The sequence below is a fragment of the Candidatus Uabimicrobium amorphum genome, from assembly GCF_009002475.1.
GTDB classification, from domain to species: domain Bacteria; phylum Planctomycetota; class Uabimicrobiia; order Uabimicrobiales; family Uabimicrobiaceae; genus Uabimicrobium; species Uabimicrobium amorphum.
This window is the reverse complement of record NZ_AP019860.1, coordinates 1730148-1787818: the sequence shown is the minus strand read 5'-3', so window position 1 is coordinate 1787818 and position 57671 is coordinate 1730148. Positions and strand designations below refer to the sequence as shown.

General features: G+C 38.7%; 38 protein-coding genes (2 of these 38 cut by a window edge). 17 read left to right on the top strand and 21 right to left on the bottom strand.

Annotated elements, in window-relative coordinates; translation table 11 throughout:
* From UABAM_RS06290 to UABAM_RS06265, 6 genes are all read right to left on the bottom strand, one after another.
* A protein-coding gene (locus UABAM_RS06290; protein WP_151967153.1) for a hypothetical protein crosses the window boundary here: on the bottom strand, positions 1–398 show its 5' portion. It extends 232 nt beyond the left edge of the window; 398 of the gene's 630 nt are visible here — the first part of the coding sequence; the start codon lies at positions 396–398; its stop codon lies beyond the left edge, outside the window.
* The gene (locus UABAM_RS06285; protein ID WP_173013164.1) at positions 388–2697 is read right to left on the bottom strand and encodes a VWA domain-containing protein; all 2310 of its coding nucleotides are present in this window, start codon (positions 2695–2697) and stop codon (positions 388–390) included. The genes UABAM_RS06290 and UABAM_RS06285 overlap by 11 nt, the downstream gene beginning before the upstream one ends.
* Before the next feature lie 11 nt (positions 2698–2708).
* Entirely contained in the window at positions 2709–5192 is a 2484-nt protein-coding gene (locus tag UABAM_RS06280; RefSeq protein WP_173013163.1) for a tetratricopeptide repeat protein, read from the bottom strand.
* 5 nt (positions 5193–5197) lie between these two features.
* On the bottom strand, positions 5198–5998 hold the full coding sequence (locus tag UABAM_RS06275; protein ID WP_151967150.1) for a hypothetical protein: 801 nt from the start codon (positions 5996–5998) through the stop codon (positions 5198–5200).
* Positions 5999–6084: 86 nt separating this feature from the next.
* Positions 6085–7272, bottom strand: coding sequence for a serine/threonine-protein kinase (locus UABAM_RS06270; protein WP_151967149.1), 1188 nt, complete (start codon positions 7270–7272; stop codon positions 6085–6087).
* A gap of 204 nt (positions 7273–7476) precedes the next feature.
* A complete protein-coding gene (locus UABAM_RS06265; protein WP_151967148.1) occupies positions 7477–8094 on the bottom strand; it encodes an ATP cone domain-containing protein in 618 nt (205 codons plus the stop codon).
* Between the two features lie 174 nt (positions 8095–8268).
* On the opposite strand from UABAM_RS06265, the gene ggt reads away from it, so the two are divergent.
* The 13 genes from ggt (at position 8269) to UABAM_RS06200 (ending at position 28678) form a co-directional block, all read left to right on the top strand.
* Positions 8269–9993: a gamma-glutamyltransferase gene (gene ggt, locus UABAM_RS06260; RefSeq protein ID WP_151967147.1), complete on the top strand. Its 1725-nt coding sequence runs from the start codon at positions 8269–8271 to the stop codon at positions 9991–9993.
* Positions 9994–10157: 164 nt separating this feature from the next.
* A complete protein-coding gene (locus UABAM_RS06255) occupies positions 10158–11672 on the top strand; it encodes an FHA domain-containing protein (RefSeq protein WP_151967146.1) in 1515 nt (504 codons plus the stop codon).
* A 9-nt stretch (positions 11673–11681) separates the two neighbouring features.
* Positions 11682–11900, top strand: coding sequence for a hypothetical protein (locus UABAM_RS06250; RefSeq protein WP_151967145.1), 219 nt, complete (start codon positions 11682–11684; stop codon positions 11898–11900).
* 57 nt (positions 11901–11957) lie between these two features.
* Complete coding sequence (locus UABAM_RS06245; RefSeq protein ID WP_151967144.1) at positions 11958–12560, top strand: hypothetical protein; 603 nt, start codon at positions 11958–11960, stop codon at positions 12558–12560.
* A 150-nt stretch (positions 12561–12710) separates the two neighbouring features.
* Entirely contained in the window at positions 12711–15764 is a 3054-nt protein-coding gene (locus UABAM_RS06240) for a CHASE2 domain-containing protein (protein WP_151967143.1), read from the top strand.
* Positions 15765–16017: 253 nt separating this feature from the next.
* Complete coding sequence (locus UABAM_RS06235) at positions 16018–18381, top strand: FecR domain-containing protein (RefSeq protein ID WP_151967142.1); 2364 nt, start codon at positions 16018–16020, stop codon at positions 18379–18381.
* Positions 18341–21106 carry an O-antigen ligase family protein gene (locus UABAM_RS06230; RefSeq protein WP_151967141.1) on the top strand — a complete coding sequence of 922 codons (2766 nt, stop codon included), beginning with the start codon at positions 18341–18343 and terminating at the stop codon, positions 21104–21106. Before UABAM_RS06235 ends, UABAM_RS06230 begins: the two co-directional genes overlap by 41 nt.
* Before the next feature lie 74 nt (positions 21107–21180).
* Positions 21181–22389 carry a porin family protein gene (locus UABAM_RS06225; protein ID WP_151967140.1) on the top strand — a complete coding sequence of 403 codons (1209 nt, stop codon included), beginning with the start codon at positions 21181–21183 and terminating at the stop codon, positions 22387–22389.
* Positions 22376–23701, top strand: a complete 1326-nt coding sequence (locus UABAM_RS06220) for an SLBB domain-containing protein (protein WP_151967139.1) — start codon at positions 22376–22378, stop codon at positions 23699–23701. The genes UABAM_RS06225 and UABAM_RS06220 overlap by 14 nt, the downstream gene beginning before the upstream one ends.
* Positions 23702–23713: 12 nt before the next feature.
* Entirely contained in the window at positions 23714–25771 is a 2058-nt protein-coding gene (locus tag UABAM_RS06215) for a GumC family protein (protein WP_151967138.1), read from the top strand.
* A 75-nt stretch (positions 25772–25846) separates the two neighbouring features.
* Positions 25847–26164, top strand: a complete 318-nt coding sequence (locus tag UABAM_RS06210; protein WP_173013162.1) for a rhodanese-like domain-containing protein — start codon at positions 25847–25849, stop codon at positions 26162–26164.
* Positions 26161–27804, top strand: coding sequence for a B12-binding domain-containing radical SAM protein (locus tag UABAM_RS06205; RefSeq protein WP_151967136.1), 1644 nt, complete (start codon positions 26161–26163; stop codon positions 27802–27804). Before UABAM_RS06210 ends, UABAM_RS06205 begins: the two co-directional genes overlap by 4 nt.
* Entirely contained in the window at positions 27794–28678 is an 885-nt protein-coding gene (locus UABAM_RS06200) for a leucine-rich repeat domain-containing protein (RefSeq protein WP_151967135.1), read from the top strand. The genes UABAM_RS06205 and UABAM_RS06200 overlap by 11 nt, the downstream gene beginning before the upstream one ends.
* A 317-nt stretch (positions 28679–28995) precedes the next feature.
* On the opposite strand, the gene UABAM_RS06195 is transcribed toward UABAM_RS06200, so the two are convergent.
* The 9 genes from UABAM_RS06195 to UABAM_RS06155 all read right to left on the bottom strand — a co-directional run bounded on the left by UABAM_RS06195 (position 28996) and on the right by UABAM_RS06155 (position 40039).
* Positions 28996–30564 (bottom strand): serine/threonine-protein kinase, encoded by a 1569-nt coding sequence (locus UABAM_RS06195; RefSeq protein WP_151967134.1) that lies wholly within the window; start codon positions 30562–30564, stop codon positions 28996–28998.
* 122 nt (positions 30565–30686) lie between these two features.
* Entirely contained in the window at positions 30687–31082 is a 396-nt protein-coding gene (locus tag UABAM_RS06190) for a hypothetical protein (RefSeq protein WP_152021968.1), read from the bottom strand.
* Between the two features lie 699 nt (positions 31083–31781).
* Positions 31782–32693, bottom strand: coding sequence for a phosphatase domain-containing putative toxin (locus UABAM_RS06185; RefSeq protein WP_151967133.1), 912 nt, complete (start codon positions 32691–32693; stop codon positions 31782–31784).
* A gap of 3 nt (positions 32694–32696) precedes the next feature.
* Positions 32697–33383: an ATP-binding cassette domain-containing protein gene (locus UABAM_RS06180; RefSeq protein ID WP_151967132.1), complete on the bottom strand. Its 687-nt coding sequence runs from the start codon at positions 33381–33383 to the stop codon at positions 32697–32699.
* An 8-nt stretch (positions 33384–33391) separates the two neighbouring features.
* Entirely contained in the window at positions 33392–34993 is a 1602-nt protein-coding gene (locus UABAM_RS06175; protein WP_151967131.1) for a serine/threonine protein kinase, read from the bottom strand.
* Between the two features lie 154 nt (positions 34994–35147).
* Positions 35148–35543, bottom strand: a complete 396-nt coding sequence (locus UABAM_RS06170) for a hypothetical protein (protein ID WP_151967130.1) — start codon at positions 35541–35543, stop codon at positions 35148–35150.
* A gap of 206 nt (positions 35544–35749) precedes the next feature.
* Positions 35750–37174 carry a sigma 54-interacting transcriptional regulator gene (locus UABAM_RS06165; RefSeq protein WP_151967129.1) on the bottom strand — a complete coding sequence of 475 codons (1425 nt, stop codon included), beginning with the start codon at positions 37172–37174 and terminating at the stop codon, positions 35750–35752.
* Positions 37175–37529: 355 nt separating this feature from the next.
* A complete protein-coding gene (locus UABAM_RS06160; protein ID WP_151967128.1) occupies positions 37530–39524 on the bottom strand; it encodes a prolyl oligopeptidase family serine peptidase in 1995 nt (664 codons plus the stop codon).
* A gap of 65 nt (positions 39525–39589) precedes the next feature.
* Entirely contained in the window at positions 39590–40039 is a 450-nt protein-coding gene (locus tag UABAM_RS06155) for a GatB/YqeY domain-containing protein (protein WP_151967127.1), read from the bottom strand.
* A 261-nt stretch (positions 40040–40300) separates the two neighbouring features.
* On the opposite strand from UABAM_RS06155, the gene UABAM_RS06150 reads away from it, so the two are divergent.
* On the top strand, positions 40301–43015 hold the full coding sequence (locus UABAM_RS06150) for a serine/threonine-protein kinase (RefSeq protein WP_151967126.1): 2715 nt from the start codon (positions 40301–40303) through the stop codon (positions 43013–43015).
* An 88-nt stretch (positions 43016–43103) separates the two neighbouring features.
* Complete coding sequence (locus UABAM_RS06145; RefSeq protein ID WP_151967125.1) at positions 43104–45776, top strand: protein kinase domain-containing protein; 2673 nt, start codon at positions 43104–43106, stop codon at positions 45774–45776.
* 60 nt (positions 45777–45836) lie between these two features.
* Here the strand turns inward: UABAM_RS06145 and UABAM_RS06140 are convergent, their stop codons facing one another.
* From UABAM_RS06140 to UABAM_RS06115, 6 genes are all read right to left on the bottom strand, one after another.
* Entirely contained in the window at positions 45837–48158 is a 2322-nt protein-coding gene (locus UABAM_RS06140; RefSeq protein WP_151967124.1) for an STAS domain-containing protein, read from the bottom strand.
* Positions 48159–48234: 76 nt separating this feature from the next.
* Positions 48235–49428, bottom strand: coding sequence for an FHA domain-containing serine/threonine-protein kinase (locus UABAM_RS06135; protein ID WP_151967123.1), 1194 nt, complete (start codon positions 49426–49428; stop codon positions 48235–48237).
* Positions 49428–50567, bottom strand: a complete 1140-nt coding sequence (locus UABAM_RS06130; RefSeq protein WP_151967122.1) for a serine/threonine-protein kinase — start codon at positions 50565–50567, stop codon at positions 49428–49430. The genes UABAM_RS06135 and UABAM_RS06130 overlap by 1 nt, the downstream gene beginning before the upstream one ends.
* A 3-nt stretch (positions 50568–50570) precedes the next feature.
* Entirely contained in the window at positions 50571–51782 is a 1212-nt protein-coding gene (locus UABAM_RS06125) for an FHA domain-containing serine/threonine-protein kinase (protein ID WP_151967121.1), read from the bottom strand.
* A 117-nt stretch (positions 51783–51899) separates the two neighbouring features.
* Complete coding sequence (locus UABAM_RS06120) at positions 51900–52406, bottom strand: pilus assembly FimT family protein (RefSeq protein ID WP_151967120.1); 507 nt, start codon at positions 52404–52406, stop codon at positions 51900–51902.
* A 10-nt stretch (positions 52407–52416) separates the two neighbouring features.
* Positions 52417–54255 carry a GspE/PulE family protein gene (locus UABAM_RS06115; protein ID WP_151967119.1) on the bottom strand — a complete coding sequence of 613 codons (1839 nt, stop codon included), beginning with the start codon at positions 54253–54255 and terminating at the stop codon, positions 52417–52419.
* 398 nt (positions 54256–54653) lie between these two features.
* Between UABAM_RS06115 and UABAM_RS06110 the strand changes: the two genes are divergently transcribed.
* Together UABAM_RS06110 and UABAM_RS06105 are read left to right on the top strand one after the other, a co-directional pair.
* On the top strand, positions 54654–56861 hold the full coding sequence (locus UABAM_RS06110) for a beta-alanine-activating enzyme beta-propeller domain-containing protein (RefSeq protein ID WP_151967118.1): 2208 nt from the start codon (positions 54654–54656) through the stop codon (positions 56859–56861).
* A gap of 10 nt (positions 56862–56871) precedes the next feature.
* On the top strand, positions 56872–57671 hold the 5' portion of the coding sequence (locus UABAM_RS06105; RefSeq protein ID WP_151967117.1) for a hypothetical protein. The gene runs 25 nt beyond the window's last position; 800 of the gene's 825 nt are visible here — the first part of the coding sequence; its start codon is at positions 56872–56874; its stop codon lies off the right edge, out of view.

The window sequence follows — 57671 nt, the reverse complement described above, 5'->3', positions numbered from 1 at the left end:
TATTGACGATATTTTTTATAGGATAGGTACGCTTTATAAGACCGAGACCAGAACAAATTCATGTCACAAACATATTTTTGTATAGAGATAAGCCACGAGTCTTTAAAGTTCTTTTTCATGAGGTCTTGAAATGTTGGTTTAAGCCCTGGATAGTAAGGGTATCCTTTTGGATGATTGTCTATTCTTTTCGCTTGGGCGATAAATGGGTCAACATAACTATCAACATGGCTTTGTAAAAAATCGCAACCCATTTCTGTCGTGGATAACATCGCGGAAAGACACACAAAAACAATTGTTGCACCAATTGCTTGGTTGCGGGCTTTTTTGCGTCTTATCGCAACATCTTTTTTACGACGAGCCTCCTGTCTTCTTTTGTAATCTTCAACATCAAAATCCATTTTGTATTCCCTTATTAAGAAACCTCTCTAGTAAAAAGCATATGACGGCAAAGCATATTAATATATTATCCATATTTTTTACACTATTTGAATTTTTATTTGAATTTTTTGTGCTTGCGATGTAATTAACATCTGTCAAATTCACATACTCTGGTGAATACACCAAGTGAAATTTTACTGGTAAATGTATGTCATTGTACTGCACGCTAAGGTTGCTGGTAATGGATTTTTTTGGCATTGGTAATTCTAAAGTGTAAATACCATGCTCGCGTTCACGCATGGTAAATCTTTGTTGTAGCCATTGTGGGCGTACAAAAATTTGTTGATTGTGTTTGTCCACGTGGTAGCGTATACGGATTTTATTCTTGTGGTGGTCAATAAAAATTTTGTAGGGTGAATTACCTATGGAAGTAAGCCATTGTAATGCTTGGGCAATGAGCTTTTCTACGGCAAGATCTTTGGTCCAGCTTGTATTTGTCATTAGCGCGACACATCTACCCAATTGATAATTGGCAACACAAAGTAAAGCGTCTCCTGATGGTGTTTGTATAAGTGTTTTTGCTGATGATTTTGCTTTTGTTAAGACGTACTTTCCAATGTATTTTCCTGTATAGTCTTCCCAACTCCAATTTTTTATGGCATGTGATTTACGTACGACCATGGTATTTTTTTCGATGAGTAGGGTTCCTTTTGTTTCTAGAAGGTCGCGCCAAATAATTTCACGAAGGGCCATTGAATTTGCATCGTAAAAGTTTCCCTTTCCCCAGCGCGCAATCTTTTGCAATATACTGTTGTTTTTTCCCGTACTTATTACCGAGAGGGAAGTATTTTTCGGAAGCGTTCCCAGTTGATTCATAATGTTTTTTTGTACTTCGCCATCAGAGATAATGATGATGTGTTTTTGCTGAGGTTTTTTCTGGAGTGTGTAACGCAGTGCCGGAACTATTTTTGTTTCACCGTTGGCACGCAGTGTCGCAATTTTACTGTTTATGTCAGCGGTTTTTTGTGAAAAAATATCGTATATGTTGTTATTAAAAGCTATTAATTCCAACGTTTCACCATTTAACTGATCATTGATTTCAAGTATGGCCTGCTTGGCCGCTTCTATTTTCGTTGTTGTGGAATACTTTTCATTCATACTTCCAGAAATATCGAGCAAAACAACTATATGCTGGGAGTTTTTCTGACGTGGCGTAGTCCATACCGGCAAAGATTTTTCGATATTTGTGTTTGAGTATCCACCGAGGGCGAAAGTTTTTGGACTAGCGATCATCATTAATCCGTGCCCATTTGCGATATGTTGCGCGATCAAATTATCGAAGCGCTGAAGTTTGGTAAAGGCCATATCGCTTATCACAACGACATCATAGTCTTGTAGATCAATTTCATCAAAAGAGGTATGGTCACTGTATGATGTAATTGTTGCAAAGTCGACGTTTAGTTGCCTTAATTGTGTTCCGAACTCGAGTATTTGACTTTTTTTCTCGACATGAACATTTTGATGATAGATGTTGTTTTGTAAACACGGATCGTCAAAAGAGAGAGAATAAACTTGTGCGGTAATATTCATGTCGCGTTTGTCATTTACATTAAAAAAAAAATGAAAGGTATATTCACCTTGTTTAGGGAGATATATGCTTCGCTGCTCAATCGTTGTATCATCGTTACGAAGTTGAATCATTGCCTCTGTCTTGTGGGAAGTCTTGACAACGATTTCTCCATGAAGTGTTTGTCCTTGTTTCGCAAATGAAGGTAGTGTCAATTTACGAATAGCGATGTCGCGTAGTTGCTTAATTTGTTGTGTTTGTAAATATTCAAATCGCAAGGTTATATTGTTGTAGGTGAGTTGCTTTTGAATGCGCGGTGGCAAATCTTTCACCAGACCATCACTATAGACTATGATTGTTTTACGCAAAGCGCTGTGTGTATGAAACATTGTCATCGCTGACTGCAAGGCTAAATCGACTCTTGAAGTTTCTATGTCCCCATTGTATTCCAAAAAAACAGTTTTGTTTTCGGTAAATTTTTTGGCGATGGTTGCCTGTGTTGCAAAGCAAACGATGGCGTATTGGTCTTGTGGTGACAAGGCTTGGGTAATTTTTTGTAACTCTTGTTGGTAGACATCCTGCAAACTCAGATTGTTTTTGTTGTGTAGCCACTTTATGCTACGTGAGAAGTCGAGACAAATAACCACTTGCTGTGCGGGTGGAGTTACGAAGGAAACGGAAGGAAAAATCAGGAGACATAGTATGATAAAGCGCAAAAACAATATAACGTTTTTACGCTTTATTATTTGCAATATTACCTCTTTCACTCTTTTAGTTCTACAATTCTAGCGTTATCTACATGCATGCTCCATGGAATGCCAAAATCTGCTTTGCCAAAAAAGCCCGTTTGTAAATTGCGGTTTAGTTTGGTTTGAAATTTTTTGACCATTTGATCATTTATGTACATTTCGTAACTGTCTTTGCTTTTTTTGACAGGTAGTTTTTTAATTTTTAGCCTCACAACAGGGTCTTTTGGCCAAGTAAAATTTTCTATTTTGTTCCATTCCCATACCGTTTCCGACTTTTGTAAGCCATAACCGATATCGTTGTCAGGGTCTTTTCCGAAAAGTAGACGATTGTTACCGCTAGAAATTATAATACCAACATATGCTTTGGCGATAGTGGTAATATCTGCTGATATCGCTAAAAATCTCTTTTCGGGGACTTGTCGCGAAATTTGAGTTGTGCTGTTATTGCGTTGGGTTCCTGAGAAAAAAACTTGGCTATTGCGCAGTTGGATGACAATACCATTGTTTTCCTCTTCAAACCATCCACGACGAACATCGTTACTACCTTTACGACTAAAGGTATCTTCCCAGTATATGCTCTTTTTGTTTAATTTTATATTGTAGGTATATTGTTTTGCGTATTCATCGTTTGCGTTTATTTGTAAAACTTTATTTAAATAAGAAGCAGCGACATCGTAGTCTCCACTTTGATTGGCAAGAATAGCAAACAGTTTCAAAGTGTCGGTATTTGTCGCCGATACCTGAATAGATTTTTGCAAAACCTCTTTTGCCTTTGCATATTGTTGTTGCTGGATATAAATTTGTGATAGCAAGTTGTAAACGCGAATGACATCGTCTGCGAAAAGAGCATCTTGGCGCTTTAGCAATTCTTCGATGTAAACAAAACTGTCGCGAATGTTATTACTACGATAGGTGATTTCTGCAAGACGTACCAAAACAGGTGTAAATGAAAATCGTAGTTGCAATGCTCTCGAATATAGCTCGTATGCTTTTGACACATTTTGCTGCTGATAATAGATTTCTGCTGCAACATAATTGGCGAGAAAACTCTTGGGGCTTTCTTTTATTGATTTCTCTGCGAGTTCTATCGCGGTGTCTATTTCTTCGGCGACATAGGCGATGTAAGCTTTTGCACAGGTGACATTATGAGACAAGGCGATACTACTTTTTTGTAGGTTATCTAAAATTTTTTGCGCTTCTTCTGCGGCATTACTCGCCAAATATACTAATGCAAGATTGTAGAGCGATACCAAATCGCCTTGTTGCGCATTGGGAAGTAGTACTTCCCTTGCTTTGGGCAAATCACCTTGTAGATAGAATATCGCTCCACGAATGGCCGCAATTTTTTGCAACCATTTGGCCGATTTTGCAATTTTCTCACTTGTCTTGAGTGCACTTGGGAATTTACCCTCGATATACTCTAGATAAGCTTTCCAGTAAAAATAGCCTTCTTTGTCATTTTCATTTTTCACATCAGCAATCAGGGCTAATTGTTGTTGCGCTTCTGTGTAGTTGTGGTTGTGTATGGCGTATGCAATTTTTTCAAACACATCTTGTGGTTTTTGTGATTTTTGGAACGTCTTTAAAAAAGAAATATCAAAATTTAATTTGCTAAGCAGTTGCGCATACTTACGTTCAATTTCGAGGGAATTCTTAAAAGACTGATGAGCTTTTTCAATCCAGTGGGAAGCCTGTTCATAATTTAGGTTTTCGAGCCAATAGTCAACAAAGCCTAAAAAGGCCTGTTCTTCATTGGGAAATTTTTCTAGTGTTTTTTTGAACAAAGTTTGTGCTAAAGAATGTTGTTCGAGTTCTGCACACGCGGAAGCCAATTGAAGACGTTTTTGTAAGGAAAGTGATGCAAGTCTTTTTGCTTCGCGCTTACAAACGTTTTCGATGTCTATTTGTCTGTAAATTTTTTGTATTTGTTTTTTGGGAAGGTTGTAGTTTGTTTTTTTCTGCACAACATGAATGATGACTTCTTTACGGTTTTCACTGATGATTTTTCCCGAGAATTTTTTACCGTTGTTCATAAGAATAACATCTTCTTTTAATACTTTGCGCAGTAATATTTTTGCCAAGCGACTGTACTCTTTTTCGGAAGAGCTTTGCTGCTGTTGTTCGGGAACAACGATTTCTTCCTCTATCGCTGAAAAAGAATCTTTGGCAATTATTTTTATTGTTTTTGCGACAGGCAAAGGCAATAAGTAAAAATTTTTCGATATTTCTACTTGGGGGAAGGCCATTTTACTTGGTGGAAGTTTTTTGTAGTTGTCAACCTTGCGAAAAACATACCTTTCTTTTCCAGACCAATAGCTATAGAAATTTCTTTCGGGAAATGGAGAAGACATGCTAGCACTTTTTCGCGAAAAGTCACTGGAAGTTGTTCGCGTAGTGAATAACTCTATTTGTTTTGATGTATAGGATGTGTAAAATAAAAAAAATCCAACCAATGTACTGGAGAAAAACAGTATTTGTTGCTTGTTGATCGTCTGCATATTTATCAATACCTTTCCCATAATGGGTCTGATGTGTCTTTCTCTTGTTGTTGCTCTTTTGGAACTGTAGTATTCTTCTTTTCTAAATCAATGTTTGCCGCCGAGATCGTAATGTTAGCTTCAACAGAGCTTTGTTTTTGGTTTTGAAAAACAACTTTGTCTATGTGAAAAAATATTTCCTGGCCCGTGACTGGTTGAGATAGCGTATGTAACCACTGCATTACGGTATGTAGTTGCGCACTTACTTTTATTCTAATGGAATACTTGTTAATCAGTTGTTTGGTTTTTGGTGCTAAAGTGAGGTGTTCAATGTGCGATACATCTAAATTTTTGTTTTGCTTCTCGACTATCTCTGTTAATTGCCATAGCGCATGATGTATTATGTGTAAATGTATATAGTGTCTAGGAGAGACTTTCAGAATTTGTTTTGCAAAACCTAACTTTTTATCAAATTTAATTGCCAATCGATTGGTCTTATTTTCTATAGAAGTCGATTTCTTTTCTAATTCACGCCTGAAGTCTGCAGGGCTCGGTGAAGGAGATACTTGTGGTTTTAGCATTATTTTGCTACTTAGGCGTTCTATATTTTTTTTCAGTGTTGTTTGGCGACTACTCACATATGCGACCACATGATCATAAGGCGGGTAATCTTGCGAATGGATTTGATTTGTCAAACCATGAAGATTTTTACATTTCCTTTTGTATTGTGAAATTTGTTGTTGGGTTGGTGAGATCACAAAACTCCAACTAACAAACAATACGACAACTATACCAGCAGTAACGCTCCAAAATTTTTTGTCTTGCATAAGATTTTCCTGTAGACATAGATGGCAAAAGGTATCGTTCTAGAATGGTGAAGGAGTGTCGATTGTATAATGGACACTCCAAGTGATTACTTGATGAAGAGAAAAACAAACATCAAAAACATACTGAGTGTAAAACTACAAAAGCATGAGAACAATACGTATGTATAGTTTTTTCCAAAACGCATTCTTAAGTATTTTGTAGCTCTTTGCACAATAGAGGTATCTTTGCTTGATAGAGTTGGTTTTACTTGCGAATCATTCATCATGGAGTCATTTAGCGGGATAGTCGGGGCATTATTTTGGATAAGCTCTTTTTCTATACGATGAATTTCTTGGACAAATGACTCATCGCGATCTGCTTTGACTACTTGTGTTACTAATTCTTTGTATGATCCGAGGTGGTATCTTTTAGGAGCAATAGTTAGTTTTTTCGCTTTTTCAGAATAAAAATGAACGCAGGCTTCATTGAGTAAGAAGTTGTTAAGAGCTGCAAGAAGTTGAAATGAATTGCTGTAGCGCTGCTCCAATTTTTTGGTCATTGTTCTTTCAAGAAGAAGAGATAAAGGATGGGGTACATCTGCAACACCGTAGGACGGAATAACCGGAGACAATTGACGGTGGATTAGAGCAATTTCTTGTGGCTCTTTTCCTGCAAGGGGAGGATTTCCCGTTACAATGTGGTAGATAATTGCTCCTAGAGAATAAATGTCACTACTTTTTTGTATGTCTTGTCCCAAAAATAGTTCAGGTGCAACGTAATGAACGATTTCATTACTGGGTGTAATCAACCCTTCGTTACAAAAATTTACCTTGATTTGTCCATCTTTACTCAATAGAACTCTATCAGGATGCAAACTAAGGTGTAGTACGTTTAGTTTGTGAGCAGCAACGAGACCTTGGGTAAGTTCGCGTCCTATTTCTGCAGCAGCTCCCCAGTGAAGTCTTGGATTTCTCTTCATGAGGTCATATAGGTTTTCCCCTGGAATGTACTCCATTACACAATAAACAACGCCACGTATTTCACCCACCTCGTATGTCTTCACAATATTAGGGTGGTTGAGTTTGCATATAGTGTTTAGGCGATCTACTACAAGTTGCTGGTTGTCTGCATATGGGTTTGGATAAAATATTTTAATCGCAACCTGGTGGTCAATATCTTTGCGAAAAGCAAGATACACCAAACTATCTTCTATACGTTGAACAATTTTGTAACCACTGACTTGTTCATCAATTATTTCATCTGGAGAAAAGGGGAGTTTTTCCTCAATAGACATATTTATCTCATTTTAAGATTATATTAGAATGTATTTTCTGCTATAGAATAAAGCTTTGATTCGATATTTTGCGATGTGGAAAGCACAGCGAAACAAAATGTTTTAAATCGCTAAAATTATACGAATCTTAACAACGTTTTACCTAAGTTAAAAAGCATAAATATGCGTAATTTTACCATGTAAAAAAACAAATACAACAAAATTTTATTTGCGTTTGCAAGCGCGATTATTGCGATATAGGATGTACGCCCGAGCAATTTTTTCAAGATCGTTCTTCATCAAGACTTTTTCAACCACATCTTGTATGTCCTCTACTTCGGGAATCTCCCAAGGCGGGAATAGCTCATTTAAATGCCAAATTACTTGGTTGGTCAATTTTGTGTTTAGTTGTGTGTCGATAGGAGTGGTCGCATCCGCGGCACTTTTAATTGCGTTGAAAATTTTTTTTTCATCAAAAACAACAATTTGTCCATCGCGTTTCTTTATACTTTTTAATAAATTTTCACGGTAAGTTGTGAAAAAGTTTTGTTGTCTTTCTTTTTCTCTCTCATGTCTATATATAATGTATGCTTTTGCAATATCTCCATAGTGCATTTGCATTAGGACCTCTTCTATAATATCCTGTATTTTTTCGACATGAGGAATTTTATTTGCAAAAGTTTTCTCTATCTCGCATAAAACATATGAGGAAACTTTTTCGGCTATACCCTGGCCATCTTTGCCCAGAGATTCAGTTGCTTTTTCAATAGCATTGATTATTTTTTCGGACGCAAAACTTTCTTTTGAGCCATCTCTTTTTATGATATATTCTATACTAGACAAAAAAGCAATCTCCTAATAGTTTACACACAAAGCCCGACTAAACATATTTTTGTAGGATATGTTATCAATTAAGGATTATTTATCGATAATATACCCTAGCAATAACTATTATATACCACAAATTGTGGTGTTTGCAAATTCAAGTTGTAAAACAGTTAATAAAGTGAGAATCCAATGCATTTTCGAAAATTCATTCAATTATGCCTAATATGTACACTGATCTTTCCTATTTCTACCTTTTCCCAAGACGCCCCTATTTTTAGTGGGAATGATATCTTTCATCCTATTTACGGTAAGCGTGGAATGGTAGCTTCCCAAGAGGCTCTAGCAACGTTGGCAGGGGCAAAGGTTTTGCAGGAAGGTGGTAATGCGATCGATGCCGCTGTTACTGTGGGATTTGTTTTGGCCGTGACCCTTCCACGTGCAGGCAACATTGGCGGAGGGGGATTTATGGTCGTTTTTGATGCAAAAACGAAAAAGGCCATTACGATCGACTATCGAGAAAAAGCACCTGTAAAAGCAACTGCCGACATGTTTTTAGATGAAAACGGAGATGTTGATAACGAAAAAGCGCGTTTTAGTCTTCTTTCGTCTGGAGTTCCAGGTACGGTTGCCGGATTTGCTCTGGCCCTAGAAAAGTACGGAACTTACTCTTTGGCAAAGGCATTAGCTCCTGCGATTCATTACGCCGAAAACGGATTTCCTGTGAGTCCCGGACTGTCCGATTCGTTGAAGGGATTGAAAAAGCGATTCGCAAAATGTCCGGCGAGTATGAAAATTTTCTTCAAAAATGGTGAATGTTATGAACCAGGAGAAATGATATACCAAAAAGACTTGGCTCAATCTTTGAAAAAGATAGCCGAAGAAGGTACAAAGGCATTTTATGAAGGTGAAATCGCACAAAAAATTGCGAATGAGATGCAACAAAATGGCGGACTTATTTCCTTAGAAGATTTGAAAATATACCGACCAAGTATACGTACCCCCATATACGGAAGTTACCGCGGCTATGATGTGTATTCCATGCCACCACCAAGTTCTGGAGGGGTACATTTAGTACAAATGCTAAACATTTTAGAGCACTACCCCCTAAAAAAATGGGGACAAAACAGTGCGCAAACAATTCATGTGATGGCAGAAGCGATGAAGTTGGCCTACGCCGATCGCGCAAAACATTTGGGAGATCCCGATTTTGTGAAAGTTCCGATTTCTGGCATTATATCTAAATCTTACGCAAAACATTTGCTGTCTAAAATAAATTTACAACAAGCGACTTCAAGCAAAAAAATTCTCGCTGATGATCCGTGGAAACACGAAAGTAACGATACCACTCACTTTTCGGTAATGGATCAATATGGTAATGCGGTATCCAATACATACACTCTAAATTTTAGCTATGGCTCTGGTTTTACAGTTCCTGGAACAGGTATTTTGTTGAACAACGAAATGGATGATTTTGTTGCAAAGCCAGGTGTACCAAACGCTTTTGGTCTTTTGGGTGGCAAGGCAAACGCTATCGAACCACAAAAAAGAATGTTGAGTTCCATGACCCCTACCATTGTTGTCAAAGATGATAAACCATTTTTGGTCACGGGAAGTCCAGGTGGGAGTCGTATTATTACAACCACATTGCAAATTATTTTAAATGTGATTGACCACGATCTCAACGTTGCAGAAGCAAGTAACATGCCGCGTATCCATCACCAATGGTATCCTGACGAAATTCGCACGGAAAAAGGTTTGAGTTTTGACACACTTGATTTACTACGCCAAAAGGGGCACAAGGTTGTTCAAAAAAGCGTTATGGGAAGTACACAAAGTATTATGTGGGACAAGGGATTCTTTTTTGGAGCGTCAGATCCGCGACGTGTAGATGCTTTGACTGTTGGTGTAAAATAATTCACTGAAACAGTTGTTGGGTTTACACTTATTAAACTATAGTCCTAACTCTATTCTACTTCCAGAAAGGAAAAAAGTGGGTTCGGGATCGAGTTAGGATAGAGTAAATCTCTTGTGATGTTTTGTGTTATTTATCTTCTAGGTCAGTTATAGCTGAGTACAATATGCAAGATCCTTTTATTATTTTTGTTACAGATCCCGAGCGTGAAGATACTCCTGTTGCGCTTGGTTTAACACGTATAGGGCGTTCTTCTTCTAGTGAGATACAAATTAACGATGCCAATGTTTCTAAGGCGCATTGTATTTTAATTCGTACCGGGGAAGGTGTCGTTATATATGATTTTTCTTCGCGAAATGGCACTTTCGTGGGGAGAGAAAAAGCTTGCGGACAATATCTCAAGGATGGAGATGAAATTGTTCTTGGGGAACATTGGCGCTTGATGTATATGGAGGGGCAGTCATCGACTGCCAAAAAATCGAGCGAAGAAAACGTCAGTGCCTTATTAGAAGAACCATCCCGCGAGAAGCCGAAACTAGGCTATGTACTTCCATGGGTTATTGCAGTACTGTGTGCCATTTTTGCTTTCATTCCTCGCGAGGAAAAATTAAAAGACGAAAATGCCGTTGGTGACCTGCGCAAGAAACTTTCGAAGATCGAAAATGAGGTAGCGACTTATAAAAAACAGATTGCCGAAAATGAGCATACAACCGCCGCCTTACAAACTAAAATTGAAGACCAGCAACAACAAATAGCGCAACAAAAACGCCAAGTAGAAAAAAAACAGAATTTATTGTCGCTGACACAAGGTCAGTTGCGTTTGGTGAGAAAACAGAGAGATCGGTTACTCCAGAAACGTAAAAATACGAATAAGGATGTATCTGAAAACGGAATAGATAACGAAGATAAAGCAGTGCTTGTTGAAGAAACGAAAGATATAGAAAATACAGAACCTGAAGAAGAACTCACCGAAGAAAAGACCGTTGTGGAAGTGCCGGAAAAAAAAGATATACGCGAAAACAAAGAACCGAAAATAGCGGAACGCTCATATGATTTAGATGCACTTGCTAAAAAATTAATAACCATACTGGAAAGCTATGCATTTCCGAGTATTTCATCGCAAAGTTTGCAGCCAATGTTGTCACAGTTGTCTGGTTCTTCCTCACTAAAAGCAGCAAAAAAAATGTTGGAGTTGGTCGAGTACTCTGAGAGTTTGAACCATGACCTAAACAAAAATATTACTTTTTTGGAGAAACGCGTTCAGAAGCTTTTAGATTTAGCGAAACAAAAACAAAATATGTCACGAGACGATTTGGAGAAGCACCAACGTTTACTGGAGTTATCTCAAAAGAAGGCGGAAATACAAAAGAAACAACAGCAAAGACTTTTGACTTTGCAAAATAGTATTGTCGACGATTTCACCAAACTACAAGATCCTGAAATGACAAAATATCTTGTTAAAAAACTCAACAAACGCGATGAGACGAGAAGTCTTGCCATTTTAAACGCTCTTACCGCCGCAAAAGCAGAACACGCCATTCCAAAGTTGATGGCGACCTTAACGACAAAAAATACTGTGATTCGCGACAAAATAATTGCCACTTTATCACAAATTACTTCTCTACCATTTTCTAACGTCAAGGAATGGAAAAGTTGGTGGAGCAAGCAACAGAATAAATAGGAGGCTACTATGAAAAAGTTATTGTTACTGTTACTATTTTTAACACTTGTAAATGCCGATACTTTAAAGCAAGCGGTGTCCGCAAGTCAGGTGAAGAAAAACGTTGCCAAAGTTATGGCGGTCTATGACTGGAGTGACTCTTTAGAAGAACTACAAAAAGAAGCAACGAAAAAAAATAAAATGATTTTTTGGTTGCAAGTCGTCGGCGAATTAGATGGCGGATTGTGAAGCGCTGGCCACTCTTTGAGAGCCGTGACGCTCTCTGATAAACGTGTAATGAGATTTATGCAAAAGCACTTCATTAGTGGACTGCGCAATATTGCGGGAAAAACAAACTATGCAGGTACATCAAACACGCACTTACCTTCTTACGAAGCTGTTACCGTGACCAACTGCTCAGGACATCACAACGTGCAAATGTTTTTTATGACCAAAGACGCACGTGTGGTAAACTGTTTGCCTGGTTTCTGGAATCCCGAAGCCTTTCTTTCCGAAGCTAAGTTGGCGGTATCCCTGAATAAGTTGTACCACAATACCAAACTACCTATCTCACAACGCAACGAACTATTTTTAAATACACATCTTGAAAAAGCCTTTTTCTCCGACGCAAAATTGCAAAAGCAAAGCAAACTACAAGGTTTTGACGTCAAAAATATCGAAAAGCGCAAAGAGTCTGATTTTAAACGCGTACATGCATTCATTGATACAGGGTTAAAGAGTTCAGATCAAGTATTACATGAACGCATGGCGGAACGTCCTTTTATACCATTTGAGCTATTTGACACGGCAAAGTATATTGATATGGGACGTAAGAAATACAAATACAACAAAGGTGTCCCTGGACATGAAAAACCCATGAGAAGGAATAGAAGACGCAACCGCTCATAGTTGCACATTGTAAAACAATTTTATACTGGTAATGAAATATAAAAAATGCGAGAATTATGAACAATTTTCGCATTTTTTTTATTTCAGATGGAAAATAAAGCCGAAAATTAAAGTTGTAAAGGAATATCACTACATTTTACGGAGATTGTTGTGAAAAAAAACATTCTGTATGTTATTTTCATTAGTATTGCGATTTTTGTATTACATGGTTTTTTAACGCGTTTTACCGCTTTTGATCGCGCAGAGTACCTTGTCCGCGATTTCTTTTTCGATAGACGCGAAGTAAAACTAGAGCAGTATATGGGAGGAGAAGAAGTCAATCCCTTTACTCATGAAGATACTTTAATCGTAAAAATCGATGATGTTTCTCTTGGAAACATCGGTAAATGGCCTTGGTATAGAGATGTTTATGCTCAGTATATCAATGCTGTAAACAAATTCGGACCAAAACAAATGCAACTCGATATAACGTTTGTATTACCAGAGCGTGTGCCCAAAACCGTGGCAACAGAGTTGCAAAACGAACCACAGCTTCTAGAAAAAGTGAGTTCTATTTTTAGTAAGTCGGACGATAAGTTTGCACAAGCTTTGAAAAAATACGACAATATATATACCGACTTATTTCTTGTTTCGCAGGCACGTCCTGATATTTCATATATAAAGCAAATTCAGGAAACGGAAAATCTCGTACAGCAATACTCTCAAAAAGCTCCCGAGGATGCCGTTCCCATGTTCCGCTCCCTTGAACCTGTTCTCGATAAGTTTGCAGTGAATTCAATGCTTTCAACTGTGAATGCATTACCTGATCAAGATTTAATTTTGCGACGTTTCCCCATGGTTCACGTGTATCAAAACAGCGAAGGACAGAAATTTTATCTTTACTCGAGTGTTTTGAACATGCTTCTAACGCACTACCGTATAAAGAGAGATGCGGTTGTTATAAAAGAGGAAGAGGTGATCCTCAAAGGAAGTCATGTTCCCATAGACAAAAAACCTCAAAAACGCAGTCTTGATTCACTAAAGGAAAAAATCAAGAATATCAATGAGCCGCAACAATACAGCAAGAATTTGTATAATTATTTGTTGTATGAGGCACTTGTTGAACAAATGGAGGAAGATGGGGCTCCCGCATATCCTATCCACCTTGTCGAAGAGGAGGGCGGTTATCGCCTAATAGATGGTAAAGAAATATACGATGCGGCGTTGGCAGCAAAGTCACAAAAAATACAGTGTATTTTTTATAAAAAGCAAGACATTGTTATTAAAACGCCTATCGTGGAAGATTCTAACCTCAACCCAATTAAACATCAAGTACCTATCAACTACCCTGGACGCTTACGTATAGATAACTTTAACGAACAAACGGCCTCCGTAGAAACGTACAATACTATTCCAGTAAAAAGTTTTCTCGATGGTTACAACATTGGTTTTGTTCCTGACTTTCCTGGCAAAGGCGAAAAAATTGCGCCAGAGACCGTCGCATGGTATAAAAACTTGTGCGAGAAAAAAAGACAATCGGTCATTTCTGATTTCACAAGTGCCTATCCGGAAGGTGGCGAAGAGGAATTTCAGACATACATTCTCGAAGAAAACCAAATAGAAGGCTTTTATTTTTTTTATGCGATGTTTTTTGAGCAAATGGCAGAACAGTTTCCAGGGAAAAAATTTAGTTTTCGTAATTACACTCGCTACTACAAGGATTGGTCGCAACAAATGGGGTTACCTCCTGAACAAGTTCCCCCCATGACAAAGCGGAAGTTGCTAGAGGCCATCTACAACGTATATGCAGAAGGAGTGTACAATTATTACGGTAAATATCTTTTTGTCGGAGCCTATTCGACAGGTATGGCGGATGACGTAAAAACCACACCTTTTGGAGACATGTTCGGAATTGGGGTTATGGCCAATGCATTTAACACCATTGTTGTCGATAACCAAATCCTTAATGTAAATGCCACAACGCAAATGGTCATCTTTTTTGTCTTTGCCTTTATCTTGGCGATGGTTTACAGATGGTCGAACATCCGCTATTGCTTGTTCTTGTTTGCTGCTGGTATTGTCTCGGTGGGTGTAATTGGTTACATGATATTTTACCGAGATAACTTATACCTAAATATGATACCTTTATTTTTGGTGAATACGATTTTATTTTCGGGCATCATTTCCATGAGATTACTGACCGAAGAACGAAATCGCAAATTTTTGCAGAATACTTTTTCTCAATATATTTCGCCGGAATTGATCGATATCATGTATGACTCTAAGGTACAACCGCAGTTGGGTGGTGAAAGTGGAATATTTACCGCGTACTTTACAGACATTCAAGGTTTTTCTACTTTTTCGGAGAAATTAACTGCCACACAGGTTGTTGAACTTCTCAACGAATATCTAACGGCGATGACGGATATTCTTCTGGAAGAACAGGGGACTCTGGATAAATACGAAGGTGATGCGATTATTGCGTTTTTTGGAGCACCTCTAAAAAGCACTGAACACGCTTTTTTCGCTTGTAAAGCGGCGATACGCATGCAAGACAAACTTGAGGACTTGAAGGCAAAATGGCGTCAAGAACGTTCTGTGGAAAATCGCAATGTGAAAAGTCTTCCCGACGAAGAGTGGGCACCTGGTGACAAGTGGCCAAAGATCGTTCACGATATGCGCATGCGTATCGGAATAAATGTCGGAGAAATCGTGGTTGGTAACATGGGGTCCAAGACGCGTATGAATTATACGATGATGGGAGACCCTGTAAACTTAGCGGCACGATTAGAATCGGGGGCGAAACAATATGGCGTATACACTCTAGTGAGTCATTTTACCGCAGAGCACGAATTCGAACACGTTGAGTTACAGCGTAAAGTGCGCATGGATGAAATGGTAGAAATTCGTTTCATCGACAAGATTACCGTTGTTGGTAAGTCGGAACCGGTAAAAGTCTTTGAAGTTATTTCGCTCAAGAACGACTTATCTCCGCGGGAGAAAATTTTACTACCGCTTTTTGATGAGGCAATGAAGCTTTACCAAGAAATGAAGTGGGATGAAGCTCTGGCGAAATTCCATGAAGCTCTAGAATATGAGCGTTTTCCCGATGGCAAGACAACCCCATCTGAAGTTTTCATTGAACGTTGTAAAATCTTTAAAGAAACTCCTCCTGTTGCAGAAGGAGAAGAGTGGGATGGCGTGTTCCGTTTAGCATCGAAATAAAATATGCCTCCGGAAATTACTAGCATCTTTGTAAGGTAAGGTGTTATAATCGTATGGTGATATTCTGCAAAATCACTATGCAATAAAAAGCTTAAATAGGTTGTGGCCATTTGTTCATTTTTATGTAAATGGCTTCAACCATAAATATAGTAAATAATTCCTGCAAGTCAGGCTGCAATAATATTTTAAGTTAAATTTTTTTCATGGAAAAAATATGAGATTACTTACTTGGAAATCTAGGTAGGAGAAAAATATGTTACGAAAATTTACAATACTTTTCTCTATTATTTTCTTAATACCCTTTTGTTTTTGCGAATCTATTGCAAAAGTACAGTCCTTTAGAGGATACGTTATTGTCAAAAGCGGAAAGAAAATCTTTCGCTTGAAGAGCAAAAACCAACCGCTAAGCAATGGAGATTTCATTCAGGCGAAAAAAGGACATGCGAAAATACTATTTAACGATGGCGCTCAAATGACTGTGCGTCCGTTTTCTAGTACTCGTATAGGTAACAAAATAGAAAAAGGCAAAAAAACACGTAGAGTAACGTGTTTTGCAGGAAAAGTATGGTTTAAAAGTGGAAAGAAGTCCAAAGTTAAGAATTATCTACAAACACCAAACATGGTATGTGGACTTCGTGGTACAGAAGTAGAGATTGGTGCTTTTCCGAAGAAAAAAGAAATCGGTTCGATTACCGCAGTTAAAGGACGTGTCATCCTCCAGTCTGGTAAAAAGATACTGCGTGTGAAGAAAAAAGGTGTTCTTGTTTATGCCGATGACCGTATTCAGACAAAACGCGGTAAAGCGATTGTTACTTTAAACGATGGTGCAGTGATCAAGGTAAGACCTTTTTCGCGCATCCGTATACAAGAGAAGAAAAAAGAAGGTAAAACCAAGCGACGCGTTACCTGTTTTTCCGGTAAATTATGGATGAAAAGTGGTTTTAACAAAAAAATTAAAAACTACGTACAAACACCAAATATGGTATGTGGACTTCGTGGTACAGTTGTCGAAATCGCAGCAGTTCCCACAAAACCGCAGGTGGGACGTGTTCTAAGAGTGAAAGGTTTTGCCATAGTTCGTTCGGGACGAAAGATTGAACGTATCAAAAAACCAGGACGAATTCTATATGCGGGAGACCATGTTCAAACAAAACGTGGCAAGGTCCAGGTGAAATTTGCCGATGGCGGTTTGTTAAAAATACGCCCATTTACCAGTACCTTGATTCAACAGCACAAAAAACCAAACTCAAAAAAGAAAGAGCGTCGTATAACCTGCTTTACCGGAAAGATGTGGTTTAAGAGTGGTAAAAAGTCCAAAGTGAAAAGTTATTTACAAACGCCAAACATGGTATGTGGACTTCGTGGTACAGTTGTTGAATATGGTCACGATGCTGCAACGGGGCAATCTGCGCAAACAACCCTTTCTGGAAATGTAGATACCACTGGAAATTACGTTGGGGCGGAGATGATCAGTCCTGGAGAGTCAGCAGCGCAAGCAAGTAACGTGTACACCAGCTATAATACAGCATTTGAACAACCAAGTTTTAATGGCATTCAGGGAGCAATCAACAACACGGTTGACTCTATGGCCCTAAATCCTAGTAGCCAAGCGACTAGTTCTGTGAGTACCGATATGAGTAATGTCGACACACAGAATCACCAATCCTTCATGAACTTTGAGGAAGGATCTTTTGACCAATTGGATGGAACGCCCCAAGAGGGAACAGCTCCTGATACTCTCATTGAGCAATCTAGTGATAATTCTCTTGCTGGTAGCGGCGATGCCACAGCTAGTTTTCAATCTGATGCGGCATTGATGGAAGACAACCCTAACTCCCAAGTGAGTAGTTCTGCGGGACAAGAAGTAACGCAAGAACCACAAAATATTGTGAACTCAGGTAGCGTAGCCGTTACCGAGGGGAACATTGATCCTGAAGGAAGTTATGAGGTTGTGGCAAATGTTCCCGAGTCTAACCCGGATACCCTTGACCAAAGTGGTGTTGGTAGCATGATTAATCTTGCCGATGAAAATCCGCAATTTGCTGATGCCATGGGCGACATGATTGACCAAACCGCAGAGAGTAGTACCAATCAAACTGGTCTTACATCTTCTAGTGGCGGTGACGGCGATGGCGGCGGAGACGGCGATGGCGGCGGAGACGGCGAAGGCGAAGGAGACGGCGAAGGAGACGGCGAAGGAGACGGCGAAGGAGACGGCGAAGGAGACGGCGAAGGTGACGGCGGCGACGGTGAAGGTGACGGAGACGGCGGTGAAGGAGACGGCGGCGACGGCGACGGTGGCGAAGGAGACGGCGGCGACGGTGATGCAGGCGGCGACGGTGATGCAGGCGGCGACGGTGATGCAGGTGGCGACGGTGATGCAGGCGGCGACGGTGGTGACGCAGGTGGCGACGGCGGTGGTGACGCAGGCGGCGACGGTGGTGGTGACACAGGCGGCGGCGACAGTGGAGCTAGCGGTGGCGGTGACGGTCCTGGTGGCGACGGCGGCGGCTCTGCAGGCGGCGGTGGTGCATCTGATGCATTTGACAATATAACAAGTGGTGCAAACGAAAGTGATGTTACGAATGAGAATGGCGACTCCGGCGGTGGTCAGTAAACTACTGTTATTTGTTATTTCATGTGCACTATTCACAGCATCGTGTTTATACGGTGCTGTGGACCCGATTCCTCAAGTTACGTTGCTAATCGTGGTTTTTGCTTGTTGGTTTTGTGTGTTAATTGTCAATACAAAAAACCACATTGTGCAGATTCCAAGTTCTGTATTGTTTTTGGCGGGTTGTGTTTCTGTTTTTATGGTGGTGCAGTGGTTTCTACTTCACGAACAAGTATTAAAAGCTCCTTATACTTTACGCAACATTTCATTGCCTTGGGAAACACTACAAGCGACCACGACAAATCTCTACGAAGCAAAAATTGCGATTTACAAGTGGCTTTTGCCGATACTTGTGCTATTTTTAGTTCCGCAAATTGCCTCCACTTCGAAAAATGCACGTTATTTGTTAGGTGCAATTATCGTTGTTGGCCTTTTTCAGGCATGTTTGGGTTTGGCACAGTTTTTAGTAAAAGACCCCATTGTTACTTACTTACCCATCATACGAGGTGAGGTACATGGCACGTTTGTGTGTCGCAATACTTTTGCGGGTTTCTTAGCTGTAATTGGCATACTTTCTCTGTCCTGGTTTGTAAAGTTTGTTGCACATAGCTTGAAGAAATCGACAAAGAAGAATATGCTCGTTTGTGTATGGCAGAGTCGAAACTTTTCAAAAATCGCAATACTTTTTATATGTACACTAATCATCGTTTTGTGTATTTTCCTGAGTGTTTCGAGAGGAGCTATTTTAAGCTTTTTCTGTGGCAGTGTCTGTTTTTTACTTTTATATGTCTACAGGCATAATGTAACTTTTAAACAGATGATAGTACATAGTAAAAAGATTGTTCCTCTCGTAGCCATTTTTTTGCTATACCTCTATTTATCGACTCTTAATAATATATATGAACGCTTTGCTTTGGCAGTAGAAAAAGGGGATATACGTTCGGAGTTATGGGATATCTCTATGCAGGTGGCCTCTGATTATCCATTGGGGGTTGGTGGCCGTAACTACTTTTATGCAACACCCGCGTACAACAAATCACACTTAGATCATTTTGTCTATCCACACAACGACTATGTGCAATGGGCAATGGAGTATGGGGTTGTGGGAGTTGTGCTCCTGAGCCTTTTGCTACTTGTTTGGTTGCGATATACATGGAAAATACGCGAAGATTGTGTACTGTCGCGAACGTTATGGGCCGGATGTCTGGCAGGCTGCGTGGTGTTATTTTGCCATGGTTTTGTCGACTATGGGTTGCAGATAGATAGTCACCGTTTGCTACTGGCACTTTTAATGGGACTTCTCATCACACGTAAAAAAGTAATCGTAGAGCCTGCCAAGAAGAGTTCTTACATTTGGTTAGTTTTGTTTACTGTTGCAGCAAGTCCTATTGCGTATGAATCTTTTTGTCGCGGTTATAGTAGCCATTTACAACCCAAAAAAATATTTGATACTTTTTACAAAAATCGAAAGCTAGGCGTTGTTGAACAGCGTAATAAGATTTTAAATACGGTGGATGTTTTAAAAGAGTCTCTCGCATGGAACCAAAGAGATCCAGAACTGTTGTACAAAATTGGTTTTTTTTACCGAGAAGCCGCGCGTTTGCATTTTGCGAAAAAGGACGAACTGCTGAAGTCTGCTGCTTTTTTTCTAGAAAAATCACGTGAGATTATGCCCAATAACCATGCTGTCTATGTTCGTTTGGCAGAGGTATATTTTGCTCAGAAAGATTATAAAAAAGCCGACCAGTACATGACGACGGGAGTTACTCTTGGTCCCTACAAAAGTAAGTATGCCGCTATTATTGCAAAATATTGGTTAAAACGTTGGGAACAGACACAGCGTAAAGTTTACCTTGATTTAATTGCCGATCGTCTGTGGGTGATGAGTAAGAGAGATTGTGCACCTTTACCAGACATATTCAAGGCTTGGAGAAGCATTTCTTCTCACTACGAGAAGGAAGAACGTTGGTATGGCGTTGTTTTTCCGAAAGAAAACGACTTTGTACTTGAAGCGGGAAAATACTTTTTGCAAAATAACGAACTGGATATGGCACGGCGTATGGCGCGACATATCAAAGGTGACAATTCAAAAAAGAATTTTCTATTGGGGCACATTCATGTTCATGATGGCAGCATAGATAAAGCCCTTGAAAACTACGCTCGAGTTGATATCGACGCTACACTACTTCGCGAAATAGTGAATACTCTTGTTGCGAAGAAGTATTGGGATGAAGCTGTCGATGTTGCAAAGTCAAATAATTATGATTTACCTCTGTCTTTAGAAATGGTAGAAAAAGCGGTAGAGATAAATATCTCTATGTCTAAGGTGGAAACTTTTCTCATAGAGTGCGAGAAGAACTTTGCCGCAAATGCCACTATCTTTTACTTGAGAGCACTCATCGCAGAAAAAAAATTACAGCTAGAAGATCATATTCTCTACGCGGAAAAGGCAGTGGAACAAGATAGGCAAAATTTTCGCTACTTGATATATTTGCTACAATCTTTGTTAAAGAGAAACATGTGGAATGATGTAGAAATACGCGTGCGCAAATATTCTCCTTTTATGGAAAAACCATTTAAATTGTACAAATGGGTAGCATATGCTTTTTACAATCACAAATTGTACAATAAATCTTTACTTTGGGCTAAAAAAGCTCAACAAAGGAACAACGGTGACTTTGAAATCAATTCATTGGTCACTCATCTCGAAAGTAAAAAGGAAGAGTAAGCTGTTTTTTGAACAACAGAAACCAGTTCCATCTTTCCCTGTTTCGGGACAGCACGTAATAGGAAATAAATACTATGATAAAATATATGTGTCTGATGATTCTCTTTTTAGGCATTGTCATCTCTCAAGATTTTGAAAATACACAACAGCAACAGCAGGAACAGCAACAAGAACAGGCAACGCCAGAAGAGGAACAAGGACCAGCTGGGATTGATTTATTTTATGCAAATCGCGGTTTTGATTTAACCCCTAAAACACAAGCTTTACAATGGACCAATCGAGTTTCTACTGTTTTTTATTATGACAGCAACGTTTTCTTAAACGAAGGCGAAGATCGTGCGGACGACTTTGTGTGGGCAACACAGTTACAGTCGGACTTGCGATATGTGCAAGAAAGCTGGCAAATAGGATTGACCGGTATATTTCGCTATGAAGATTATCTTGAGGAAAATTCTCTAGATCAATTTTTGCCGCGAGGGTCTATTGATTTTAGCTACAAAGGGCGAAATTTTTACGCCTCTTTTAAAAGTGAAGTATCGCGTAACACAGTACCAAACACCGTAGAGTTAAACGATCGCTCACCGTGGAACCAAAGTACCTCAAAATCGGCAATAGGATTTCAATACAAGCAATTGATTTTTGAAGTACAGTCATTTCATTCCTTTCTAGACTTCGAAGACATAGAAGGGGACTATCACAACTATGGGCAAGCGTATGTGTTGAAGTACAGACCGAGACAAAACGTTACTTTCCTTTTTGAGACGGCTTGGGATTATATCAATTATCGCGAAGCGGCTATTGTCGCAGGGGATCAACAAAGTGATACTCTTGGAGTAAAGATATTGCCAGGTGTAGAGATCGCGTTTACGGAGAGTTTGTATGTACTATTGCAAGTAGGTCTAGATCATCGTACCTCATTTGATTATGTAGGTCTTAAGGCCTTTTTGGTCTGGCAGCCTTCACCAAACTTGCGTATGACTCTTTCACTCTTACGTCAAACGTTGCCTACATTTGCTGGCGACTTTCAGTTAATTTCTGTTGTTGGAGCAGGAACGGAGTATTTACTTACCGAAAATACGGTGATCAAAACTAATTTTAGTTTGTTACATGGAAATCCAGAAAATGGTGCCACCAGTTATCTTTACACATCTGGGGTTAATGTTGTATATCGTTTATTTGATGGTGTAGAATTCGAAGCCTTTTGTAGTTTGTCCGTAAAAGATGATAGTATAGCCGATTTTGTATGGCTGAAAACCGGAGGAGGCATCAATGTGGTTTTTTAAGCATTGTAAGAATAAACTGTATGTACTGTGTTTGTTAATTTTACTCGTCTTAGGGTGTGAAACTCCTCCTGACGAGTTTGTTCCCGATCCTTTAGAGGTGGCAAAGAATACGCAAAAAAATGATGTGGTTGATAATTCACAATCCAATACGAACACGGACACAAATACAAACACAAATACTCAAAATAATGCACAACAAAATACAGCGAACACCAATATAAACACTAATAAGCAGGACGAGCAAAACAACAGCACGACGCAAGAAATAAAGGCGTTGCGCATACCAGATCTAAATTTAGATGTGGAAGCGCGATTTATTGCCGGAGATAAAATAAAAATCGAGTTGGCCGGCGAAGATGAAATGACGCGAGAATTTGCGATTTCTAACAGCGGCATTATTTCTTATCCATACGCAAAAAAAATCCAAGTTATTGGAAAAACTGTTGCAGAACTAGAAGAAATTCTCGTCTCAAAACTTGAAAAATATTATGTAGAACCAGTGGTGAGTATTTCTGTAGAGAGTTGGGCGGAAAGACGTGTCTATTTATATGGTGTGGAAAATGGCAAAAACAGTGTTGTTTTAGATCCGACAAAAGGAATGACCGCGAGTCAGTTTCTCATTTCCGCAGGGGTTTCTCCTAAAGAAGCGGACTTTAATCGCATTTCGTTAACAAGACGTGTCAGTAACAAGCAAAAAGTAATTCCCATACCTCTGCAAGATCTTTTAGAAAATTACGATGTCACAAAAGATGTTATATTACAACCAGGAGACTTGATTATTGTCAAAGAAGCTCCCAAGATTCATGTGCAGGGAAATGTAAAATCTCCGGGATCATTTCCTTTGCAAAAAAACGAAAAGATGAATTTGTGGTTTGCTCTATCTCTGGCTGAAGGGCCAACGCAGGAAGCGGATCTTGCCAATATTAAAATACTTAGACAGGCAGAAGAAGGTTACGATGTAACCGTAGTTTCTGCATCAGATATCAAACAAAGCGAACTGATTTTGCTTGAGGCAGATGATATTGTTGTGGTTCCCTCGCAAAACGAAAATGTGGTGACCGTCTATGGACAGGTAAAGCAGCCAGGAACTGTGAGACTTATCGGACGCTCTGTACGTCTTTCCACTGTTATTGCCAATGCCGGTGGTTTGACTCAGTACGCTTCGCGTTCTATTCGCGTGTTTCGTTATTCTACCACTGGAAAAACGCAAAAGTTTTCTATCGATTTTGATGCCATTACCTCTGGAGATAGTAAACAAGATATTGAAATGCGTTCTGGTGACGTTGTTTATTGCGACTATGGTTTATGGTAGAAATTGGTATACATGGAAAATTTAAATTTAAATATTCGCTATTATTTAGAACTTTTGTACAGAAGAAAGTGGTTTATCGCCATTATTTTTACAATATTTGTTGTGGGGGGAGTGTTATATACCTCCAAACAAACAAGGCTCTACAAGACAACAGCTGCGTTGTCGATTACTCCTCCCCAAAAGCGCAATATTGCTGGAATTGAAGTTCAAGAAGAATTTAACGCTCACATGCAATATTTTGTGAACACACAAAAACAAATTTTACAAGGCGAAGGGACGATGCGCCTTCTTGTCGAACGTCTAGACGACGATATTTGTCGCGAATTTTTCGGTAAACCAAAGGAACAAGTTTCCATAAAACAAGTACAAAGGCAAATTGCTATTTCTTACCGACGTAACACTTACATCTTTGAGGTAGGTGTCATTGGTAAGCAGCCACAGCATTGCGCTACAATTGCTAATTTACTTGTGGATATATATATCGAAGAGTACAAACGTAATCAAAAATCTTCACAAAATCAAGTGCTGAAGTTCTTAAATCAAGGATTACCCGAAAGGAAGCAAAGCCTGGCAGAAGCGGAAGAGCGCCTGAAAGAATTCGAAGAGAATCATCGCAACATCTTATTTTTTACAAATAGCGAAAACAATTTTGACACGACTCAAATTGAAAAATTGTTAGACAAAATTCAAAGCATCAATGTGGAACTTTTGACAAAAAAAAATAACTACGATAAATGCGCTATTGCACGTAAAAAAGGTACGTTGGAAGCTATTTTACGCTTAGAGTTTTTCCGTGAAAGTGAACTTCTCAGTAATTTGCGTCAACGTGAATTTGAACTACAGCAAAAATATGCAGAAAACCGTTTGCGATATCAACCAGAACACCGCACCATGGTATGGCTAAAGAAGAGCATTACCAATACAAAGCGTAAAATTGAGCAAGAAGCACGTTTATTTGTACACCGCGAAGAACAAGAATATTTGGGACTTGTATATAAAAAACAGCAGCTAGAGCAGCTTTTACAACAAGAAAAAAAGAAACTTCTCAAGCAACGGCAAATATATATCGACTACCAGCACGCCAAACGCGAATATGACGTACAGCTAAATACCTACAATAACTTTATGGATAAATTGAAAGACATAAAGGCAATTAGCGGTTATGAGGTAAATAATATACGTCGTGAGCACAAGGCCCTTGCACCAGCCAAAAATGACATATACAGGCCACGCGCACTCGTCAACTACGTGATGAGTGGTTTTTTAGGAATATTCATGGGAATACTGGCGGTATTTTTGTTAGAAAGTCTCGATGACACAATACAAAATGAAAAAGACATGCGTGAGTTGGTGGATGTCCCTGTCTTTGGACAAATTCCTTTTATTTCAAAACGCCGTTATGGAAAAGATATCGAAAAAGTGGTGACTAACTACAGTAAATCACCTATTGCCGAAGCTTTTCGTTCTTTATCGTTGAATGTTTTGTTGATGGAAAATGAGCAAAAAATATTCGCGGTAACAAGTCCATGGGCCGGTGACGGAAAGACTGTGATCACCACAAACATCAGTCAAACAATTGCCAAGTCAGGAAAAAAAGTTTTGTTAGTGGATGCGGATTTATATAAACCACGCATCAGTAGTAGCTTTGATATTTCTCAATCATTGGGATTTGCGGACTTGATTCAAGATAAGGTTAAGTTCGAAGATGTGGTGCTTAAGCTCGAAGATAATTTGTGGTGCTTACCAGCAGGTACTCTACCCGAAGATCCTCACCAGACGATTTACAATAGCGAATTACAGAAAATCTTACAAGATTTAGCAGAAAAGTACGATTATATTATCTTCGACACACCGCCTGTGGGATTGATATCTGACGTATTGTTACTGGCCAACAACGGGGCGAAAATATTTCTTGTCGTGACGGTCAATAAATGTAAGAAAAAATTACTGCGAAATGTACTGCGCCGTTTAGATGTACTACAAATGTCGTTGCAGGGTACTATTTTTAACAGTAAATCTAAAGATGTTTCTAACATGGATGGTAGTTACTATTATTATTATGGAAGCTAAAAAATGAAAAGACTTTTATTTCTAATCGTTGTTTTTTTACTATCTTGTTCATCTACTCCAGAAAGGGATAAAAACGTGTTCGAAAATGTTTCAGCAAAGCAAGCACAAACAATTATGGAAGACAGCTCTGTCGTAGTCCTCGATGTTAGAACAGCGAATGAATACAACGACGGACATATTAAAGACGCTCTAAATATTGATATAAAATCAGAAAATTTTATGGACGAAATGCAAAAATTAGACAAAGACACTACTTATGTGATGCATTGTAGAAGTGGTGGACGTAGTGCAATGGCCCTAGAAAAAGTCAAAGATTTCGGATTTAAGAAAATTTACCACATGGATGGTGGAATGTTAGAATGGGCAGAAAACAATTTGCCAATTGAAAAATGAAATTACTGCTAATACAACCACCTATCCAAGATTTTTACGATACCGATATTCGGTTGCAGCCGATCGGCTTATGTTACCTTAAAGCAGCTATCGGTAAATTTCTTCCCCATGTAGATGTTACGATACGTGATTTTCATCAAGGGTGGGGAAGAAAAACCCTACCTATTCCTAAGGAATTAAAATATCTACAAGAATATTATCCTCACCCCGATAAAAGTCCATTTTGCTCGTTCTATCACTACTACCATTTTGGGGCCACTTTTGAACAAATCGCCGTAGAAATAACAGAATTTTCTCCTGATTTTGTTGGTATTTCATCGCTATTCACACCGTATTATCGCGAAGTACTGCAGGTCGCAAAAATTGTAAAAGAAAAGGCAAATTGTCCTGTGGTTGTCGGAGGCTCACATGTTTCTGCGGTGCCACAGAGCATTCTTCAAGATGATCATGTTGATTTTGTGATTTGTGGGGAGGGAGAAAAACCAATTGTGGAACTTCTTCGCGAATGGCAAGGCGGAAAAAACTACGACCAAGTCTCTAATTTGGGTTACAAAAAAAATAAACAGTTGTTTTTCAATCCACAAGGAGAAAATTACCTTATTGACGACTTACCACATCCCGATTTGAGTGATTTAGATCAAAATCGCTATCTATTTGAAAAGCGACCTCTATCCTTTATGATTACTTCGCGTAGTTGTCCACACAAGTGTACTTTTTGTTCTGTACATTTGACTTTTGGAAAGCGTTACCGACGTAGATGTCCACAAGATGTAATCGCCGAAATAAAAGAACGTTATAATGAAGGCTATCGTATTTTTGATTTTGAAGATGACAATTTAACTTTTTATGTAAAAGAAATGAAATTCTTATGCCGCGAGCTTATTGCGGCTTTTCCAGAGAAAGATGTGCAGTTTGTGGCGATGAATGGTATTTCCTATCTGAGTTTAGATGGCGAATTATTACAGCTCATGAAAGAGGCAGGGTTTACGCATCTAAATCTCGCATTAGTTAGTTCTGACAAAACGGTGCGCGAAACCACAAAAAGACCTCATACGGTGGAAAAATACAGAAAGGTTGTCGAGGACGCTGTACATTTGGGGTTTTCGATTGTCTCTTACCAAATACTTGGATTGCCCTCCGAAAGTCTCGCTTCTATGATTCAGACACTGAGTTTTGGTGCAAGACTTCCTATTTTATTGGGAGCATCGATGTTTTATCTGACGCCAAATGCGCCGATTGCCAAAAATTTTCCTCCATTATCTGTAAAAGAAATGTTTACCTCACGTTTGACTGCAATGGCAATAGAAACGGAACATTTTCAACGCGAAGATATATACACATTATTCATCACAACGCGTATCATCAATTTTTTTAAAGGATTGCGGGTAGAAAATTGTTCTGTTGATGAAGCCCTGGCAATAGCCCAGGAAAATGGTGGACGTGATAAAATAGGTAGCGATATTTTGCAGAAGTTATTTTGTGAAAAGAAATTGTATGCGTATACCAAGAAAGGCTACAAAGAGTTGCCGAAGTTTAAAAGCACACTTTTTTTTGATGTGTGGCAAAACTTAGAATACATAGCGACACAAAATAATACACGGATAAATCTTGCCATACCAGGAGTAAAATTTGTCTGCTAAAATGAATAAAGTTGCGCGGAAAAATGTACACAGTATCGAAAGCAATACCTGCTATGACGGTTGTGCTATTTATATTTCGCAAATCGTTCTTTGTAATAATGTCATATTCTGCAACTGTAGTTTTCGCGAAAGAGAAGTGCAAATTTTATACTGTGAAGATTGCTCGTTTACCCAATGCAATTTTCACAGTTTAGAACTAAATTTTTGCAAAAATTTAGTTCTAGAAGGTGGTTGCATGGAAGATTTGGCGATCACCAAAGGCTCTGTATCATGGATTAAGTCGGCGGTACAAGTAAAAAAAATGCGCGTACCTGTCTGTAGCTTGGATTTTAACTATCTACAGAATATCAAAAACCTACAATCGTTGGATATCAGCGCACGAATTGTAAATGATAGAGATTTAGAACATCTACAATTATTTTCCCAACTAGAAGATCTCAATTTGAGTGGTACGAAAATAAGCGAGATTGCCCCACTACAAAATATAAAACATTTGTGCAAGTTAGATTTAAGCTATAACTCGTTTCGTGAAAATGAGTGGAAAAATCTTGGTGAGTTAAAAAATCTGGAAGTCTTAAATTTGGGACGAACGAATATTAAAAATGCGAATTTGGAGGCATTGGTCAATTTAACGAATTTACGCTTTTTGTATTTGGGATATACAACAATAAGTACGGCGGGACTAGAGACGCTGTTGCAAATTCCACAATTGGAAAAACTGGAACTACCCCACACCTACATTTGTGACGAAGCGATCGAATTTTTCAAACAAATGTCTCATCTCAAACACTTAGGTGTCTATTCTTCACGTATGAGCCGAGAAAACATAGAATTTTTGCGAGAAGAAATGCCATGGTGTTGCATTCACGGTTAAGTTATGATCGCCGTAACCGCCGCTGTCACTATTGACTTAAGAATTAAGTGTAATAGTAATCATATATAGTACTTGTTCTCTGGAACTACAAAATAAAATGGTTTTGCAATTTTAACCGTAAGTGGTAACTGTGCAACACTTTACACGACCAAGTTGTACAATTCCAACAGCTCACTGTTGTTTCATTTTAATAAAACAACAGTGAGCTGTTGGGCACGGTCATACCGTACCCAAAAACCGAGGTAAACGAAATATTCTGTAACACTTTTTTTCACCGTAGCCAACGCTTAGGTTCTTGGCCGAAATCATACGTTGTCCTAAACCGGTATTTTCTGTTTCATATTTTTGTATATACTAAAAGCATTTACATGAGACAAAGTCATTTTGCTTAGACTACTAAGAGTATCTAAATACACAAAAGCAATATCTTGCGCGCGTCCCCATATTATGGCTTGATAGTGATTGTCTTTGAAAGTTTCATACATAAAAATATCTTTATCAAATAACGACTCTAGGTTTTTTCCCAATAGTTGCGTTTCGTGTAGTATTCCCTTGAGCTCATCACTGTCTGCTCTTCCCTCTAACACTTTGTATATTGTTTTTTGAGGGATATAAAAGGCGATGAGTAGTGTTGTCGTTGACGCGCGTAAGAGAGTTGACTTAGCTTCTTGATAAAAGTCCATAATATAATTGCTAAAGTCGTCCATATCGATATTTTGATGTACAGTGGATTCGTTGGTGTTACTCTTGTTCATCACCGCATCATGGACACTTTCTATAACCTCGCTTTGCTTTGTTTTTTCAACCATCTCGATATTGTCGTTTTGTTTGACCTTTTCAGGCGTCTCAATATTAGTTGCGGTTTTTTGTGGCGATATATTTTTGTTTTGCATTGTCAAAACAAGGCGTGAGGTAATTCTTCCCTTTATGATGCGCGATGTTGGTTTGGAGTCTGCTGGGTCACTATTTGGTGACATTAACCACTTTTTTAGACGTTGAGTTGTACTTTTCTTTTTTTCTGGGTTTATTGTATATACAGATAGCGCTTTCGCATCTGCATACTGGAGTGGTTTATTATCGATGAGTGCCTCTACATCACAAATCAATTGTTCGTATGTTTGGTAGCGATCATCGGGATCTTTTGCTAGCATTTTCGCCAAAATGCGACTAGTTGCTATTCGTAATTCCGGTATATATTCCTGGGGAGGAATGATTTTTTCTATTTTGTGTTTAAGTAGTATATCGACAAAGTGTTGTCCGGAAAAAACTTTGTGACAGGTTAATAAATGATAGATTGTGGCTCCCAAAGAATATATGTCCGAACGAAAGTCCAAGTTATTATGTGTCGCTTGCTCTGGACTCATGTATTCTGGAGTCCCCAGTATTACACCTTCGGTGGTAAGACCGTTGCTCTCTACAATAGTTTTTGACAAACCAAAATCGGTGAGTTTAACACATCCATTAACATCGAACATCAGATTGGATGGTTTTATATCGCGATGGATAATGTTTTTGGTTGCCGCTTTTTGTAGCGCAGAACAAATAGGTATGACAATTTGATGCCATACTTCAAGTTCTGGTAAAGGACCTTCCTCGAGAATGTGCTCGATATCTTGCCCTTCCACATATTCCATTGTGATGTAAAAAAAGTCTTTTTCTTCACCGATACTGTAAATGTTAACAATGTTAGGATGCTGTAAAGCTGCGGCGATTTTAGCTTCACGTTTGAATCTTTCAATGAAGTCAAGTTGTGTTGCTTTGTCGACAATTTTAATTGCAACTAAACGCTCCAGATCTTGTTGTTCTGCAAGATATACCTCGCCCATACCGCCATATCCCAGTAGACGTATGATTTTAAAGTTATTAATGACTTTTTGATCTGGCATTTTATTTCCCTTAACATATGAAGTTTTTCAGAGCGGAAATAAATAACAATGTTAAATGAATAAATTTAATACTAAACCTGGCAAACTTTGCCAGATTTAGCTTACACCTATAAAACCTTTTTTTAAGTAGTTTCGCTACCTGCGATAGATCGTGATTTTGACATTACCATTCCAATGTTGGCATCGACACGACAAACCACTACTATGGCGATACGTGGATTTGATTTCAGGCGGGCGAAGTAGTGAAGAAGGTTCGCTGAAGTGATTAACATTTCTTTAAAATAACGCTCATCGCTTTCGACACCGCGCATTTTTTTGAATATATTTTCAATTGCGGTAACATTGTCCCCTTCAAAGAGATCTTTCGTTGCCGCAGCTACAAGATCTAGCACTTCGGACGGATGACTATCTACCGTTTTTACATTGAGTAACATTCCCATGTCTAGGTCTATTACCCCTGCTGCTAATGCTTTAGGTACTTCCGCCATACATTTAGCAATAATAGAATCAACACTCATCATAAGCTCCTTTCCTCTATGTAGTATAATTTAATACTCATTACTGGCGCAATTAGTGCGCCGATGGCTTTTTTTTCGATAAAAATATATCTCTTTTAATACAAACTATATTTTTAAAGGAATATAGAAGTATTTTTTTTTGAAAAATTTAAATTTGAGTACTGTTTTGACTTTGGTGTCAGACTCGTGCACATCAGTCGGACTTTGGTGTCAGACTCGTTTGGTGTCAGACTCGTGCACATTAGTCGGACTTTGGTGTTGGTGTCAGACTCGTACACATCAGTCGGACTTTGGTGTCAGACTCGTGCACATCAGTCGGACTTTGGTGTCAGACTCGTTTGGTGTCAGACTCGTACACATCAGTCGGACTTTGGTGTCAGACTCGTACACATTTGGTGTCAAGGTGTGGTGTCAGACTCGTGCACATTAGTCGGACTGATGTGTCAGACTCGTGCATACTCGCACACACTCCGGACTTTGGTTTTGGTGTCAGACTCGTACACATTTGGTGTCAGACTTGTTTGGTGTCAGACTCGTACACATCAGTCGGACTTTGGTGTCAGACTCGTGCATACTCTATTTTATCGAAAGCTTAGAACTAAATTTTACAAAAACTTAGTTCTAGAAGTGTACTTATAGAAAAGGAGGGGGAAAGTAATTCACCAAAGGGCTGGTATGAATATTGGAATTTTACATTTATTATTGCCAGACGTAGCTTCGGGCTTTGCTGACAAGATTTGCTAAGTTAACGTTTGTACGACATACGATCACGGCAATGTGATGCGGATTATTGGAAAAGCGCGAAAAGTAGTGAATTAGATTTTTAGAAAAGACAATGATTTCTTTAAAATAATGAGGTTTTTGTTCTTGGCGTATTTGACAAAAAAGTTGTTCTATTTCTTGTATTTTTGGTCCTTGATACATATCCTCTGTTGCGGCATACAGTAAATCGATTACTTGTTGCGGGTGATTATCTATCGTTTGCAAATGTGTCATTTTTTGTGTTTGTAAATCAATAATTGCTGTTGCAACGGTGTCGGGAATTTGTTCGATAAATTTATCAAATAGACGATTTTCAGAAGGCTTTTTTTCTATGGGGTCTTTGCTCGCTATTACCTGTTTATTTTCTACTTTTTGAGGATCTATTTCGCATTTATTTTGCTGGCAGTATAATTGGTATTGGTCAATAAACTCTTCTTGTTCTGTGGTTTGCACATAACTACTATTTTTTATGCGAATATATTGTAGCGCATCTATGGCGGTTTTCCCCTGCAAAACAAGACAGCAAGCCAAAATAGTTCCTGTTCTTCCCAGACCAGCTTTACAGTGTAAGAGCACTGTTTCCCCTTCATCAATTGCTGTCAAAATTTCTTGACATAGTTGGTGTGCTGCCGGCATATTGGGTATGGACATATCGTTGATGGGAAAATGTTTTTCGCGAAAACCATACTGTGTAGGAGAGGGAGGTACAATATTCTCCGTCAAGTTTACGATAAAAGAAATACCCAAGTTTTTGTAGTAAGAATAATCTTCCGCGATATCATGTATCAACCCAGGTTGACCAGCTCCCGCTAACTTTTGATCTATGATCCAACAGAATCCAACAGGCATATTTTAACTCCCATATCTGAGGTATTGTTTTGTTCTGTCATGTTTGGGGTGTAGAAAAAAACTATCGCGATCAGCACACTCGATGAGTTCACCGTACACAAATAACATGACAAAATCAGCCACTTCACGACTAAAACGTTGATTATGTGTTGTAATAACCAATGTTTTTTCTGTTTTTACTTCTGCTATTTTTTTTATAAGCAGTTGTTGCTCTTCGAATTTTAAGTAACGCTCCGGTTCATCTAAAATTACGTAGGGGTATTTATTTCCCAGTGCAATGGACAAATAGGCAAGTTTTGCTGTTCCTAGAGGTAACTCACAAAGAGGTGTTTTCTGTATCTTCTTTAGAGAAGCGAAAACGTCCGGAAAAGAGCGCCACACCGAATGAAGAAAATTGTCACTCTTTGCTTTTGGATAATGCTCCTGTAAAATTTCACACAGTGAGCCTTTTGGGTGGAAACTTTTATTTTGTGGACAAAAAAACGGCGGCGTTGTTGGGTAGTTGAACTCTCCCGTATACCAAAGCTCTTCATCAATAGATGTACCAATTAGCATCTTTAAAATGGTTGTTTTTCCGCTACCCCCTGGCCCCATAATGACTGTTGTAGACTTTTCCGGTATTGCAAATGAAATATGTTCTAATATAGTTTTTTCCCCATAACCAACACTAAGATTCTTTGCGGAAATCATTGTTTATCCTAAACAGGTATTTTTTGTTTCATGTTTCTATATATACCGAAAATATTTGTATGGCATATTGACATCTTACTTAAGTTGCTGAGAGTATCTATGTAAACAAAGGCAATATCCTGTGCACGACTCCACAACAATGCTTGGTAATGGTCATCTTTAAATGTTTCATGCATAAAAATATTTTCGTCAAATAATGGTTCGAGTTTTTTCCCTAGTAAGTGTGATTTTTGTAGTATTTGCAGGTTTTGCTCATCTGCGCTACGCCCTTCCAGAACTTTATATATCATGGGTTGTGGTATGTAAAAGGCCACCAATATGGCCGTTGTCGAAGATCTTAAAAGGGTCGATTTCATTTCTTGGTAAAAATCTACGATATAATTACTAAAGTCATTGTTATCAATAGCCTGGCTGATCGTTTGCTCATCGATTTTGAGATGCCGATTGCTTTGATTTTTTTGAGGAAGTTGTATTTTGTCTTCACTCATTGTGTTCTGTATGTGTGTCAATTCGTCTTCGTGAATGGTGTCATGTTGTACTTGTTTTGTTGCTAGAGGAATATTCACATCTTTCTTTTGTGTCTTCACTACCTCGGTATTTTGTTTGTCTTTCATTGCCAAAACAATACGTGAGGTGATGGTTCCTTTGATAACGCGTGAAGTTGTTTTTGTATCCTGATTTTCTTTTGTAGGTGACATTAACCATGTTTTCAAACGTTGTGAGGTTGTTTTCTTTTTTTCAGGATTATAGGTATATACGTCTAATATTTTTGAGTCTTTCGCATACTGTAGTGGTTTGTTATTGATGAGCGCATCTACATCACAAATCAGGTCTTCATACTGAAGATAGCGATCGTCGGGATTTTTTGCTAACATTTTTGCCAAGATACGGCTTGTCGCTATTTTTAAACTGGGCACGTGCTGTTGTGGCGGGAGTACTTTTTCACTTTTGTGCTTAAGCAGTATGTCGACAAAATGCTGGCCCGTAAAAATATAGTGACCTGTGAGTAAATGATAAACAGTTGCACCTAGGGAGTATATATCCGAACGAAAATCTAAGTCGTTGTGCGTGGCCTGCTCAGGACTCATATATTCAGGTGTACCTAGTATTGTACCTTCCATCGTAATTCCATCACCACCGGTTATGGTTTTTGATAAACCGAAGTCGGTAAGTTTGACATTACCATTGATGTCAAACATCAAGTTTGCGGGTTTTATGTCGCGGTGTATGATGTTTTTCGTTGCTGCTTTCTGTAATGCTGAACAAACAGGTAATGCAATTTCGTGCCACACCTCTATTTCAGGCAAAGCGCCTTCTGCAAGAATATGCTGGATATCGTGTCCTTCCACATATTCCATGGCGATATAGAAAAAATCTTTTTCTTCACCAATGCTATATATATTGACAATATTTGGGTGTTGTAAAGCCGCTGCAATTTTTGCTTCGCGTTTAAATCTTTCAATGAAGTCTATCTGCATTGTTTTGTAAATAATTTTAAGGGCAACAAGGCGTTCGAGGTCTTGCTGCTCTGCTAGGTACACTTCCCCCATTCCCCCATATCCCAGTAGGCGAATGATTTTAAAGTTGTTGATGACTTTTTGGTCCAACATTTTATTTCCCTTACTATAAATTTTTTTGCGTTGGAAATAACTTTATATAGCAAAAAATGTAAAGAGAAAAATCTGGCAAAATTGATTTTGCCAGATTCAAAACCTAAAACTAAAAGGCTAAAATCTAAAACCTAAATTTTCCCAATATCTAAGTTTATGTAGTCTCACTATTGACAATTGCTCTAGACTTGGACATCACCATTCCAATGTTCGCATCCACGCGGCATACAACAACTATTGCGATGCGCGGATTTGATTTTAAGCGCCCAAAGTAGTGAAGAAGATTCGCTGAAGTGATCAGCATTTCTTGAAAATAACGTTCATCACTTTCCACACCACGCATTTTTTTGAACGTGTTCTCGATGGCGGTAACATTATCTCCCTCAAAAAGATCTTTTGTGGCGGCCGCCACAAGATCTAGTACTTCAGAAGGGTGACTATCTACGGTTTTGACGTTTAGCAGCATCCCCATGTCCAGGTCAATTACACCTGCGGCCAATGCTTTTGGTACCTCTCCTATACACTTTGCGATAATAGAGTCAACGCTCATGATATAGCTCCTTTCTTGTTTTATACAAATTGTATGTTTTCCATCTGTTTAAACAATTATTATGCCAAATTGTATATTTTTTTGCTTAAAAGGATAAAAAAATACAGTAAGTTGTTTTATTTAAGCGTATCTAGAGCTATATTTTATTTAAGAGTTAAAAAAAATTCAAGTTTGCTTTGTGGTTTTCACACGGATCGCGATGTATTTCAAGAACATGAATGTGCGGAATGCGCACATTTGTTACTTAACTCTTTAATCTGCTTCCATGTGTATCCAATTGCTTTTAACCTGCGTCTAAAAGCTTCGCGTGATAAAGAAAAAGATTGCGCGACATCATCCATAGAAAAACGATTATTCTTTGTGGCAAAAGCCGCAACCCTCTTTATGATGATGTGTAGTGTGCAATCACGGACAGCTAAATCTAAAGAACAATAATCTTTTATTTGCTGCCGCTGTAGATACTGCGGAACTCTACCCAGAGAACACTGGCGTATACAATTGTTTAGCTGACGGATGTTACCTGGCCAATCATACGCAGACATACGCTGCTTGAGTTCAAGTGTAATTGCCTTAGAGCGCGATGCTGATAACTGACCACAGAAATATTCAATGAGAAAAGGTATGTCTTCTTTTCTTTGTGCTAAAGAAGGTACTTCTATGCGTACTGTTTCCAAACGTTCTGCCAGCTCAGGCATGAAGCTACGTTTGTCTAGTGTTTTTATATCGCGACTACTTGCTGATATAATACGCACGTCTACATAGATATTGTGACTGCCACATACACGTCGAAAAGGTGCCCCCTCTACAACGCGGAGTAACGCCGATTGCATAGAAGGCAACAACTCAGAAACTTCGTCGAGAAATAGAAAACCACCATTGGCAAGTTCAAAAAGACCTGGACGGCCTTGAGCTGGAGCCCCTGAAATACCAGAGTTAGGAGCTATGCCAAAAAATTCTGTTTCGCATAAAGTTTCGACAAGAGCACCACAGTTGACCTCGATAAATGGTTTGTTACCTCTAAAACTATATCTGTGAATGTTTTGCGCGAGAATAGATTTTCCCGTGCCTATTTCACCATGAATGTAAATCAAATCATTTGCATCGGTATATTGAATTACCTTGTCAACGTAACTCAGTGTTTCTAAAAGTAAATTACTTTGACCAATAATATCGCTGTACGGATATTTTAGTAGCGAGCGTTTGTTTTTTAAGACACTATTTTTCTGTGTAGATTTGTGTGTGAGTGACACAAAACTAGGCGTAAAAATAGCAACAGACTCACAGGTACTTTGTAGTTTTTTTACATCGCAATTTTGGTCAGCACGACATACAAATAGAAAATTGTTTATAGAGCACCAGTGCCAATTTTTTTTCGATTTCCACTCTTGATCGAATTTAATTTCATCACGAAGATGAGAAAACTCCTTTTGCACGCGCCATTTGCTATTTTCAATCGTGTATTGTTGATTATTATTGTTTACAATTCCAAGATGAACGGTTTGTTGATGTTCTATGAGATATATTCCCAAAAATGAGCACCGAAGTTCTTTTGCCAAATTTAAAATGAAGGATGTGTAGATTGTATTATTATTGCTATTTTTAGACGGAATAACGCCTGAAAAATTGTCCATCCCTTTCCCCTAAAAAAACCGTCACAAGACCTATTTTCCCATTGTTAAAACTAATTTTGTGGAATATATTCGATTTTGGGTGATTAGTATTTACTATTTCGATAAGCTGAATGTAGATTGTTTTAGCTACTAATCTTTAGCCAAACCATTTTTGTTTAAAACTTAGTTTAGCGATCACTAAGGTAGAAAAAAATATTAACTAAGGTTAAGGTTGTAATATGATCTTGACCATGCTTGTAGCGGTAATTTCTCCGAACATTTTATTCGGTAAAACGGTAGCATTGTGTCCATGACAAAGCTACCTAGTAGGGTTTCATAAAAGTATAGTATGTAAAATGCTTATTCGCAAAAAAAATTAGTTGCCTAGCTGTTTCCACAAATAAGTGTAGGATAATGCCGTGACAAATGCTTGTTGTTGATGAGTACTCGCACCTGCATGTCCACCTTCTAAATTTTCATAATAATGTACTTTGTGGTTCATACCTTGCATTTTGGCGACCATTTTACGTGCGTGCCCTGGATGAACACGATCGTCTTTTGTCGATGTATATATAAGAATCGTTGGATATTGATCTTTTGCAGATACGTTGTGATAAGGCGAATAGCTTTTCATATACGACCACTCTTCATCAATATCGGGATTTCCATATTCTGCGATCCAACTTGCGCCCGCCAGAAGTTTGTGATACCTTTTCATGTCGAGAATAGGCACTTGGCATATAACAGCATTGTATAACTTCGGGCGCTGCATCAATGCACTTGCGACTAAAAGCCCACCATTACTACCACCAATAATGCCAATATAGCGTGGCTGAGACAATTTCCTGTGTATGATGTCTTGAGTAACCGCAAACAAGTCATCTAAAGAACGTTGTTTGTTTTCTTTTATGGCAGCACGATGCCATTGTGGTCCAAATTCACCTCCACCACGTACATTGGCTATTACGTAAACACCACCACGTTCCAACCATGTAGAACCAATCATCGCTAGATAGTGAGGGTACAGCGAAACTTCGAAACCTCCGTATACTTTAATAAGAGTAGGGTTGTTGCCATCGTAAACGACATCTTTTGCGGAAACGATAAAGTAAGGAATTTCCGTTCCATCTTTACTAGGTGTCATTAATTGCTGCACGCGAAAATTTTCATTGCAAAAAAAATGAGGTAGTTGTCGTGTTTGGCGTGTATGATTGTCCTCGAAAAGGTATAGTGTTGGCGGAGTTAAAAAGTCACTGTATGTATAGAAAAAACGGTTGTGAAGATCATCACTACTGACAAGATGTATGCTTCCATAACAAGGTGTTTCTACTTGATGCAGTTGCCTCGTGCGTAAATCGTAACACCATAATTCACTGCGAACATTTTTCAATTTGTTGATGACAATGAGGTTTTTCGTTAGTTCTATAGATGTTACTGTTTCACAAGATTCAGGACAAAAAACTGTTATAAAATCTCGTGAGCCTTTTATAAAATCAGGAAATGAAATTGCAACAATACTTCCCGATGGATAAACGACATCGGCTGGTTTCCAATCTGATTTTAACTGAAGAATTAAATGATCTTGTAAAAAACCGCATAGCTTGCTATCCTCCGGAATATCCAAGCGTTGCAGTTGATTTTCTTCATAGAGAAAGTGTTGCGTTTGATAAAAAGTTTGTGCACGCAAAATTAATTTGTACTTGCGCTGTTGTGTATGTACAACCGCTCCGTACACGGCAACATCATCTTCCTCTCCACGAAAAAGTATTTTCGAATCTTCGATATTCGTTCCTCTTTTCCACTCACGCAATGTAAGTGGATAACCCGATTTTGTCAGCCCTCCGACATGACAAGCGATCCACAGCGTGTCGATATCACACCATGACAAAAATGTTTTCGATTCTGGGACGCGAAACCCGTCTTCAATAAAAGATTTTTGTACAATGTCGTATTCACGGATGGCAACCGCGTCCGAGCCACCTTGCGAAAGCTTGACCATGTATCTTTCGTAGTTAGGATATAATCCTTCGACACCTTTGAACACCCAGGGTTGTTGTTGTTCTTCACATAATTTATCTAGATCAAGTAATTCTTCCCACTGTTGTTCGTTGAAATAATTTTCATAGCTAGTGCGCCGCCATATACCGCGTTCATTTTTGGGACTTTTGTAAAAATTGTATAGGTATTCGCCGCGTATTGTTGGATAAAATATGCGTTTTTCTGAGTTAAGTATTCCAAGGCAACGATCATAGAACTCACAAAAATTAGTATCTTGTTTAAAATGAGATGTGGTATCATCGTTTTGTTTTTTTACCCAGGCAAGGGCTTGTTGATCACCTGTGTTTTCCAACCAGATGTATGGATCACTCATCGTTTTTCCTTTTGCTTGTTACGAAATGAAGTTTGAAGGCGGCTCTATGCCGCCTTTGAACAAAATTAGCCGAGTTGTTTGCGCACTTCTGCACTAATGGCCTTACCATCGGCTCTACCCGCTGCTTTGGCAACAGCAGACTTCATCACTTGTCCCATTTGCTTCATGTCACTAGCCCCTACTTCGGAAATAGCTTCTTTTACAATTGCCGTTATTTCTTCGGCAGAAAGTTGTTTTGGCAAATACTCTTCGATGATAACAAGTTCGCGTTTCTCTTGGTCCGCAAGTTCTTGACGTTCAGCCTTTTCATATTGTTCTATCGCTTCTAAACGCTGTTTTTTCATGGTGTTTAAAAGCTTTAGTAGACCTTTTTCGTCTAGTTCTTTTGCCTTGTCAGAGGTTTCTTGTTTTACAATTTCGGTTTTCAGCATGCGTAGAGTTGCGACCTTATCTTGGTTTTTTTCGCGCATGGCTTGTTTTAAATCTTCGCTAATTTTACTGCGAACGTCACTCATTTTAACTTCCTTTATAATTGGGAATTTTTCCCAGCTAAAAACGTTAGAATTAAAGGAAAACTATTATACAAACACGGGATGCACTAGAAAATACTAAAGTATTTTTCGTCACATCCTACATAACGTTTAACCATTATTACTGTAGAAGGTTCGCAAAGCGGAAATAATTTCTTGCGAACCTTGCATAAAATGTTATACTTACAGTGAACATAAACGCAGCCAAAGTGAAAGAATCACAATGGTTTACTTAGGGGAGGATTTATGGAAAATAAACATAAACCTAAACAGAATTCTGACTCATCTGATGCGATTAACATGGATAGTTTTTTTGATATGCCATGTGCAGATGAAAAAGAACAGCAAGAAGATGCAATGGAAGCCTCTTCTGTAGAGTTGAACGGTGTTAGTAGTTTATTTGAAATTTCAAAAATCGATGAAGACACGGTCAATTGGGAAACTCTAGGAAGCTTCGTTCCTGTAGCACCTAAAGAGCAAGAAAAATCGCAAAAGCAGCTTATTAGCCAAGGCCTTCATGAAAGGCAGAAATTTGCGCAATACACAATTGTGGAACAAATCGGTGCGGGCGGTATGGGGCTTGTGTACAAAGCGATTGATAGTAAGTTAGATCGTGAAGTGGCCTTAAAAGTACTTTCTCATGCGCCGAGTGCTCACAGCAAAGAACTTTTACGTTTTCGCCAAGAAGCGAAGGCTATTGCTAAGTTGAATCATGAGAATATCGTCCAGTTATACGAAATAGGTAGCGAACCGCAACCTTATTTTGCTATGGAGTATGTCGAAGGTCAAACGCTAAAAACTCTTGGGAAAGAGCGAAAACTTTTTCCTCGTAAAACCGCTCTTTTAATAAAAATAATCGCGGAAGCCATTGACGAAGTACACAAACAAGGTGTTATTCATCGCGATATTAAACCTTCTAACATTATTGTGGACAAGAACAATAAGGTGAAGATACTCGATTTTGGTATTGCAAAATTGGTAAATCGCAATGATGATATTTCGCGAACAGGTGATTTACTTGGTACATTGATGTATATGTCTCCTGAGCAAGCAAATAATGAAGCCATTGACTTTAGAACAGACGTATACTCTCTAGGAGCTACCCTGTACGAACTTTTAGCAGGTAAAGCACCATTCGAGGGCGACTCTCATATGAGTGTCTATTACCAAATTTTACATCAAGATCCACAGTGCCCACGAAAAATTAATCCAAACGTTTCTGTTGAATTGTCAGCCATTGCTCTTAAGTGTTTGGAAAAGAATCCCGATAAGCGTTATCGCTACATGAGTGAGCTTGTCAAAGATTTAGATAATTATTTGCAAAATCGACCAATCTCAGCAAAACCTCCGACAAGAATGTCTGCAATGAACAAATTTGTCGAACGTAACAGAGCTTTCTGTGGCGTTATGGCAGGTGTTATGTGTATTGTTTTGGCTTTTATATCTGTTGCATACAGTATGCACAAAAAAATGCAACGTGAGCAAGAAATGCATGCAAAAAATACACAGCAAATTCAAAAAGATACGCAAAAACAGTTGGTTGCAAAAAATAACAAGATTGAAGAAGTTCTTGCGGAAAAAAATGAGTCCGTCGAAAAACAACTGCTTCTTAGTAAGAGAATTGAAAAGCAACAACAAAAAATTGCTGATTTAAAAACAATGGTAAAAAAAGCAAAAAGTGCAAGAAAACCTGTAAATAAAATCAGACAATTAAACAATGAACTCATTCAGGCAATTGAGCTAAAAAATGAGTTGATTAAAATTGCAAAGTTGCAGAAAAAAGAAGAAGATGCCAAAGTTGCCGTTGCGAAGAAAAAACGCAGTGAATTCGACGTGTCAGAAACAACTCCTGCGAAGAAAAATGTTGAAAAGACAGTAGAAGAAAACACTGCTGTAGCACAAAATACCGACGCAAAGGACAAATCTTCGCGAAGAACAAATGGTCGTCGCGTTACACCTGGGGATGGAAATAGTGGTACCCCGAGTACTCCAAATAATCCGAATAACCCCAATAATCCGAATAACCCCAATAATCCGAATAACCCCAATAATCCGAAGAAACCAAAAGAAAATCCATTGCTGGTAAGTAACGGTCAATTGAAAAACACATTGCCCACAGGAGGAAAGAACAACTTTCCAATAAAAGCAGAACTTACAAGTAGTGCTCTTTCTGCCAATGGTGAAAAGTTTTTACTGGGTTACAACAATGGAAACTTTGTGGTGGGAAATACGGAAACAACCAAAAGAAATACAATACGCCACGGAAGTAAAGTGGTGAGCTTGGCAATCAAAGATGACTTCGTACTTTCCGGAGCAGACGATGGTACTGTCAAATTGTGGGATATATCTAAAATAAAAGTACAGAAAAAAGGTAAAGTGGCTACATTAGCTTTAAGCCCTATTTTTACTTTAAATGCCCACTTTGATGCAATTGAATATGTCGCCTTTGATCCACAACTCAATGTATTTTATACCGGTAGCGAAAGTAAGCCTCTTTTGACATGGAATGTTGAGACAGGAGATTTACTAGACAATACTTTTAGCATGAACCCTGTTACTGCAAAACAAAGTATTGGTGAACAACAAGAATATGAATTCATCGACCATGAATTTGATTTTGCTAAAAAGCAACTTACTGTAGTTACATATGCTGATAGTGATGTGAGTATATGGCGCAGTCCTCTAGATGCTCAAAGCATCAAAAAAGTGGACAAGGTGAGAATTAGAACCAACGAACACAATATTTTTTCATGTGTTACTATTTGTTCTCGTACCAGCATGATCGCCATTGGAAACGAAGAAGGCAAGATTATGTTGCTACAAAATGGAACTTCTAGAGCTGCTGCTCTTGTAAAACACAATAGCAAGATTGTCGATATCGCATTTTCTGAAAAGGAAAATACGATTATATCTGCGAGTTTGGATGATATACAACTTTGGAAATACAATATACAAAAATAATTGTATACTTAGTTTCGACATCGACTTGTAAAATTTACAAAAAAGCCCTCATTTGAGGGCTTTTGTTTTTTATACAGGAAAAAAAACTATGGAGAAAAAAGAAACACTCGACGACAATTCTGCGACAAACATTGCTGAGGATCGTACAATTCTCGATGAAAAAGACATTACCGAGAATGCCACAGTAATGAGTGTGTCGACTCATTCTTCGACCGCAAAAGTGACAAAAAATTTGCAAGAAGGTCAAATGTTTGGCGATTATCGTATCGAAACACTACTTGGCCGTGGGGGAATGGGAGCTGTGTATAAGGCTTTCGATACAAAACTGCAGCGTTTTGTCGCTTTAAAACTTATTCTTTCGCAAAATCTTACGCAAACACAACTCCAAAGATTTTTTCAAGAAGCGCAGGCAACAGCTAAATTAGAGCACCCCAATATTGTGAAACTGTATTCTACGGGGGAAACACCACAACATCATTTAGTAATGGAGTACATTGATGGCGATACCCTGTCACGACAATACACGAAATCATATCGTGAAATCGCGGAACTATGCAGCCATATTTCTCAGGCCCTACATTTTGCGCATCAAAACGGTATTATTCATCGTGATATAAAGCCTTCTAATATCATGATTACCAAAGATGGTGTACCTAAAATTATGGATTTTGGCTTAGCAAAAATGACAGATATTGAACAGAGTTTATCCAATCCGGGAGCTATACTGGGAACTCTTGCATACATGCCTGTTGAGCAAGCAGAAGGACGAACCGTCGATAAGCGTAGCGATGTATATTCTCTTGGAGCGACGCTTTATGAATTATTGTGTAAACGTCCACCATTTGATGGCGAATCCCATTTGAATGTACTACATCAAATTTTTAATAATGACATCATCAGCCCTACGCAGCTCAATCCCGATATTCCTAGAGAACTAGAAGCCATTTGTTTGAAATGTTTAGAACGAAATCCGGAAAAACGTTATCAGAGTGCGCAACTACTCGCAGATGATTTACAAAACTACTTGCACCACCGTCCGACGATGGCAACACCGCCTAATATGATGACTTATGCAATAAAATTCGTTATGCGTCACAAAATTGCCGTATTACTTTTGAGCTTTGTTTTTTTCATTGTAAGTGCCGCAGGTACTTTCTCTTATTTTCAATGGCAAAAGGCCGAAGTGGAGCGTAAAAACGCGGAGGAACAACGAAAGAAAGCCGTTGCCGAGAGCAATAATGCGCAAGAACAACGCAAGAAAGCTGTCGCTGAACGCAAGAAAGCGGAAACGGAACGTAAGAATGCCGAACGTCAACGTCAAAAAGCCGATGCAGAGCGCAAAAATGCCAATTTGCATCTTGCGGAAATTGCCAAAGCTAAGGCCGAAGAAATAAAGAAATTGGCTATAAAAAACTCCAACAGTACTTTGTGGGCAGATATTGCTTTGTTGTGTGGAAGAGGGCTGGAGTTTATTGTGGATCAAAAACCACGTACAAAGAGGTTGCGAAAACAATTCAAAAAACTTATCCGTGAATCTATTATTAACTATGGTTTGGTTTGGCGAAAAAAGGGTGGATCTGTTGTAAAAGTTTTTGTTTATAACGAAACAATTATTTTATTTTACCATGATGGAACTGTGCAATATTGCCATTTGTATACGGGTGATATAATTTCAAAACACAAGCTGCAAAAGTGGGGGAAGTCCGTATGTTTTTCACCGATGAAAAATGGGCACATCGCCTTTTGTACACCACGCGAAATTGTTGTTTGGGATTATAAAGCCAAAAAAGTATTTTCGCAATTTACCCATAGTGCTTCGGTAAAGGATCTTGTAATCAGCGATCGTTTTATTGCAACTCATGATGGAGATTTGGTTCAAATATATACAAAAACAGGTGAGAAGATACAAGAGTTATCTTTACGTACAAAGGTACACATTAAAGGCAAAAATATACAAAAATTTTGCGATGATTTGGCCATTTCTTTCGCCGCGAGTGGCATTCTACGTTTTGATGTAAATGGGCATGCCGGAAATTTCTCTATAGACAACAACATGTTCTTTCCCGAAAAATATATAACGCAAACCAACAAAGTCAAACTGTTTGCAAATGATTCCCTAGTGACTATTTCACAGGATAAAGAACTAACGGTACGTAGTTTTGTACACGACAAATTGACACATTTAAAACCCGTACAACTTGACTCAGAATTCAAAATCAAATCAATCGATTTTGACGGCAAAACGTTGGTGGTGTTGGGGGAAGATGAAATTTACATGTGGAAGATAAAAAGAAAAAAACGAGAAATATCGCTGAGTCAGGTGCCATATGGTTCTCAACAAAAGATTCGGAATACAGTAGAAGAGCAGAGTAATTTGCTTGTTTCGCAGGAAGATAGGCAATATCAGCTGCAATTTTTCCGCAAATTAACATTACCTACGACATGTGTGGCTGTCAAAAATGGATTTTTGGTTTCAGCGGATGAGGGAGAGGTGAAGTTGTGGAGTTTAGAGAACGATTGGTACAAAAGAGCATCTAAGCACATGAAAGCGTCGCTGCCTGCGGAAATGCAAGAATCTAGCAAAGACGAAGAACCCGATATTTCTCTTTTTGATTATCGCACTGATCTAGCGCATGGGCATTACATTGAGAAACTATTAGAGAGCAATCCGTTGCAAGTGGTGAGAGAGATTTTTCAGCACGATATCAGCAAAACATTGACAAGTGAGCCAGCTGTCATTTCTTATGAAGTTCTGAAATAGGTATTCGTTTTTCGGTTGGTGTCCTCACCAACCGAAAAACGAGTGACATCACTGCAACACTTACGTTGAAATGATACGCCCCTTCAATACACGCTTTTGCGCATTTACTTCGACGATGATTGCCGGACATAATTGGCGCAATACCTTTTTCGGTGGTAAATCGGGGTGTTTTTGTATGATGTTTTTGGCAACATAACCCTGAATATTTTTCACATCGCTTCTTTTGGTAAAGTTTTTTATGGTGATGTTGTGCTTGCGTTTTATGATATTATGCCACTCTTGTAGACGTTTGCGTATCATATCGAAAAAGGAATGACCTTGGGGACGCTGATCATCGTGATACAAGCTCCAGAAACATTCTTCTACCAAAGAGTAGTGTGTGGCTATTTTGTAGTTGCTGGACTTTGTTTTGAGAAGACGTTCAAGTGTTTTTCTGCGCTTTTTGAGTTCCTCAATAGCGATATTGCGGTTGTTGTGCAGAGACATGGGCGTTTTATTTAAACTCTCAATTGCACACATCGTTTTTGGTTGAATACGCGCGTGAATGCACAGCAATTCTATCTCACCTAGTATACTACGCCAGCATGTCGGTAACTTTGCTGCAATATGTTTCTCAGGAAAGGGTACCGTTGTCGGTAAAATTACCGTTGACACGGGTGCAATATATTCTTTTCCATCTTTGGTCACTCCGGGAACAACAAGAATAATTTTTTTCACTTTGGCACGCAAAGAGTGACAGTAAATAATCTTGCCCACCGGTTTTTTCAAATACCCTCCTATTTCCGGATAAATTGTATATCCGTGTTTTTCAAGAGAGTCTTTCCACTTGCGCCAACATTCGTTAAATTTACTGAGATGCGCTTTATCTTCTTTACCTATACTTATACTTGTGACAATGTTGCTACGTATTGCCGCGGCATTTTTGACAAAGGCAACCACTTGTTTCGGTTGTGAAATGTCGAAATTTGCGGGTAGTTTGTGCCAGTGGTGTGTGTACTTATTCCACTGTTGCGTTACGTCAGTAAAGTTGAGTTTCTTTTGCGGTTTGGCGGTCTTAACTAATGGTTTTGCTGGCTTTTTTTGTGGTATAGACTTGTGTTCCTTTTGTAAAATTTCTTTGGAAGACGTTGGCTTTTTTATGTTTTGTTTTACGTTGTTTTGGCTAGTCTTCTGCGGGATAGTGGATTCTTTTTTGGGTAATTTTTTTGGCACTTTTTTTTGCGCCGTTTCTTCCTGGGAGCTTGGAGGCTGTTTCTTCGCAAGTGTTTTTTTCGGGGTATTTTTTTCCTGAGTTTTTTGAGGTTGCTTCTTCACAAGTTCTTTTTTCGGAGAGGTTGTTTCCTGAGAACTCTGTGGTGGTTTCTTCACAAGTTCTTTTTTCGGAGCTGTTTCCTGAGCTTTTTGAGGTTGCTTCTTGACAAGTTCTTTTTTCGGAGTTGTTTCCTGAGCTTTTTGAGGTTGCTTCTTTACAAGCTCTTTTTCCGATTTATTTTTCGCAACTTCATTATGAGATATTTGCGGTTTGTCGTTGTGTGCTTGCTGTTTTTGGGGACTGACGTTCTTCGGTTCCTCGTTTTTCGTGGCTTGATTGTCTTCTGAGTCAAGACCTGTCGGAATGTTACTTTGTTTTAAAGACCTTTTTGCTAAAACATCTTTTGCTACGTAATCTCGAACATCGAATTCTTCCTGCAAGGTTTCACCATGCGCATCGAATTCATCGTCTCCATCGTCTTGTACGTTAGGTGATGGCGGTGTGAAGTTCACCAACGTCTTATCATTACAATCATCCTCGGTTTGTTTGGGAGGAACAAAGTTGACCAAAGTTTCATCATAGGAATCTAATTGGGATTTATTTTTTTGTTCGGGAACATAGCTTAACAAAGTTTCGTTGTAGCAGTCGTCTTGTTCTTGAGACTGTTGTGGTAAGTTTTGTGGAGGAGCATCCGTTAAACTCTGTTGCAATGGACGTACAGCTTTGTTAATCGGCAAAATTGTTTCGGCAAATGGGTCCACTTGATCATCTGCTGGTGCTTGCATGGAAAAGTGTTCGAAATATTGGATGGCAACACGCAAGTCGGAACAAAATACTTTTTCATCGGTAAAACCTGCATAGCGAAGAATCGTTTGTATAGACGAATGCACGTTGAGTAATTTGATATCTCCACTATGTACCTTGGCGATGATTATATTTTCGAGGAATGCTTTTATCACAGGTGCCGAAATATGCTCCACACCTTCCATATCGCAAATAACTTTGTAGTTGTCGAGGTTGAATATGCTGCTAAAAGTTCCCTGCACTAAATCAATGGTATTTTCGTCTATAATACCTTGTAAAGTAATTAGCTTTGTGTCGTGCTCTACATCTCGAGTTTTTATTTTCATAAAAAAGAAGCTCCATGGAATTAAACTTATGGCAATACCCTGTCATTTTAGCAAGTTTGACGATAGATATTTCACTTTATGAGGGAGATTTATTTTCTATGGTTTGCAATGCTTCGATGATGTCGCGAAACATCGCCGTTATGTTGGGATAACGTTTTTCTATTTTTCTATGCATTGCCTTGCGGACAATACTTTGAAATTCAGAAGGAATATTTGGTACAAGTTTTTTCAACGGAGTTAGCTTGCGCGCGTTGATGTTTAAGATGAGAGACTCAATTCCTTCAATATCAAAAAAGGGAGGTTTGCCGCTCACCAAAAAATACATGATTGCTCCCAATGAATATATGTCAGCACGTTCATCTACTGAGGAAGCATCGTCTATCTGTTCTGGAGGAATGTAACGTACAGTTCCTATCATTTGATTGGCAAAAGTAATACTGTTGCCATACACTTTGATAACACCAAAATCGATAATCTTGATATTCTCTTTATTTTGTAACAATATGTTGCTTGGTTTTAAATCGCGATGAACGACACCTTGCTGATGGGTATAATGAAGTGCTTGGGCAATCTGTCCCGCTGTTCTTAGTGCTTGTACTGCGGTAAGACTTCCGTACTCTTTGATAAATTCTTCGAGAGAAATACCTTCTATGTATTCCATTGCGATAAGAGGACGACCTTTAAACATGCCAAATTCGTAAACTTTTACAATTTTAGGATGATCAAATTTACTGCATATCTGCACTTCTTGAATAAAACGTTTTAAAATATGTTTGTCAATGTCTTGGGCATGTAAAATTTTAAGAGCGACAACTTCATGAGTTGTAAAATTCTCCGCTTTGAAAACATCCCCTGTTGCGCCAGTTCCTAGGTGATCTAGTATGATGTAGTCTCCTATTTTACGTGGATCATCTTCAATGGCTTCTGGCATATCAAATTCATCTTCTTTGTCGGCAAAGTGCGTTTTGATAGGTTGATGCTCTTCTTCTGCACAGAATTCCATGCGTACGCTGCCTATGCGGATACAATCTTTTACAGACAAAGGATGATCATGAACGGCTTTATCATTCACAAATGTTTTTTCTTCACTTTCGAGGTTTTTGACAAAAAATCCATCGTTTTGTCTATATATTTGGCAGTGAAGTTCGGCAATCCCATCGTCACCTAGCTGCAAATTGCAGCCTTTTCCTTTTCCAATAGTTAGGCTGTTGGGTAAGGCAATACTAATACCAGCCATGGAACCAGCTGTGATCAAAATCTTGGCGATCATTAACGTTCTTTTCTTTTTAAGTTGTGAAACGTTTTGGTAACAGTTTGATAGAAACGCTTTATTTTTTGTTCCCTGGGCTTTTGCAAGTAATCGACGACCAATTGTAGAATAGCAGGCGGTACACTACGTTTTTGTTCTAGATATTCCTGCGGAGAAGAGTGTTGTATAGGTGATTCGCCGGTGAGTAAGAAAAAAAGTAAAGTACCTAGCACATACATGTCATCTTGTGCATCTTCAAGTGGCTTAGGGTAGTATTTCTGAACGGCAACATCAAGTGCATGTGTATCGTAACCACTTTGACGGAGGAAAGAAGCGCAAGATATGTCAAAAATCTTGGTTCTTTTTGTAAGTTCTTCGACAATAATATGATGTGGACACAGACAAATTCCTGAGATATGAAAACGATGTAGGTATTCAATACCGCTAGCAATGTAAGCGGCAATTTTTAATGATCGCGATAAAGATAGCCGTTGTTTTTTTTCCAACCACATCTCTAAAGTGCACCCTTGTATATATTCTGTGACGATGATCGGAACACCGTTTTCCTCAAAGATATCTAATGTTTTGATAATACGTGCACTATCAAGAGATTTGAAAAACTCGGTGCTTTTCGCAAATTTTTCAAAAGAGTTGGTGGAACTACTCACAGGCAATTTGCGTAATGCCACAATATCATAGCGTGTCTTGTGTTCTGCTTGGTAATTTTCGCCTTGACCAAAGTCATTTATTGTTTTTAGTAAACGATAGTTATAAATATATTCGACTTCTTCGGCAGGAAGATCATTTTCACTCCAAGTTTCCGTTATCTCCGAATTTAAGAGTTTTTTCTTCAGCGATTTGTCTTTGTCGACGGTAAACTCAATGGCAATTTCCGCATTTCCCAAACGTATGACGTCATTGTTATACAAGGTCGCCGAACTTGTTTTATTTCCATTTACATAGCTACCATTGGTACTACCTAAATCTACAAAGCGGCAACCTTCCCCTGAAACATCAATTTGGCAATGCATACTCGAAATTTTAGTGTCGTTCACAATGAGGTTACAACGTTTATTTCTGCCAATGATAATTTTATCATTTTCTTTGAATGTCAAGACAACTTCTTGATCGCTATTTTTCAAGATAAGTTTTCCCTGCATGGATTATTCTTTCTTTAACCGAGATAACACTTGGTAAATCGTCTTATACATATGTTGCGCAGAACGAAATCTATTTTCTTTATTTTTTGCCATAGCTTTACGTACGATTTTAATCACAATGGGAGGAATGTCAGTGACGATATTGGTAATAGGTACCGGTGGATTTTTGTATATGTGTTTTAGCAAAACACTTTTTTTATTGGTAACGACATCTGCATATGGTGGTACACCTGTTAGCATATGATACAACGTCGCACCTAAAGAATATACATCGGCACGAACATCGACACCTTTAGAGTCGCGAATTTGTTCAGGGGCCATATAACGCGGTGTTCCGATGACGTTGCGTTCCATGGTAAGATCTGTTTCCTCTAACATTTTTGCTAAACCAAGGTCGATGAGTTTTACTTGGTAGGTTCCTTCTTCGACGATGACATTTGCTGGTTTTAAATCGCGGTGTATGATATTGTGCTTATGGGCATACGCCAGAGCATGTGCAATGTGCCCGGCAATTTTAAGGGCATTTTTGTAATGCATTTTTCCATTTTTAGCGACCCATTTGTTTAGTGCATGCCCATTGATATATTCCATCGCAAAATAGTGACGGTTTTCGTGTTCATCTAGCTCAAAAACCTTGATGATTCTTGGATGATCAAGGGCTATAAGAGCACGCGCTTCGCGCAAAAATCTTTCGACCAACGTCTCACGCACACTGGACTTTTGGTTGAGTATTTTTATGGCAACTATTTCGTGTGGTTTGTGTAGAGGTGTGGCTTTGTACACCTCTCCAATACCACCTTGGCCAATTTTTTCGATAATACGATATTTACCTATGCGATCTTTGTCATTGAGATTTTCTTTTTTGGGCTCTTCATGAATTGCTTCCATTTCGGCCCAAGTGATGTCTTGTTCGGATTCATCGTCGATGTCATACTCAAATTGGAGTTTTATATCACCAACTTGTATTTCGTCTCCATTATATAGTTGGCGACTTCGTATCCGTGTGTTGTTTACATATGTACCATTGGTACTATTTAAATCGATAATATAAAAATAGTTACCAAATACTTCGATACAGCAATGATGTGAAGAAATTTTGCTGTCTTGTAGTTGTATAGTGCAGTCGTTTACACGGCCAATAGATGTTTTGGTTTTTGGGTCTAGAGAAAATTTGGCAGTGCCACCATCATTTTTTAGAGACAAATACGCTTGCATAAAAGCTTTATACCATCAAAATTTCCGGTTTTACCGCAATCGGTGGTGAATAAATCCGAATGACCATAAGTGGTTCTACACCACGAAAACGGTAGAACAAGAAAACCCCATGTGCTATTACAATTTTTCGACGAAATCCATTTTATGGTAACCTTTTTTTATGGTAATAACACCAGATAGGGGATTTACCTCAATAGTCGTTTCCTCATTCTGGTCATTACCAAGGTGAATTACATGTCCGGCCAAGACACCCAAAGGGGATATTTCTATTTCTACCCAGCCATCGCGATACTTACGGTCACCTGCCACATCAACATCTTTGTAGGAGACACCGCGGGTAAGAAATTTTTTTTCCAACGACTCAAATTTTTGTTTTTCGTTGGTGATATAAAGTTCGTAATAACCTTCACTTATGCTGTAACGTAACTTAGTTGGTTTTCCGCTCATCACTGCATGACTCATGCCTAAATTGACAATAGAGTAAATGCTACGTGTGGATGCTTCTAAACGCGACGATGGAGTTAATGAGTCCATGTTCATTGATACCAGAGCGAGCATGGAGCCCATGATGACCATTACAACCATAATTTCGATAAGTGTAAATCCCCGGTGGTTTTTTCTCATGAAAAAATCCTTATTTAATACATACAGAACGAACTTGTTGGAAGTTAGTCATGCCGGCAAAAGCTTTGATGAATCCATCCTGCTTTAGTGTTGTCATTCCATCTTCTATTGCTTGTAAACGTAAATTTTCCGCTTTAGCCTTTTCTTGAATGAGGGCCTTAATTTTATCGGTTCCTGTTAGTAGTTCGTGAATACCAAGTCGTCCACGGCAACCTGTGTCATGGCATTTGGAACATCCTTTACCTATGTGGTACACGGCCTCTTCTAAACTCGGTATCAAACCAGTGCCATATCCGACAATTTTATCAAATTGCTCTTCATCGAATTCTTTGCGGATGTTCATGTACATCTCTTCATCCATCGGGCTTTCGGTATGACACTTATCGCAAATACGTCGTGTGAGACGTTGGGCCATTACACCTAAAAGAGCGTCGGCAAAGTTAAATGGGTCAAGACCCATATCAATAAGACGTGTTACTGTTTCTGGAGCACTGTTGGTGTGAAGAGTACTAAAAACTAAGTGTCCTGTGAGTGATGCTTCGATTCCCATGGCTGCCGTTTCGTGGTCACGCATCTCCCCAATCATAATTACATCAGGGTCGGCACGTAAAAAGGCGCGCATCGCAGAAGCAAAGGTAAAACCAATTTTAGGCAGTACCTGGACTTGACGCAAGCCTCTTTGGGTAATTTCCACCGGATCTTCGGCGGTCCAAATTTTGCGTTCAGGTTCGTTGATAAAACCTAAAGCAGAGTGTAATGTTGTTGTTTTACCAGAACCGGTAGGTCCCACAACTAAAATTAAGCCGTAAGGGATTTTTACCATTTTTTTGAATTCGTCGAGATTTCGTTTTTGAAAACCCATCTTTTCAATAGGAATAGGTTTACTTGCTGCAAGAATACGCATGACCGCATCTTCGTTACCATTCACTGTGGGAATGGTGGCAACACGGAGTTCTATGTTGAGAGGACCATAATTACTGAATTGTATCTTTCCATCCTGTGGTAAACGTCGTTCAGCGATGTCGAGATTGCACATAATTTTGATACGCGTAATAAGGGCTCTTTTCAAAGCATTGGGTATTCTACGATATTCGCGGCATTCCCCATCAACACGAAAACGAATAATCGTTTCTTCTTTGCCGTGATATGGTTCTATGTGGATATCCGAAGCTCCTTCGTTAAAGGCATCTACAATGACGCGGTTTGCTAGGCGAATGATACCACCATCTACCGACTCTTGTACCTTTTCTTCTTCTTCCTTTGACTTGTCTTTTGCCTTTACCTCCGCTTCTTTGATCAGGAAATCAAAGTCTTCGCTGGACAATACGCTCATTTTTTCTTGGCTGACGCGTTTGGTTTCGGAAGTGTGCTCGTCTTTTTTAGCTTCTACTTTGTAGAATTCATTGATCTTGGTGTGAATATCTTGTAGTTTGGCCAATACAAAGGTAATTTTCTTTTGTGCGCGAATTTCAAGTGTTTCTTTCACCTCGCTGCTGAAGGGGTCGTTTACCGCTACAGTGAGACTATCACCGATGAGAGATAAAGGAATTGCTTGGTGTTTTCTTACGTCTTCTGCGGTTAAGAGTGATAAAACAGATTCATCAATGGTCTTGATCCTTTTGAGGTCTATTGGAGTCATATGCCCGTCAATGGCAATTAAATTGACAAGGCGATCTTCTGATATTACATCTTCTTCAATCAGTAGTTCCGCAAGGGTGACTTTGTTTTGCTTTGCCTTATTTAGATAATCGTCGATTTCATTCATGTTCATAAATTTGGTATTGATTAAAGCTCGACGTAACCTAAAATCAGAACTTGCATACTTCAAAGATGTTGTAGTTTGTGCCACGACACCTACCTCCTAAAGCTAAATATTACCTTGGTTTGACAACGATTCTTTGTTGGCTTCGTTGTCATGTGTAAAAGTTATTATGCGATCTTATATTACTTTATAAATACAGAGTACCTACATAGTTTTACAAATAGAGAGCTTACATTATACAATAAATGAATAAGCAATTTAAAGCTTATTTCATGGCAAAATTTTCTTGCATACAACTTGTATAAATTTACAATGAAGTACATGCCTTCAATATGCAGCTTTTTGTAGTTTGGTATTTAGTACATTGTCAGCTAAATAACTACATGGTTAATTCAACAAACACCACTTCAAACTAAGTGCATTTCTCTCAAAATTTATTTTTTGCAATTGTGTAGAGATTATCTAGTGGACATTCAGGAGAAATAATGTCTAAGGAACACGACATTTATATTGGACAGTTTGCTGTTTCTATTGGAATAATTAGCGCACAACAATTATCGGTCTGCCTGAAACTTCAAGCCCAATACCATCAAAATGGCGAATACTACTCCCTTTTAGATATTTTACGGCACAAAAATTTTATTTCGCAGTCGCAAATTCATATTTTGCAAAAAACCACAACTGGTGAAGGAAATCAAACGCTAAGCGCAAACCAAGTGCCGTTAAAAATTGCCAATCGTTATCAGGTTCTTCAAGAACTAGGACGTGGTGGAATGGGAATAGTTTATCGCGCACAAGATGAAGTTTTCGAGCGTGAGGTCGCCATCAAAATTTTACGTAATTTTGATGGAAATCATAAAATGTCGGCGCGTTTTTTACGCGAAGCCAAAGCCATGGCAAAACTCAAACATCCTAATATTGTGGAAATATATGATATTGGGATGGAGAAAGATTTTCACTATTTTACGATGGAATACGTAAAAGGAAAAAATTTACGCACCCTAATGCAAAGCAAAAAAATAAGTGTGCGTGAGGCAGCTAAAATCACAATAAAAATTTTAAATGCCTTACAACATGCACACAGCAATGGCATCATTCATCGCGATATTAAACCCGACAATATCATGATAAGCGATAAAAATGTCAAAGTTATGGATTTCGGTTTGGCAAAAATGGTTGAGGAAAAAGTTCGCATTTCACAAACAGGCAACGCTGTGGGAACTGTTCACTATATGTCTCCAGAGCAAATGCTTGCCCAGAGATCAAAAATTAGTTATACCACAGATATCTATTCTACAGGGGTAACACTCTACGAAATCCTAACAGGACGTACACCGTTTGTCGCAAAATCATTTGCCGAAGCGGTAAAAAAAATCAATCGTCCTTTCACAACGCCTCATGAAATAAAAACGAAAATCCCGCGTCAATTAAGTGCCATATGCATGAAGGCTCTGCAAAAAAAAATCTCCAAACGTTACCAAAGCGCAGAAATGTTTCTCGAAGATCTACAAAATTTTGTACAGAGTAAACAAAATGTGCATGCTGTTAGACATTCGTCGCGTACATTACCGATTTTCGGTGTAATCATTTTGTGCGCGATTTGCCTACTTACCTTACCACTTCTTTCCAATAAAAATAAAAGCGAGACTGTACGCAAAGTTGCGCCGCAAAAAAAAACACCTACGATCTTATACCGTGGAAATTTAAGACGTACAGGTTTTTATAATACCAAACCCTTAACAAACGTCTCACAAATAAGATGGAGTTTACCTACCAAAAAGCGCATAAAAAGTTCTCCAGTTGTCAGTGACAACATCGTGTATTTTGCAGGATATACCCATAAAGTTTATGCACTTGGGGTACAAAGTGGGAAAACTATCTGGGAATTTACGGCAAACGATTTGATCTATTCTAGCCCTGCCATTTATGATAACGTGCTCTACATAGGTAGCCATGATGGTTACATGTACGCCCTAGAGAAAAAAAATGGCACATTAATTTGGAAGTTTCGTGCACAAGACAGTATTTTGTCCTCACCTGCCTTCAATGAAGGCATGGTGTATTTTGCTTCTCACGATCATAAAATTTATGCGGTGAATGCTAGGACTGGTAAGGAAGTTTGGTCCCACAAAACTGGTGATAAGATTCTTTCTTCCCCGGCGATTTTTGATAAAACATTGTTTATTGGCTGCAATGATGGTTTCCTATATGCTATTAAAGCAAATTCGGGGGAATTGCGGTGGCGATTTGCAACAAATGGTGTCATCAAATCTGTCCCGGCCATAGATGACAATGCTGTTTACTTTGGTAGTTTTGATCACCATGTTTACGCAGTAAGCCACAAAGGTGAACTTTTATGGCGTTTTAAAACGGGGGCTGAGATTCACTCTTCGGCAGCAATTAAAGAATTGATTTATGTAGGAAGTAATGACGGTTATTTTTATGCCTTAGATAAAAATACTGGAAAACTAAAGTGGAGAAATGCCACAAAATCTCCCGTGGTTATGTCACCGTGTATCTTTAACAATGTGTTATATTATAGTTCTCTGGATGGTTTTCTATACTGTGCCTATCGTCGCGATGGCAGAATTTTGTGGCGACAAAAACTCAATTGTACATTCTCGAGCCCTACTATTGGACATAACACGTTATTTTGTGGTGGTATTGATGGTACAATTTATGCCGTAGATTAGGAATGATAATATGAGAAATAGGTTTAGTTACAATCGCGTTTTTATTCCGGAATTTTTTTCGACGGTTGTGATTTCAATCGTAGTAACACTGCTCACTGGATTTTGGTTCTCGAAAACTGTACATCAGATAGATAGTATCCACAAAACGCCCTCTATTGTGCTCTACACAATCCTCATCATATTCGCATTGTATATCTCTATTTATTTTCGCAGCAAGTATTCTTACTTTGTTGTGGATAGCAAAGGCTTGGAACGCAAAGGTTCTTGGTATAGCGTTCCGTTCGTTGGCTTTGATCAAGTTCGCACTGTTCGCGAAAGTCGTGGTGAATTTTTCGGAAAAGAGTCGCGATTTTTGTATATTGAACTAAAAAACAACGAGATTATTCGAATTTATGACTACATTTTTGGTTACGATGAGTTGTATGCGATGATTGAAAAAGGCATCGGGCAAAAAATTTCAGAAGATGCTTTTCTGACTCACGGACACATTCACAATTTTGCAAATGAAAACTACGCAAATCTTTCACAAAAACTCAAGGCACAAAGTAAAAAACGCGACAAAGTCTTTGGAGACCCCAGCAATTTCTATGATAAGATTGTGGAGCTTGGACGTCGAATATTGTGCTTGTTGCCAGTATGTGCCACCGATTTCTATTTGAAAATAATGATTGATACCGTGTTTGGAAAAAATAAAGACGTGCCAACGGTTTTGTCTTTCTATTCGAGTTTCATTTCACTACTCATTTCCATTATGGTCGCACGCTATGTGTATTTTAATCTTTTTTCATACGAAAAAGGCTTTCGTTATCA

Bases quoted from the DNA above. Each gene is read 5' to 3' on its own strand.
- UABAM_RS06280 (WP_173013163.1), bottom strand. From the start codon at position 5,192: ATGCAGACGATCAACAAGCAACAAATACTGTTTTTCTCCAGTACATTG.
- UABAM_RS06275 (WP_151967150.1), bottom strand. From the start codon at position 5,998: ATGCAAGACAAAAAATTTTGGAGCGTTACTGCTGGTATAGTTGTCGTA.
- UABAM_RS06270 (WP_151967149.1), bottom strand. From the start codon at position 7,272: ATGTCTATTGAGGAAAAACTCCCCTTTTCTCCAGATGAAATAATTGAT.
- ggt (WP_151967147.1), top strand. From the start codon at position 8,269: ATGCATTTTCGAAAATTCATTCAATTATGCCTAATATGTACACTGATC.
- UABAM_RS06255 (WP_151967146.1), top strand. From the start codon at position 10,158: ATGCAAGATCCTTTTATTATTTTTGTTACAGATCCCGAGCGTGAAGAT.
- UABAM_RS06250 (WP_151967145.1), top strand. From the start codon at position 11,682: ATGAAAAAGTTATTGTTACTGTTACTATTTTTAACACTTGTAAATGCC.
- UABAM_RS06245 (WP_151967144.1), top strand. From the start codon at position 11,958: ATGCAAAAGCACTTCATTAGTGGACTGCGCAATATTGCGGGAAAAACA.
- UABAM_RS06235 (WP_151967142.1), top strand. From the start codon at position 16,018: ATGTTACGAAAATTTACAATACTTTTCTCTATTATTTTCTTAATACCC.
- UABAM_RS06230 (WP_151967141.1), top strand. From the start codon at position 18,341: ATGTTACGAATGAGAATGGCGACTCCGGCGGTGGTCAGTAAACTACTG.
- UABAM_RS06225 (WP_151967140.1), top strand. From the start codon at position 21,181: ATGATAAAATATATGTGTCTGATGATTCTCTTTTTAGGCATTGTCATC.
- UABAM_RS06220 (WP_151967139.1), top strand. From the start codon at position 22,376: ATGTGGTTTTTTAAGCATTGTAAGAATAAACTGTATGTACTGTGTTTG.
- UABAM_RS06215 (WP_151967138.1), top strand. From the start codon at position 23,714: ATGGAAAATTTAAATTTAAATATTCGCTATTATTTAGAACTTTTGTAC.
- UABAM_RS06205 (WP_151967136.1), top strand. From the start codon at position 26,161: ATGAAATTACTGCTAATACAACCACCTATCCAAGATTTTTACGATACC.
- UABAM_RS06195 (WP_151967134.1), bottom strand. From the start codon at position 30,564: ATGCCAGATCAAAAAGTCATTAATAACTTTAAAATCATACGTCTACTG.
- UABAM_RS06190 (WP_152021968.1), bottom strand. From the start codon at position 31,082: ATGAGTGTTGATTCTATTATTGCTAAATGTATGGCGGAAGTACCTAAA.
- UABAM_RS06185 (WP_151967133.1), bottom strand. From the start codon at position 32,693: ATGCCTGTTGGATTCTGTTGGATCATAGATCAAAAGTTAGCGGGAGCT.
- UABAM_RS06180 (WP_151967132.1), bottom strand. From the start codon at position 33,383: ATGATTTCCGCAAAGAATCTTAGTGTTGGTTATGGGGAAAAAACTATA.
- UABAM_RS06175 (WP_151967131.1), bottom strand. From the start codon at position 34,993: ATGTTGGACCAAAAAGTCATCAACAACTTTAAAATCATTCGCCTACTG.
- UABAM_RS06170 (WP_151967130.1), bottom strand. From the start codon at position 35,543: ATGAGCGTTGACTCTATTATCGCAAAGTGTATAGGAGAGGTACCAAAA.
- UABAM_RS06165 (WP_151967129.1), bottom strand. From the start codon at position 37,174: ATGGACAATTTTTCAGGCGTTATTCCGTCTAAAAATAGCAATAATAAT.
- UABAM_RS06160 (WP_151967128.1), bottom strand. From the start codon at position 39,524: ATGAGTGATCCATACATCTGGTTGGAAAACACAGGTGATCAACAAGCC.
- UABAM_RS06155 (WP_151967127.1), bottom strand. From the start codon at position 40,039: ATGAGTGACGTTCGCAGTAAAATTAGCGAAGATTTAAAACAAGCCATG.
- UABAM_RS06150 (WP_151967126.1), top strand. From the start codon at position 40,301: ATGGAAAATAAACATAAACCTAAACAGAATTCTGACTCATCTGATGCG.
- UABAM_RS06145 (WP_151967125.1), top strand. From the start codon at position 43,104: ATGGAGAAAAAAGAAACACTCGACGACAATTCTGCGACAAACATTGCT.
- UABAM_RS06140 (WP_151967124.1), bottom strand. From the start codon at position 48,158: ATGAAAATAAAAACTCGAGATGTAGAGCACGACACAAAGCTAATTACT.
- UABAM_RS06135 (WP_151967123.1), bottom strand. From the start codon at position 49,428: ATGATCGCCAAGATTTTGATCACAGCTGGTTCCATGGCTGGTATTAGT.
- UABAM_RS06130 (WP_151967122.1), bottom strand. From the start codon at position 50,567: ATGCAGGGAAAACTTATCTTGAAAAATAGCGATCAAGAAGTTGTCTTG.
- UABAM_RS06125 (WP_151967121.1), bottom strand. From the start codon at position 51,782: ATGCAAGCGTATTTGTCTCTAAAAAATGATGGTGGCACTGCCAAATTT.
- UABAM_RS06120 (WP_151967120.1), bottom strand. From the start codon at position 52,406: ATGAGAAAAAACCACCGGGGATTTACACTTATCGAAATTATGGTTGTA.
- UABAM_RS06110 (WP_151967118.1), top strand. From the start codon at position 54,654: ATGTCTAAGGAACACGACATTTATATTGGACAGTTTGCTGTTTCTATT.